This is a genomic window from Dermacoccus sp. Tok2021 (assembly GCF_019895135.1).
In the GTDB taxonomy this organism is placed as follows: domain Bacteria; phylum Actinomycetota; class Actinomycetes; order Actinomycetales; family Dermatophilaceae; genus Dermacoccus; species Dermacoccus abyssi.
Genome location: NZ_JAGTHU010000008.1, coordinates 57,255 through 114,925 on the forward strand (window position 1 = coordinate 57,255; position 57,671 = coordinate 114,925).

At 68.5% G+C, this 57,671-nt stretch carries 52 protein-coding genes and 1 pseudogene; 43 read left to right on the forward strand and 10 right to left on the reverse strand.

The window, feature by feature from the left end; translation table 11 throughout:
- Window positions 1–14 precede the first annotated feature (14 nt).
- A complete protein-coding gene (locus tag K9D12_RS06460) occupies window positions 15–1,394 on the forward strand; it encodes an L-serine ammonia-lyase (protein ID WP_129665242.1) in 1,380 nt (459 codons plus the stop codon).
- A gap of 229 nt (window positions 1,395–1,623) precedes the next feature.
- On the opposite strand, the gene K9D12_RS06465 is transcribed toward K9D12_RS06460, so the two are convergent.
- Both K9D12_RS06465 and K9D12_RS06470 read right to left on the reverse strand, forming a co-directional pair.
- A complete protein-coding gene (locus tag K9D12_RS06465) occupies window positions 1,624–1,956 on the reverse strand; it encodes a transcriptional regulator (protein ID WP_225910999.1) in 333 nt (110 codons plus the stop codon).
- The gene (locus tag K9D12_RS06470) at window positions 1,953–2,423 is read right to left on the reverse strand and encodes a hypothetical protein (RefSeq protein WP_223059725.1); all 471 of its coding nucleotides are present in this window, start codon (window positions 2,421–2,423) and stop codon (window positions 1,953–1,955) included. The genes K9D12_RS06465 and K9D12_RS06470 overlap by 4 nt, the downstream gene beginning before the upstream one ends.
- 128 nt (window positions 2,424–2,551) lie before the next feature.
- On the opposite strand from K9D12_RS06470, the gene dxr reads away from it, so the two are divergent.
- Entirely contained in the window at window positions 2,552–3,748 is a 1,197-nt protein-coding gene (dxr, locus tag K9D12_RS06475; RefSeq protein WP_223059752.1) for a 1-deoxy-D-xylulose-5-phosphate reductoisomerase, read from the forward strand.
- On the forward strand, window positions 3,748–5,070 hold the full coding sequence (locus K9D12_RS06480; RefSeq protein ID WP_223059726.1) for an RIP metalloprotease: 1,323 nt from the start codon (window positions 3,748–3,750) through the stop codon (window positions 5,068–5,070). The genes dxr and K9D12_RS06480 overlap by 1 nt, the downstream gene beginning before the upstream one ends.
- A gap of 14 nt (window positions 5,071–5,084) precedes the next feature.
- Here the strand turns inward: K9D12_RS06480 and K9D12_RS06485 are convergent, their stop codons facing one another.
- The gene (locus K9D12_RS06485; RefSeq protein WP_223059727.1) at window positions 5,085–5,846 is read right to left on the reverse strand and encodes a pirin family protein; all 762 of its coding nucleotides are present in this window, start codon (window positions 5,844–5,846) and stop codon (window positions 5,085–5,087) included.
- A gap of 82 nt (window positions 5,847–5,928) precedes the next feature.
- Between K9D12_RS06485 and ispG the strand changes: the two genes are divergently transcribed.
- From ispG to K9D12_RS06500, 3 genes are read left to right on the forward strand one after another with little or no spacing between them, the layout of a single operon-like run.
- A complete protein-coding gene (gene ispG / locus K9D12_RS06490) occupies window positions 5,929–7,080 on the forward strand; it encodes a flavodoxin-dependent (E)-4-hydroxy-3-methylbut-2-enyl-diphosphate synthase (protein WP_187034642.1) in 1,152 nt (383 codons plus the stop codon).
- A gap of 8 nt (window positions 7,081–7,088) precedes the next feature.
- Window positions 7,089–7,928: a GNAT family N-acetyltransferase gene (locus K9D12_RS06495; RefSeq protein WP_129665250.1), complete on the forward strand. Its 840-nt coding sequence runs from the start codon at window positions 7,089–7,091 to the stop codon at window positions 7,926–7,928.
- A gap of 9 nt (window positions 7,929–7,937) precedes the next feature.
- Window positions 7,938–8,354, forward strand: a complete 417-nt coding sequence (locus K9D12_RS06500) for a DoxX family protein (RefSeq protein WP_129665252.1) — start codon at window positions 7,938–7,940, stop codon at window positions 8,352–8,354.
- 27 nt (window positions 8,355–8,381) lie between these two features.
- Here K9D12_RS06500 and folP read toward each other — a convergent pair whose 3' ends face one another.
- Window positions 8,382–9,338, reverse strand: a complete 957-nt coding sequence (gene folP, locus K9D12_RS06505; protein WP_240730181.1) for a dihydropteroate synthase — start codon at window positions 9,336–9,338, stop codon at window positions 8,382–8,384.
- 100 nt (window positions 9,339–9,438) lie between these two features.
- The gene (locus tag K9D12_RS06510; protein WP_223059728.1) at window positions 9,439–10,161 is read right to left on the reverse strand and encodes a TIGR00266 family protein; all 723 of its coding nucleotides are present in this window, start codon (window positions 10,159–10,161) and stop codon (window positions 9,439–9,441) included.
- A 115-nt stretch (window positions 10,162–10,276) separates the two neighbouring features.
- Here K9D12_RS06510 and K9D12_RS06515 point away from each other — a divergent pair, with 115 nt between their 5' ends.
- Entirely contained in the window at window positions 10,277–12,037 is a 1,761-nt protein-coding gene (locus tag K9D12_RS06515) for a proline--tRNA ligase (protein ID WP_129665254.1), read from the forward strand.
- Window positions 12,038–12,165: 128 nt separating this feature from the next.
- Window positions 12,166–12,957, forward strand: a complete 792-nt coding sequence (locus K9D12_RS06520) for a TSUP family transporter (protein WP_370633464.1) — start codon at window positions 12,166–12,168, stop codon at window positions 12,955–12,957.
- Window positions 12,958–12,961: 4 nt separating this feature from the next.
- Here the strand turns inward: K9D12_RS06520 and K9D12_RS06525 are convergent.
- A pseudogene (locus K9D12_RS06525) lies at window positions 12,962–13,861 on the reverse strand (CapA family protein); the annotation flags it as partial.
- A 334-nt stretch (window positions 13,862–14,195) separates the two neighbouring features.
- Entirely contained in the window at window positions 14,196–15,191 is a 996-nt protein-coding gene (locus tag K9D12_RS06530) for a hypothetical protein (RefSeq protein WP_223059729.1), read from the reverse strand.
- Between the two features lie 117 nt (window positions 15,192–15,308).
- Here K9D12_RS06530 and K9D12_RS06535 point away from each other — a divergent pair, with 117 nt between their 5' ends.
- The 24 genes from K9D12_RS06535 (at window position 15,309) to K9D12_RS06650 (ending at window position 43,199) form a co-directional block, all read left to right on the forward strand.
- Window positions 15,309–16,991 (forward strand): nitrite/sulfite reductase, encoded by a 1,683-nt coding sequence (locus K9D12_RS06535; protein WP_223059730.1) that lies wholly within the window; start codon window positions 15,309–15,311, stop codon window positions 16,989–16,991.
- Complete coding sequence (locus tag K9D12_RS06540) at window positions 16,988–17,689, forward strand: phosphoadenylyl-sulfate reductase (RefSeq protein WP_047312015.1); 702 nt, start codon at window positions 16,988–16,990, stop codon at window positions 17,687–17,689. The genes K9D12_RS06535 and K9D12_RS06540 overlap by 4 nt, the downstream gene beginning before the upstream one ends.
- The gene (cysC, locus tag K9D12_RS06545; RefSeq protein WP_255464718.1) at window positions 17,686–18,231 is read left to right on the forward strand and encodes an adenylyl-sulfate kinase; all 546 of its coding nucleotides are present in this window, start codon (window positions 17,686–17,688) and stop codon (window positions 18,229–18,231) included. The genes K9D12_RS06540 and cysC overlap by 4 nt, the downstream gene beginning before the upstream one ends.
- Complete coding sequence (gene cysD / locus K9D12_RS06550; RefSeq protein ID WP_129665264.1) at window positions 18,228–19,154, forward strand: sulfate adenylyltransferase subunit CysD; 927 nt, start codon at window positions 18,228–18,230, stop codon at window positions 19,152–19,154. Before cysC ends, cysD begins: the two co-directional genes overlap by 4 nt.
- The gene (locus K9D12_RS06555; protein ID WP_223059731.1) at window positions 19,154–20,578 is read left to right on the forward strand and encodes a sulfate adenylyltransferase subunit 1; all 1,425 of its coding nucleotides are present in this window, start codon (window positions 19,154–19,156) and stop codon (window positions 20,576–20,578) included. The genes cysD and K9D12_RS06555 overlap by 1 nt, the downstream gene beginning before the upstream one ends.
- Window position 20,579: 1 nt before the next feature.
- On the forward strand, window positions 20,580–21,650 hold the full coding sequence (locus tag K9D12_RS06560; RefSeq protein ID WP_047312018.1) for an ABC transporter substrate-binding protein: 1,071 nt from the start codon (window positions 20,580–20,582) through the stop codon (window positions 21,648–21,650).
- Between the two features lies 1 nt (window position 21,651).
- Entirely contained in the window at window positions 21,652–22,461 is an 810-nt protein-coding gene (locus K9D12_RS06565) for an ABC transporter ATP-binding protein (protein ID WP_082128831.1), read from the forward strand.
- On the forward strand, window positions 22,448–23,392 hold the full coding sequence (locus tag K9D12_RS06570; protein ID WP_156170327.1) for an ABC transporter permease: 945 nt from the start codon (window positions 22,448–22,450) through the stop codon (window positions 23,390–23,392). Before K9D12_RS06565 ends, K9D12_RS06570 begins: the two co-directional genes overlap by 14 nt.
- A gap of 136 nt (window positions 23,393–23,528) precedes the next feature.
- Complete coding sequence (gene rimP, locus K9D12_RS15070) at window positions 23,529–24,080, forward strand: ribosome maturation factor RimP (RefSeq protein ID WP_370633465.1); 552 nt, start codon at window positions 23,529–23,531, stop codon at window positions 24,078–24,080.
- Window positions 24,080–25,093, forward strand: coding sequence for a transcription termination factor NusA (gene nusA, locus K9D12_RS06580; protein ID WP_187034665.1), 1,014 nt, complete (start codon window positions 24,080–24,082; stop codon window positions 25,091–25,093). Before rimP ends, nusA begins: the two co-directional genes overlap by 1 nt.
- A 113-nt stretch (window positions 25,094–25,206) precedes the next feature.
- The gene (locus tag K9D12_RS06585) at window positions 25,207–25,599 is read left to right on the forward strand and encodes a YlxR family protein (RefSeq protein ID WP_052947049.1); all 393 of its coding nucleotides are present in this window, start codon (window positions 25,207–25,209) and stop codon (window positions 25,597–25,599) included.
- An 81-nt stretch (window positions 25,600–25,680) separates the two neighbouring features.
- Window positions 25,681–28,569, forward strand: a complete 2,889-nt coding sequence (infB, locus tag K9D12_RS06590) for a translation initiation factor IF-2 (RefSeq protein WP_223059732.1) — start codon at window positions 25,681–25,683, stop codon at window positions 28,567–28,569.
- 349 nt (window positions 28,570–28,918) lie between these two features.
- The gene (locus K9D12_RS14835) at window positions 28,919–30,019 is read left to right on the forward strand and encodes an SAM-dependent methyltransferase (protein ID WP_223059733.1); all 1,101 of its coding nucleotides are present in this window, start codon (window positions 28,919–28,921) and stop codon (window positions 30,017–30,019) included.
- Window positions 30,020–30,184: 165 nt separating this feature from the next.
- Entirely contained in the window at window positions 30,185–30,619 is a 435-nt protein-coding gene (gene rbfA, locus K9D12_RS06600) for a 30S ribosome-binding factor RbfA (protein ID WP_047312022.1), read from the forward strand.
- Entirely contained in the window at window positions 30,616–31,545 is a 930-nt protein-coding gene (gene truB / locus K9D12_RS06605; RefSeq protein ID WP_370633466.1) for a tRNA pseudouridine(55) synthase TruB, read from the forward strand. Before rbfA ends, truB begins: the two co-directional genes overlap by 4 nt.
- Window positions 31,546–31,639: 94 nt before the next feature.
- The gene (locus K9D12_RS06610) at window positions 31,640–32,740 is read left to right on the forward strand and encodes a HoxN/HupN/NixA family nickel/cobalt transporter (protein WP_223059734.1); all 1,101 of its coding nucleotides are present in this window, start codon (window positions 31,640–31,642) and stop codon (window positions 32,738–32,740) included.
- Window positions 32,741–32,749: 9 nt separating this feature from the next.
- Complete coding sequence (locus K9D12_RS06615; RefSeq protein ID WP_193643123.1) at window positions 32,750–33,700, forward strand: bifunctional riboflavin kinase/FAD synthetase; 951 nt, start codon at window positions 32,750–32,752, stop codon at window positions 33,698–33,700.
- Between the two features lie 16 nt (window positions 33,701–33,716).
- A complete protein-coding gene (gene rodA / locus K9D12_RS06620) occupies window positions 33,717–34,817 on the forward strand; it encodes a rod shape-determining protein RodA (RefSeq protein WP_225911000.1) in 1,101 nt (366 codons plus the stop codon).
- A 65-nt stretch (window positions 34,818–34,882) separates the two neighbouring features.
- Entirely contained in the window at window positions 34,883–36,718 is a 1,836-nt protein-coding gene (locus tag K9D12_RS06625) for a long-chain fatty acid--CoA ligase (protein WP_370633467.1), read from the forward strand.
- Between the two features lie 162 nt (window positions 36,719–36,880).
- Entirely contained in the window at window positions 36,881–38,317 is a 1,437-nt protein-coding gene (locus K9D12_RS06630) for a DUF6421 family protein (protein ID WP_223059736.1), read from the forward strand.
- On the forward strand, window positions 38,310–38,990 hold the full coding sequence (locus tag K9D12_RS06635; RefSeq protein WP_223059737.1) for an SDR family oxidoreductase: 681 nt from the start codon (window positions 38,310–38,312) through the stop codon (window positions 38,988–38,990). The genes K9D12_RS06630 and K9D12_RS06635 overlap by 8 nt, the downstream gene beginning before the upstream one ends.
- Window positions 38,987–40,054: a low specificity L-threonine aldolase gene (locus K9D12_RS06640; protein ID WP_193643128.1), complete on the forward strand. Its 1,068-nt coding sequence runs from the start codon at window positions 38,987–38,989 to the stop codon at window positions 40,052–40,054. Before K9D12_RS06635 ends, K9D12_RS06640 begins: the two co-directional genes overlap by 4 nt.
- Window positions 40,055–40,140: 86 nt before the next feature.
- Window positions 40,141–42,144, forward strand: a complete 2,004-nt coding sequence (locus tag K9D12_RS06645; protein WP_223059738.1) for a TIGR03960 family B12-binding radical SAM protein — start codon at window positions 40,141–40,143, stop codon at window positions 42,142–42,144.
- Window positions 42,144–43,199: a hypothetical protein gene (locus tag K9D12_RS06650; RefSeq protein WP_223059739.1), complete on the forward strand. Its 1,056-nt coding sequence runs from the start codon at window positions 42,144–42,146 to the stop codon at window positions 43,197–43,199. The genes K9D12_RS06645 and K9D12_RS06650 overlap by 1 nt, the downstream gene beginning before the upstream one ends.
- A gap of 22 nt (window positions 43,200–43,221) precedes the next feature.
- On the opposite strand, the gene K9D12_RS06655 is transcribed toward K9D12_RS06650, so the two are convergent.
- Entirely contained in the window at window positions 43,222–44,517 is a 1,296-nt protein-coding gene (locus K9D12_RS06655; RefSeq protein ID WP_223059740.1) for an MFS transporter, read from the reverse strand.
- Between the two features lie 49 nt (window positions 44,518–44,566).
- Between K9D12_RS06655 and K9D12_RS06660 the strand changes: the two genes are divergently transcribed.
- Window positions 44,567–45,304, forward strand: a complete 738-nt coding sequence (locus tag K9D12_RS06660; protein WP_223059741.1) for a TIGR03936 family radical SAM-associated protein — start codon at window positions 44,567–44,569, stop codon at window positions 45,302–45,304.
- 388 nt (window positions 45,305–45,692) lie between these two features.
- Complete coding sequence (locus tag K9D12_RS06665; RefSeq protein WP_223059742.1) at window positions 45,693–48,737, forward strand: Rne/Rng family ribonuclease; 3,045 nt, start codon at window positions 45,693–45,695, stop codon at window positions 48,735–48,737.
- A 70-nt stretch (window positions 48,738–48,807) separates the two neighbouring features.
- On the opposite strand, the gene K9D12_RS06670 is transcribed toward K9D12_RS06665, so the two are convergent.
- A complete protein-coding gene (locus K9D12_RS06670) occupies window positions 48,808–49,344 on the reverse strand; it encodes a DinB family protein (RefSeq protein WP_223059743.1) in 537 nt (178 codons plus the stop codon).
- A gap of 187 nt (window positions 49,345–49,531) precedes the next feature.
- On the opposite strand from K9D12_RS06670, the gene rplU reads away from it, so the two are divergent.
- From rplU to K9D12_RS06695, 5 genes are all read left to right on the forward strand, one after another.
- Window positions 49,532–49,837 (forward strand): 50S ribosomal protein L21, encoded by a 306-nt coding sequence (gene rplU, locus K9D12_RS06675; protein WP_047312036.1) that lies wholly within the window; start codon window positions 49,532–49,534, stop codon window positions 49,835–49,837.
- A gap of 49 nt (window positions 49,838–49,886) precedes the next feature.
- A complete protein-coding gene (gene rpmA / locus K9D12_RS06680) occupies window positions 49,887–50,153 on the forward strand; it encodes a 50S ribosomal protein L27 (protein WP_047312037.1) in 267 nt (88 codons plus the stop codon).
- A gap of 148 nt (window positions 50,154–50,301) precedes the next feature.
- Window positions 50,302–51,822 carry a GTPase ObgE gene (gene obgE / locus K9D12_RS06685; RefSeq protein WP_223059744.1) on the forward strand — a complete coding sequence of 507 codons (1,521 nt, stop codon included), beginning with the start codon at window positions 50,302–50,304 and terminating at the stop codon, window positions 51,820–51,822.
- Window positions 51,823–51,863: 41 nt separating this feature from the next.
- Entirely contained in the window at window positions 51,864–53,000 is a 1,137-nt protein-coding gene (gene proB, locus K9D12_RS06690) for a glutamate 5-kinase (protein ID WP_182434647.1), read from the forward strand.
- A gap of 350 nt (window positions 53,001–53,350) precedes the next feature.
- Window positions 53,351–54,622: a glutamate-5-semialdehyde dehydrogenase gene (locus K9D12_RS06695; RefSeq protein WP_225911001.1), complete on the forward strand. Its 1,272-nt coding sequence runs from the start codon at window positions 53,351–53,353 to the stop codon at window positions 54,620–54,622.
- A gap of 44 nt (window positions 54,623–54,666) precedes the next feature.
- Here K9D12_RS06695 and K9D12_RS06700 read toward each other — a convergent pair whose 3' ends face one another.
- On the reverse strand, window positions 54,667–55,665 hold the full coding sequence (locus tag K9D12_RS06700) for a glycosyltransferase family 2 protein (protein WP_223059746.1): 999 nt from the start codon (window positions 55,663–55,665) through the stop codon (window positions 54,667–54,669).
- A 101-nt stretch (window positions 55,666–55,766) separates the two neighbouring features.
- Here K9D12_RS06700 and K9D12_RS06705 point away from each other — a divergent pair, with 101 nt between their 5' ends.
- From K9D12_RS06705 to K9D12_RS06720, 4 genes are read left to right on the forward strand one after another with little or no spacing between them, the layout of a single operon-like run.
- Window positions 55,767–56,000 carry a hypothetical protein gene (locus K9D12_RS06705; RefSeq protein ID WP_047312042.1) on the forward strand — a complete coding sequence of 78 codons (234 nt, stop codon included), beginning with the start codon at window positions 55,767–55,769 and terminating at the stop codon, window positions 55,998–56,000.
- Window positions 55,997–56,605, forward strand: coding sequence for a nicotinate-nucleotide adenylyltransferase (gene nadD / locus K9D12_RS06710; RefSeq protein ID WP_255573073.1), 609 nt, complete (start codon window positions 55,997–55,999; stop codon window positions 56,603–56,605). Before K9D12_RS06705 ends, nadD begins: the two co-directional genes overlap by 4 nt.
- Window positions 56,606–56,977 carry a ribosome silencing factor gene (rsfS, locus tag K9D12_RS06715; protein ID WP_223059748.1) on the forward strand — a complete coding sequence of 124 codons (372 nt, stop codon included), beginning with the start codon at window positions 56,606–56,608 and terminating at the stop codon, window positions 56,975–56,977.
- On the forward strand, window positions 56,977–57,642 hold the full coding sequence (locus K9D12_RS06720) for a histidine phosphatase family protein (protein WP_223059749.1): 666 nt from the start codon (window positions 56,977–56,979) through the stop codon (window positions 57,640–57,642). Before rsfS ends, K9D12_RS06720 begins: the two co-directional genes overlap by 1 nt.
- The last annotated feature ends 29 nt before the right edge of the window (window positions 57,643–57,671 follow it).

Sequence of the window (57,671 nt, forward strand, 5' to 3'; positions counted from 1 at the left end):
ATGGATGGTGACGCATGGCACTGAGCGCATTCGAGCTCTATTCGATCGGAATCGGGCCCTCCTCCTCACACACCGTCGGCCCGATGAGGGCAGCCGCACGCTTCCTCGACGTCCTGCGAAGCGAAGGCCACTTCGACGACGCGGCCCGAGTGCAGGTCGAACTCTGCGGCTCGCTCGGGCAGACGGGCCACGGCCACGGTTCCGACAAGGCCGTCGTCCTCGGACTCATGGGGGAGGACCCGGAGACGGTCGACACCGACATTGCGGACGACCGCTTCCGTGAGGTCAAGGAGTCGCACCGCATCATGTTGGGCGGCACGCGCGAGCTTCCGCTCGACGACGAAGACCTCGTGCTGCACCGTCGCAAGACGTTGCCCGGCCACCCCAACGGCATGATCGCCCGCGCCCTCGACGACGCCGGCAACACTCTCGTCGAGCGCGTCTACTACTCCGTCGGTGGCGGCTTCGTCGTCGACGAGGACGCCCTCGGCGCCGACCGCGTCGTCCAGGACACGACGCAGGTCGAGTTCCCCTTCTCCACCGGCAAGGAACTGCTCGCCGTGTGTGAGCGCACGGGTCTGTCGATCAGCGACGTCATGCTGCGCAACGAACTCGCGTGGCGCTCCGCCGACGAGGTGCGCGCCGGCATGCTGCACCTGTGGTCCGTCATGGACCAGTGCATCGAGAACGGCTTCTCCACCGAGGGCACGCTGCCCGGCGGCCTCAAGGTCCCGCGCCGCGCCCCCGCGATCCGTCGCGCCCTCAACGCCCAGGTCGGCCCCGGCGACCACGTCGACCCGCTCGACATCATGGACTGGGTCAACCTGTTCGCCATGGCCGTCAACGAGGAGAACGCCGCCGGCGGCCGCGTCGTCACCGCACCGACGAACGGCGCCGCGGGCGTCATCCCCGCGGTGCTGAAGTACTACACGACCTTCGTGCGTGGCGCTGACGACGACGGCATCGTGCGCTTCATGCTCACCGCCGCCGCCATCGGCATCCTCTTCAAGGAGAACGCCTCCATCTCCGGCGCCGAGGTCGGCTGCCAGGGCGAGGTCGGCTCCGCCTGCGCCATGGCCTCCGGAGGGCTCTGCGAAGTTCTCGGCGGAAACCCGGAACAGGTCGAGAACGCCGCCGAAATCGGCATCGAACACAACCTCGGCCTCACGTGCGACCCCGTTGGCGGCCTCGTGCAGATCCCCTGCATCGAGCGCAACGCCATCGCAGCGGTCAAAGCCATCAACGCCGCGCGCCTGTCCAAGCGCGGCGACGGCAAACACACCGTCAGCCTCGACCAGGCCATGAAGACGATGCGCGAAACCGGCCGCGACATGAGCATCAAGTACAAGGAGACGGCCCGCGGCGGGCTCGCGGTGAACGTCATCGAGTGCTGAGTCCTCCCTTGCGCCGTCTTCCGGCCAGGCCCTAGGGGGCCTGTCTCGGTGCGACGGCGCTTCGGGCGTCTTCGCGACTGAGTGAGCGACCTTCCGCCTCGCAAGCTCGGCGGTCGGTTCGCTCACTCAGTCGCTCGACGGGTCCGCTTCCAGCGTGGTGCTGTTTCCGAAGAGTGTTGCGGCTTCCGTTCTTCGGCTGGCTATTTTGCCGTGGTCATCTTGTTCGCGGTCAGGGCGTTGACGATGTCGCGGATGTGCCAGTCGAGGCTTGGGCTGCCAGCTGCTCCAGGGCCGCGAGGTGGCCGTTCAGGGCCTGGTGGCCCGCCTTCGTCAGCGTCACCCACGTCGTCGGCCGCTTGCCCTTCGCACCCTCGCGGCGCAGCGAAACGTAGCCCGCCTCCGAGAGCGTCTTCAGGTGCTTGCTCAACACGCTGTCCGCCACGTCCAGATCCTCGCGCAGACCCTGGAACCCCGCGCTGGCGACCGGCGCCAACATGACGCAGATGCGCAACCGGATCGGCGCGTGAACCACCTCGTCGAACGCCGGCGTTACAGCGCTCAACGCGACGCCGCCTGCACGCCGCCCGAACGGATCCCGTCACGCAGAGCCTCGTCGACTCGTCGTCCCATGACGACCGTGGCAACGAACGCGACCGCCGCTGCGACGACGTTCACGCCGTAACTCCAGTCGAACGCGCCGCGCAAAACGGCTACAGCCATGCACTCGACGAGGACGACGACGTAGCCGATCCACCAGTGTCGCGCCGAGCCGCGTGCCTGGGCGGGACCGACCCACACGTTCGTTCGATCGCGGTAGGTCCGCACCAGAGCGCCCATGGTCGCTGCGGCGAGAAGGCACACCACGAGCATGACCGCCACGCCGGTGGGCGACGTGCCGAGACCCACGGCGAGGCACACGGCGGCAACGGCAAGGCCCAGCGTGGGGTGGTACCAGCGCGGCGTGACGAGACGATCGGCCGTGCGCTCACGCGTCGGCTGCACGTCCCGAAGGGCTTCCTGAGCTTCCATGTGATTTTCCATGGTGGAAAGTTCACCCCTGACTTTCCGATATGGAAAGTGTGAGCCTCGAAATCGGTGGTGCGCGGACGGCAGGCGTCAGCATCGTCGGTGGGGGATTGTCGGAGCCGTCCGTCACAATGGACGACGTGACAACGCAGCGCACCGTCTCCCTCCTCGGTTCCACCGGCTCGATCGGCACTCAGGCGTGCCAGATCGTCCGGGCCAACCCCGAGCGCTTCCGCATCGTCGCGCTCAGCGCGGGCGGACGCGACCTCGAGCTCGTCGCACAGCAGGCCGTCGAGTTCGACGTCGAACTCGTCGGCATCGCAGCGGGTGACCGGGCGAAGCTCGAGAGCCTCATCGCCGATGCCGCCCAGGCGACGGGCAAGCGCGCGGTCAGCCGTGTCGTCGTCGGCGACGACGCCTCCGTCCGCGCGGCCGGTGTCGGAGCCGACGTCGTCCTCAACGGCATCACCGGTTCCATCGGCCTGCGCCCCACCGTCGCCGCGCTCGAAGCGGGCAGCACGTTGGCGCTCGCGAACAAGGAGTCGCTCATCGTTGGCGGCCCGATCGTCAAGAAGCTCGAGAAGCCCGGACAGATCGTTCCGGTCGACTCCGAGCACTCGGCCATCGCACAGTCGCTCACCTCCGGCGCCGCGCACGAGGTGCGCAAGCTCGTCGTCACCGCCAGCGGCGGCCCCTTCCGCGGCATGACGCGCGAGCAACTCGGCGACGTCACGCCCGAGCAGGCGCTCAAACACCCCAACTTCGCCATGGGCAGGGTCATCACGACCAACTCGGCCACCCTCGTCAACAAGGGCCTTGAGGTCATCGAGGCGCACCTGCTCTTCGACATCCCCATCGAGCGGGTCGAGACGGTCGTGCACGCCCAGCAGTACATCCACTCGATGGTCGAGTTCCACGACGGCGCGGTTGTCGCTCAACTCGGTCTGCCGACGATGCTCGTGCCCATCGCCATGGGGCTCGACTGGCCGCACCGCATCCCTGACGTCGAAACGCCGATCGACTGGACCAAGGCCATGAACTGGACCTTCGAACCCCTCGACGACGAGGCGTTCCCCGCCGTGCGCCTCGCTCGTGAGGTCGGCGCCGCCGGGGCTACCTATCCGGCGGTCTACAACGCCGCGAACGAGGAGTGCGTCGAGGCCTTCCACGATCGGCGCATCGGGTTCCTCGACATCGTCGACACCGTGGAGAAGGTCGTCGGGCAACACACAGCAACGAGTGGTGAACTCGACGTCGACGGCGTCCTCGCCGCCGAGATGTGGGCACGAGCCGCAGCCCACGATGCAATCGACAAGGTGGCCCGCTGATGTTGTTCCTCGCCGGTGTGCTCTTCATGGTTGCGGGCGTCGCGCTCTCGATCGCCCTGCACGAATGCGGGCACATGCTGCCCGCGAAGAAGTTCGGCGTGCGCGTGCCGCAGTACATGATCGGCTTCGGCCCGACCATCTGGTCGCGCCACGGAAAGGAGACCGAGTACGGCATCAAGGGCATTCCGCTCGGTGGCTACGTGCGCATGATCGGTATGTATCCACCGAAGGCGGGCGATCCCGAAGGCACCGTGCGGGCTTCGTCGACCGGCCGCTTCACCCAACTCGCCGACGAGGTGCGTGAGCAGTCGTACGAGGAGATGCGCCCCGGCGACGAGAACCGGGTGTTCTACAAGCTCAAGACATGGCAGAAGGTCACGGTCATGTTCGGCGGGCCGTTCATGAACCTCGTCATCGCCGCCGTCGTGCTCGTCGTCATGGTCTCCGGCGTCGGCATGCCCAAGCTCGCCGGAACCAAGGTGACCTCGCTCACCACGTGTCTGACGAAGGTCGCCGACGGCGCGGAGTGCCCCGCCGGTCAGGAAGCACCGGCCGCCTCGAGCGGCATCAAGCTCGGGGACGAGATCGTCTCCGTCGCCGGTCAGAAGGTCTCGAGCAATCGCGACGCCACGCGCGTCATTCGGGAAAATGGCGACAAGCCCATTCCGTTCGTCGTGGAGCGTGACGGCAAGAACGTCACGCTCACCGTCACCCCGAAGACGACGAAGGTCGTCAAGCTCGACGGAAAGGGCGACCCCGTCACCGACGCCACCGGCAAGGACGTCATGGTCGACGCCGGATTCGTCGGGCTGTCGATCGGGCAGGTCACCCTTCAGCGCGACAACCCGGCGGCCGCCGTGCCGATGCTCGGCGAGAGCCTCAAGCAGACCGCCGGCGTCGTGCTCAACATTCCCTCCAAGATGCAGGGCGTTGCCAAGGCGGCGTTCGGTGACGAGGCGCGCGACCCGAACGGGCCGATTTCCGTCGTCGGTGTCACGCGAATCGCCGGTGATGTGGCGGAGTCGAAGCAGGTGGAGCTCGGGCAAAAGGTGCTCTTGCTGCTCAATCTCCTGGCCTCGCTCAACCTGGCGCTCTTCGTCTTCAACCTCATCCCGCTCATGCCCCTCGACGGTGGCCACATCGCGGGTGCCCTGTGGGAGGCGATCAAGCGCCCCATCGCCCGTGCTCGTGGGATCACCGGGCCGGTCTACGCCGACGTGACGAAGGCTCTGCCCATCGCGTACGCCGTCTCGATCCTGCTCATCGGCATGTCGGTGCTGCTCATCTACGCCGACGTCGTCAAGCCGATCACGTTCAACTGATCGGGACGTACCGCTCAGAAGTTGGCGTGCATCCGCCAGACGAGCACCTCGGTGACGTCGTCGCTCGCCGAACGCGCCGTGAGGGCGCCGGTCCACGAGCCGCGCACGGCATCACCCTCGCCCGCCTCGATCGAGGTGTCGACGTGGTCGGCCCTCACCTCGAGTGCGCCTCGCGTGACGTAGAGGTGCGTGTGCGGCGCGGCAGCAAACGAGACCTCGCGACCCGGTAGAACTCTGGCGATGTCGAGGGCCACCCAGTGGTTGGCGATGCCAAGTCCCGGCTCCTCGCCCTCACGCCCGGACAGCGCGGTCACGGCACGGCCCTCCTGCGCGGCCTCGTCGAGCGCGTCACTCAGGTGGCGCTGCGCGTAGGCAGGGCGAAGGCGCGGGGTGTCCGGCGGCACCCACATCTGAACGACGCGCGCGGGGTCTGAGTCACTCGGGTTGAGTTCGGAGTGCAGGATGCCGGTGCCCGCGCTCATGCGCTGCATCGTGCCTGCGGTGAGGTGCGCGGTGTGCCCGGCGGTGTCGGTGTGGCGTACCTCGCCCTCGACGACCCACGTGACGATCTCCATCTCGCTGTGGCGGTGCGGGTCGACGCCACCGCCCGGATCAATGATGTCGTCGTTGTGCACGAGGAGTGCGCCGTGCGCGTACCTGGCGAGGTCGAAGTTGCCCGCGAACGGGAAGGAGAAGCGCCCGAGCATCCCGTCGACGCGCTGCTCCGAGCGCTCACGCACCGGGTACAGACGCATCAGCGGCTGAGGGGTCGTCACGTTCGGGCCAACGTCCGCCGGGCAGAGGCGATTCCCAGCCGGCGGGGAGCGGGCATCCTGTCGGCAGGCTTAGGATTGGGGCATGCCGGTTTCTCTTGGGATGCCCTCGGCCCCCGCACCTGTCCTCGCGCCCCGCCGCAAGACCCGCAAGATCAAGGTCGGCAAGGTCGACGTCGGTGGTGACGCACCCATCTCCGTGCAGTCGATGACGACGACGCCGACGACGGACATCAACGCCACGCTCCAGCAGATCGCCGAGCTCACGGCGTCTGGTTGCGACATCGTGCGCGTGGCCTGCCCGAGCCAGGACGACGCGGAGGCGCTGCCCGCCATTGCGCGCAAGGCGCAGATCCCCGTCATCGCCGACATTCACTTCCAGCCCAAGTACGTCTACGCCGCCATCGAGGCGGGCTGTGCAGGCGTGCGCGTCAACCCGGGCAACATCCGCAAGTTCGACGACCAGGTCAAGCAGATCGCCAAGGAGGCGAAGGACGCGGGTGTCTCCATCCGCATCGGCGTCAACGCCGGCTCGCTCGACAAGCGTCTGCTCGAGAAGTACGGCAAGCCGACCGCCGAGGCGCTCGTCGAGTCGGCCGTCTGGGAGGCGAGCCTCTTCGAGGAGCACGACTTCCACGACTTCAAGATCTCGGTCAAGCACAACGACCCCGTCGTCATGGTGCGCGCCTACGAGATGCTCGCCCAGCGCGGCGACTGGCCGCTCCACCTCGGCGTCACGGAGGCCGGCCCCGCCTTCCAGGGCACGATCAAGTCCGCCACCGCATTCGGCGCCCTGCTCTCGCGCGGCATCGGTGACACGATCCGCGTCAGCCTGTCGGCCCCGCCGGTCGAAGAGGTCAAGGTCGGCAACCAGATCCTGCAGTCGCTCAACCTCAAGCCGCGCAAGCTCGAGATCGTGAGCTGCCCCAGCTGTGGCCGTGCGCAGGTCGACGTCTACACGCTCGCCGAGCAGGTGACGAAGGGCCTCGAAGGCATGGAGGTGCCGCTGCGCGTCGCCGTCATGGGCTGCGTCGTCAACGGTCCGGGCGAGGCCCGTGAGGCCGACCTCGGCGTCGCCTCCGGTAACGGCAAGGGCCAGATCTTCGTCAAGGGTGAGGTCATCAAGACGGTGCCCGAGTCGCAGATCGTCGAAACCCTCATCGAAGAGGCCATGCGCATCGCCGAGGAGATGGGCGAGGACGCCGAGGGCGGCGCGCCCTCGGTCTCCGTCAGCTGACGCCCCTCATGCTGCGCACCTCCGGCGTTCGGACGCTCAGTGCGGCCGACGTCGACGACGCCCGTGCGCTGTGCGACCTCGACCGCGTCCACAACGTCTTCGTCGCCGCACGTCTCGACGAAGGCCTGCTCGGCGCCGGGGGAGTGGCCTTCGGTCTCGGCGGCTCGCCGTTGCGCTCGATGGTGTGGGCTTCGGCCAACGTCGTGCCGGTGAACCTCGCGTCCGAGGACGTCGCCCGGTACGCGAGTCGCCTTCGGCGCGGCAAGCGGCGCTTTGCCTCGCTCTTCGGTCCGGCCGACCAGACGCTTGCCCTGTGGAACCACCTGCGTGGCTCCTTCGGTGAGCCCATGTCCTACCGGCCCGAGCAACCTCTCATGTTGGCGTCGCGCTCGGCGCGAGAGAAGACCGGGGTCACTCCCGACCGGCGCGTCCGCCCGGCACGGCGTGACGACCTCGACGCTCTCGTTCCCGCTGCCGCTGCGATGTTCACCGAGGAGATCGGGTACCGCCCGTACGTCGGCAGCGACGCGGTGTACCGCGCCGGCATCGCACGTCTCGTCGAGCAGGAGCGCACCTACGTCGTCACCGAAGGTGAGGAGATCGTGTTCAAGGCGGACGTAGGCTCGCTCGCGTCGGGCGTGGCGCAGATCCAGGGCGTCTGGGTGGCGCCGAGCCATCGAGGGCGCGGTCTCGCCGCACCGTGCATGGCCGCCGTCGCCGACCTCGTCGAGCAGGCTCATGCGGATACCGTGAGTCTCTACGTCAACGACTACAACCTCCCGGCGCTGCGTGCCTACCTCACGGCGGGCTTCGAGCGCGTGGGCACTTTCGCCACCGTCATCCTCTAGGAGATCGTCATGGACTTGCGAGCGAACATCACTCACCTCACGCCGGTGGCGCGGGGCCTTGTCGGCGCGTACGTCGTCTCCGGCGTCATCCACCTCGTCAAGCCTCAGGTGTTCGAGGGCATAGTGCCGAAGCAACTGCCGCGACGTCGTGAGCTCGTCTATGTGAGTGGTGTCGCCGAACTGGCCTGTGCAGCAGGGATGCTCACGCCGCGCACCCGTGAGGTTGCAGGCGCCGCGTCGGCTGCTCTGCTCGTGGCTGTGTTCCCCGCCAACGTCGAGATGGCGCGTCAGGCGCACTCGCGCATCACGCGCCGTGGCAGCACGCCGCAGCGTGAGGTGCAGCGCGCCCTGAGCGTGGCACGTCTTCCGCTGCAGTGGCCGCTCATCCGCTCGAGCGTCGCGATTGCTCGGGGCGGCCGCGGCTAGAGAGAGCCGCTCCTAGGGCTGCGTCGTTCAGCCCCGCGGGTGACGCAGCAGCGTTGCCTCCACGCCGTCGGGCGCTTCACCACGGACGGCGCGGGCAGGCGGTCGATCGCCGCGGATCGAGGCCACCATGTCCAGCACCCTTCGCGTCGCACGCACGTCGTGAGCACGAAAGACAGTCACACCGAGCCACGCCGCGACGGCGGTGGCCCCGAGCGACCCCTCGAGCCGCTCGTCGGCCGGCAGGTCGAGGCTCTCCCCGACGAAGTCCTTGCGTGAGATGGCCTGCATGACCGGCAGGCCGAGCGCGACGACGTCGGCGCTGTGGCGTAGCACCGTGAGGGAGTGGCGGGTCGTCTTGCCGAAGTCGAGCGTCGGGTCGAGCAGGATGCGTTCGTCCGGCACACCCGCAGCGCGCACTCGGTCCGCCTCCACGGCGAGGGCTTGCACGACGTCGTCCACAACGTCGAGCTCGTCGTCGCCGTAGGTGATGGCGACGGGGTCCGTGCGCGGGGGCAGCCCGCCCGTGTGACTGCACACGATGCCTGCCCCGATTCGGGCCGCGACGGTGGCGAGCTCACCGTCGTGCCCGGCCCAGGTGTCGTTGACGAGGTCGATCTCCGCGTCGGCGCAGGCGAGGACGACCTCGGAGCGCCACGTGTCGAGCGACAGCACCACGTCGGGATGACGCCGCCGGGCCTCGAGGAGGAAGGGCAGAACCCGGTCCGTCTCCTCCTCCGCACTCACCCACGCACCCTCGCCGCCTGCCCGTACTCCGCCGACGTCGATGATGTCCGCGCCCTCGGAGACCGCCGTGTCGAGCGCGGTCAGGGCGTCGTCGAGATCCGAGTGTCGGTTGCCCGCGTAGAAGGAGTCGGGGGTGCGGTTGACGATCGCCATGACGGCCGGCTGTCGCGCGTCGAAGCGTCGACCCCGCAGGACGAGGGGAGCCGGGGACGCGAGTCGGTCGTGCGGATTGTTGGGCACGTGGCGACTCTACTGGGGCGACGCGGGCGAGCGTGCTGTTCGCACGGAGGGCGCGGACCCCTAGAAGGGTGCGCGCCCTCGTCGTGCGTCGAGTGCGCCGTCAGTTGAAGGCGTTGAAGACGCCCCCGAGGCCGCCGGACTGGTTGCCGCTCGGGGCGATGCTGGACGCCCACGCGGCGAACGCCGACGGGTTACGCGACTGCAGGTAGACGCGGCCGGGGCCGACGAAGTCGAACACCAGACCCTCACCGGACTTCATCGACTGGATCGACTTGCCCTCGACGGCGCGGCGGGTGCGGAACTGCATGTTGAGGTCGTACGCGACGACGTGGCCCGTGTCGATGACGACCTGCTCGCCGGGCTGCAGGTCAACGATGTCGATGGCACCGTAGACGGACAGGAGGACGAGACCCTCGCCGCTGGCCTGCAGACCGAAGCCGCCCTCACCACCGAAGAGGTTGCCCATGCCGCCGAACTTCGAGGAGATCTCCGTGCCGTAGCTGTTCGCCATCCAGTTGCCGCGAGCCACGAAGAACGGGCGGTCGGGGCGCATCTCGATCGGCAGGATGTCGCCGGGCAAGACGCCGGCAACGTCGACCCAACCCCCGTTCTGGGGCGCCGTGTAGGTGGTGGTGAAGAATGACTCACCGGCGAGCACGGAGCGCTTCAGGCCCTGCATGACGCCGCCCGCTGCCTTGCTCGAGATCTGCCCGCCGGGGGAGTGCGCCATCATCGCGCCGGACTCGACCTGGACGGGCTCTCCGGGCGCGAGGAACATGCGGGCCACGGCGAACGAGGGGTTGTGGCGAAGGTTGATCTGCATACCGCCATCATGGCAGCGGAGGCGGTGAGTTTCGGGGGTTCTGGCCGACTATCATTGGCCGGTATGACGATTGCCCCGTAGGTGGGCTCGTCACCCGAGATCGAGGAGAGCCAACGTGGCACAGCGCATGTCCAACCTGTTCCTGCGAACGCTTCGCGAGAACCCTTCGGACGCCGAGCTGCCGGGTCACCAGTTGCTCGTGCGCGCGGGCTATGTGCGTCGCGCCGCCCCCGGCATCTACACCTGGCTGCCGCTGGGCCTCAAGGTGCTGCGCAAGGTGGAGGCCATCGTCCGCGAGGAGATGGAGGCCATCGGTGGTCAGGAACTGAGCTTCCCCGCCCTCCTGCCGCGTGAGCCCTACGAGGCCACGGGTCGTTGGGAGGAGTACGGCCCGAACCTGTTCCGCCTCGCCGATCGCAAGGGCGTCGACATGCTGCTCGGCCCCACGCACGAGGAGATGTTCACGGTCACCGTGAAGGACATGTTCTCGAGCTACAAGGAACTGCCCACGATCCTGTTCCAGATCCAGACGAAGTACCGCGACGAGGCGCGTCCCCGCGCCGGTCTGCTGCGCGGACGCGAGTTCATCATGAAGGACTCCTACTCGTTCGACCACACGCCCGAGGGCCTCGAGGAGAACTACCTCAAGCACCGCGGTGCGTACGTCAAGATCTTCGACCGCCTCGGCTTCGAGTACGTCGCCGTCCACGCCGACTCCGGCGCCATGGGTGGCAGCGCCTCGGAGGAGTTCCTCGCCGTCAGCCCGCACGGTGAGGACACCTTCGTGCGCAGCCCCGGGGGATTCGCCGCCAACGTCGAGGCCGTCGTCGTGCCGCAGGCCGAGCCCATCGAGGTGACCGCCGGCGCCGCGCATGTCGAGGACACACCTGACACCCCGACGATCGACACGCTCGTCGCGGCCCTCAACGCGAACCATCCGCGCACGGACGGCCGTGAGTGGGCCGCCGCCGACACGCTCAAGAACGTCCTCGTCATGCTCGTCCACCCCGACGGCACGCGTGAACCCCTGGCCATCGGTGTGCCCGGTGACCGCGAGGTCGACGCCAAGCGTCTCGAGGCGCAGGTGTCGCCGGCCGACGTCGAGGCCTTCGAGGAGAAGGACTTCGCCACCTTCCCGATGCTGGCCAAGGGCTACATCGGCCCGGGCGTCCTGGGGGAGTCGAACAGCAGCGGCATCCGCTACCTGCTCGACCCGAGCATCGCCGAGGGTTCGGCGTGGGTGACCGGCGCGGACGAAGCCGGCAAGCACGTCATCGACCTCGTGCACGGCCGTGACTTCACCGCTGACGGCACGATCCAGGCCGCGCAGATCAAGGAAGGCGACCCGGCGCCCGACGGTTCCGGGCCGCTCACGCTCGCACGCGGTATCGAGATGGGGCACATCTTCCAGCTCGGCACGAAGTACGCCGAGGCCCTCGGTCTCAAGGTGCTCGACGAGAACGGCAAGCTCGTCACGGTGACAATGGGCTCCTACGGCATCGGCGTCTCGCGCGCGGTGGCCGCCATCGCCGAGAGCAACCTCGACGAGCTCGGCCTCATCTGGCCGCGCCACATCGCGCCGTTCGACGTGCACGTCGTCGCCACGGGCAAGGACGCCTCCGTCTACGAGCAGGCCGAGAAGGTCGTCGCCGACCTCGAGGCACAGGGTCTCGACGTGCTGTACGACGACCGCCCGAAGGTGAGCCCCGGCGTGAAGTTCAAGGACGCCGAGCTCATCGGCGTGCCGACGATCGTCGTGCTCGGCCGCGGCCTGGCCGACGGCGTCGTCGAGGTGAAGGACCGCCGCAGCGGCGACAAGCGTGACGTCCCCCTTGCAGAGCTGACGCAGGCCGTCGTCACGGACGTCCGCGGCTGATCCGCGCCCTCCTTCTCGCCCACGAGGGCCCCGGCGCCGATGTCGGGGCCCTCGTGCGTGTGGAGACCCGGCCGCGTCGCACGTGAGACCGAGTTGCCGCAGCCGAGTGGCTGCACGACGATGTCGTGGTGAACGACCCGGAGCTGATGACCCTCGTCCTGCTCGGCCTGGCTGCTGCCTGCGCCGGCTGGATCGACGCCGTCGTCGGCGGTGGCGGGCTCGTGCAGTTGCCCGCTCTCATGGTCGCGTTTCCGCACGCTGCCCCGGCACAGTTGCTCGCGACGAACAAGCTGGGCTCGATCTGCGGCACGTCGGTGAGTTCCGCGACGTATCTGCGCCGAGTCAAACCTGACCTGCGCATAGCCCTACCGCTGGCGGGCTTCTCGTTTGCCGGTTCGGTGGCAGGCGCCGCCGTCGCGAGCCACATCCCGCGCTCGGCCTTCAACCCGATCATCCTCGTCGTGCTCGTCTGCGTGGGTGCCTACACCCTCCTCAAGCCGTCCATGGGTCAGCTCGAGAACCTGCGTCACGCCGGAACGCGCCGTCACTACGGCACGGCTGCGGCCATCGGGCTCGGCGTCGGTTTCTACGACGGCGCTCTCGGCCCCGGCACGGGCAGCTTCTTCGTCTTCGCCCTCGTGAGCCTGCTCGGATACCGCTTCCTCGAGGCGTCGGCCAAGGCGAAGCTCGCGAACTTCGCCACCAACCTGGCATCCCTCGTCGTCTTCATCCCCGCCGGAGCGGTGATGTGGAAGGTCGGGCTCGTGCTCGGGCTGGCCAACCTCGCCGGCGGCTACGTCGGCGCGCGCACGGCCGTGTCGAAGGGTGCCGGGTTCGTCCGCGTCGTCTTCGTGCTCGTCGTGGGCGCGTTCGTGGTCAAGATCGGCTACGACACAGCGCACCAGTTCGGGCTCGTCTGACGGTTCAGCTCGCCGGTTTCGCGTCGCAGCCCATGAGACCCATCGTCCTGACTGTCTTGCGGTAGGAGTCGGCGTTCGAGGTCGGGCTCGCCAGTTCCACGTGTCGCGTCGTCTGGTTCTGGTAGGTCGGCTGGAACGTCATCGACTGTTTCCACTTGCCGGCTGCGTCCCGCTCGAAGGTCACGGCGGCGAACGCTCGCTCGGCGGTTCCTGGCTTGATCGCCGCGATCTGCCCGCTGAAGAAGTTGCCGAGCGAGTAGGTCACATAGCGACCGTTCACCTTGTCGCAGGGTTGTACGACGTGCGGGTGGTTGCCGATGATCCAGTCGACCTGGCCAGAGCGCATCAGCTCCGCCGTCACCTGCTTCTGCTGAGCGTTGACCCCTTCGTACTCATAACCCCAGTGCATGGAGACGAGCACGAGGTCCGCGCCCTGGGCGCGCGCTGCGGCGGCATCCTTGACGACGCCCTTGGACGTGCGTGTGAACCACATGGCGTCCTTCAACCAAGGCGCTTCCTTCGGCACGCTCGACTGGTCGCCGACAGCGTTGATGAGGCTGTAGCTGTACGACAGCTGCGCGACCTTCAGACCGTTGGCCTCGTAGAACACGGGCTGGCCCTTCTCGCCCGCCTTCGTCCCGGGGCCGGAGGCTTTGAGATGGTTGGCCGCGAGGACTTCGCGCGTCTCCTCCATGCCCTTCTGGCCCCGGTCCCACGTGTGGTTGTTGGCCGTGCTGCACCCGTCGAAGCCCATTGATCGCGTCGCTGTAGCGAACTCGCGTGGCGCGTTGAAGCTGTACTCGACCGAAAGATCCGTGTTCGTGCGCGACAGCGGATTCTCCATCTGACAGATGGAGATCGTCGGGGCCCCGACCGTCGGCTTGAGGGCTGCGAAGAAGGGGCGAAGGCGTAGCCCCGCCCTCCCGCGGCCGCTCGCGCCTGCGCGACGGTGCTCGCGTGGGCGATGAGGTCACCGGAGGCACCGATGGTGATCGTGGCGGGCCTGCCGGTGACCGGTTTCGGCGCGGGGATCGAGGAAGTGCCCGAACCGGAGGGAGCCTGCGAGTTCGGTGTGGTGCTCGACTCGGAGGAGGAGTGACTGCTCGCCGAGGTGGCCGACGGCGACGATGTCGACGAGCCCGAGGAGCATCCCGCGGGGAGAACGAGCGCGGCCGCGAGGACGGTGGCGTGGGCGCGGGTCCGCATGGGACGCATCGTAGGTCGTGGTGAACGACCCATCAGGCGGAGAGTCCGGGAAGCGGACGCAGCGGTTCGCCGAGCTGCTCGGCCACCGCAGCCGCACCGGACCAGACCGAGAGCAACCCCGCAGCTTCGTGTGCGCTCTTCGTGGAGGACGAGACCTTGGCAGCGCCCGACACGACTCCCAACGCGGCCTTGCGGGCCACGTCGTGAGCCTGCGCGTGGGTGGAGTACGTGCGCCAGGGCGCGCGTTTGCCGGCGGCCTGCGCGGGCATACCGGCTTGGGTGAGTGAGCGCGCAGCATAGGCCCACTCGAGCTGCGCGGTGATCTCCTCGCGCGCGGAGAGCTTGGTGCGAGCCGCCGACCACTCGAGGGCGTCGATGACTGCTTCGACGGACGCGAGGAGAGTGCCGTCGGTTCGGGGCATGGCGATGGTCGAGGGCCACCGGACGGTGATGTCGGCGGGTCGTAACGACGCGAGACTCGCGGCAGCGATCGCCAGGGCGACCGGCCGTGAGTTCCTGCTGACGCGCTGCAGGACGACTGCTGCCTGTGCTCCGGCCCAGACGCTCTCGGCCCTCGTCCACGACGTCGATTCGCCGGTGGGCGAGGCCGAGGGTGATGCCGACGGCGGGACCTGCTCGGGCGTCGAACTCGGCGTGCTCGCGGGGGTCGACGAACTCGAGCTCGTCGGCGGAGCATTCGGTGTGCCGGTTGCCGTCACCGACGGAAGCGTCGTGGCACCCAGGCCCTTCAGCGTCGCGTCGAGACGGTCGAGTTGGGCGTTGTGCAACTTCTGCGCAGTTCCGGCCTGGGCATGGTGGATGGTCTCGCGCTCCGCGGCCGTCATCGCTTCGACGAGCCAGGCGCGAACCTGCTCGAGCGGTTTCGTGTCAGGCGCGGGCTCCGCCTTGGGGCCGGGAACGGGGGCGTCACTCTCGAGCCGGAGCCCGCACCCGGCGAGCGGTGCGACGAGCGCGGCTGCGACGAAGGTGCGACGGGCGAGCGCGTGAGGGGGACGAGCAGACGGCATGCGCTCATCGTCCCACGGACGACGGGGGAGCGTTCACAGTGTGGACCGCTCGGTAGTCATTAGTTGCAGTTGGGTGATGCAAAAGTAAGGGTTATGGGGCCGATGCGAGGAGTAGTGATGACGGCGACGACCCAGGCCCGCCCGAAGGGCCGTGCACGCAAGCCCGAAGGCCAGTGGGCCCTCGGGGAACGTGACCCCCTCAATCCGAACGAGGTCTTCAAGCAGGCCGACGCTCCGCTGAACGTTCGCCGCCGTATCCTCGAGGAGTACGCGGCCGGTGGATTCGACACGATCGAGGGCACCGACCTGCGTGGCCGCTTCCGCTGGATGGGTCTGTACACGCAGCGTCGCCCGGGTGTCGACGGTGGCAAGACGGCAACGCTGCCGCCCGAAGAACTCGACGACGAGTTCTTCATGATGCGCGTGCGCATCGACGGGGGCCAGCTCACCACCGAGCAGTTGCGAGTCCTCGCCGGCATCTCGACCGACTTCGCCCGCGACAGCGCCGACATCACGGACCGGCACAACATCCAGTACCACTGGATCGACGTCAAGGACGTGCCGGAGATCTGGGAGCGCCTCGAAGCCGTCGGTCTCGACACGATGGAAGCGTGCGGAGACTGCACCCGCACGGCCCTCGGTTCGCCCGTGGCCGGCGTGCACCCCGATGAGGTCCTCGACGCCACCCCGGCGCTCGAATACATCAAGAAGCACTACGTCGGCGACCCCGAGCTGGCCAACCTTCCGCGCAAGTTCAAGACGGCGATCGCGTGGCTGCCCGACATGGCGCCCGAGATCAACGACATCAGCTTCGTCGGCTCGATCCATCCCGAGCACGGACCGGGCTTCGACCTGCAGATCGGCGGGGGCCTCTCCACCAAGCCGTTCTTCGCCCTGCGCCTCGGTGCCTGGGTGCCCCTCGAGGAGGTGCCCGAGGTGTGGCTCGCCGTCGTCAAGCTCTTCCGTGACTACGGCTTCCGACGCCTGCGCAACCGCGCGCGCCTCAAGTACCTCGTCGAGGAATGGGGCGCCGAGCGCACCCGGCAGGTGCTCGAGGAGGAGTTCCTCGGTCGAAAGCTCGTCGACGGGCCGCCAGCGCCCACGCCGAAGCACACGATCGATCACATCGGTGTGCACCGCCAGAAGGACGGCGACAACTTCGTCGGCTTCGCCTCCGTCGCCGGTCGCACGAGCGGTACGGCGCTCGCGGCTGTCGCGGACGCCGTGGAAGCTGCGGGGTCGGCCAGGGTGCGACTCACGCCCTATCAGAAGCTCGTCGTGCTCGACGTGGCCGACGAGAACGTCGAGGCACTCGTCGACACGATGCGATCGCTGGGCTTCGAGGCCCGCCCGTCGCACTGGCGTCGCGCCACGATGGCGTGCACCGGCATCGAGTTCTGCAAGCTCGCCATCGTCGAGACGAAGAAGCGCGCGGCCGACCTCGTCGAGGAACTGGAGACGCGCCTGGCACACCTCAACGAGGTCTTGGAACACCCCATCGCGATCCACCTCAACGGTTGCCCCAACTCGTGCGCCCGCATCCAGGTGGCCGACATCGGCCTCAAGGGACAGATCGTCACGGACGAGAACGGCGAACAGGTGCCCGGCTACCAGGTGCACCTTGGAGGCGGTCTCGGGGAGGACCTCGTCGTCGGGCGCAAGCTACGCGCGCACAAGGTGGTCGCCACCGAGCTGGGCGACTACGTCGAACGCGTCGTCACCCGGTTCGTCGAACAGCGTGAGGTGAGCGAGACCTTCGGCGACTGGGCTCGTCGCGCGGACGAGGAGGCTTTGCGATGAGCGCCGTCCGTGACGCCGAGACCCTGCGATCCGTGGCGGAGGCTGCTCGCCGCGATCTCGACGGAGCTCCGGCGATCCGCGTGCTCGACTGGGCGCGCGAGGAGTTCGGTGACAAGTTCGCCGTCGCGAGTTCGATGCAGGACGCCGTTCTGCCGCACCTGGCGTCACGTGTCATGCCGGGTGTGGACGTGCTCTTCCTCGACACGGGCTACCACTTCGCCGAGACCATCGCGACGCGTGACCGGGTCGCGCAGGAGTACGACATCACCCTGCGCAACCTCACGCCGACCCAGAGCGTGGCCGAACAGGACGCGAGCCACGGCAAGGACCTGTTCTCCCGTGACCCGGACCTGTGCTGCACTCTGCGCAAGACGCACCCGCTCGACGATGCACTCGACGGGTACGAGGCGTGGGCGACGGGGGTGCGGCGCAGCGAGGCCGTGACACGCCGGGACACCCCGGTGGTCAGCTTCGACGAGCGCCGCGAACGGATCAAGGTGGCGCCGATCGTCGCGTGGAGCGACACCGACGTCGAGGAGTACATCGAGGCGTACGGCGTCATCAGTAACCCCCTGCTCACCCAGGGCTACCCCTCGATCGGGTGCGCCACTTGTACCCGCCGGGTCGCACCCGGAGAGGATGCTCGCGCCGGCCGCTGGGCGGGCCAGGACAAGACCGAATGCGGGATCAACCTGTGAGCGGCGCAACGGTGTGGCTGACCGGGCTCTCCGGTGCCGGCAAGTCGACGATCGCCCATGAGCTCGTGGAGGCCCTGCGCGCCCGGGGCGAGCGGGTCGAACTTCTCGACGGCGACGAACTGCGCGAATCCCTGAGCAAGGGACTCGGCTTCTCGCGCGAGGACCGCACCACGCACGTCACGCGGGTCGGCTTCCTCGCCGACATGCTGGCACGCAACGGGGTCTGGGCCGTCGTGCCTGTCATCGCCCCGTATGCGGACGCCCGCGAGCAGAACCGAGCACGCCACGAGGCGAGCGGTGCCCGTTATGTCGAAGTCCACGTCGCAACCTCGCTCGAGGAGTGCGCACGACGCGATGTCAAGGGCCTCTACGCCAAGGCTCGCGCCGGCGAAATCCCTGCGATGACCGGGGTCGACGACCCCTACGAGATTCCCGAGGACCCTGATCTTCGCCTCGAGACCGAGGGCCGCAGCGTGCGTGATTCAGCGGCTGAAGTGCTCGCCCTCCTTCTGTCCGACGAGTCGGAAAGGAACCTGTCATGACCGTGCTCGAGCACACCCCGACGAACCCCGCCGAAGCCTCGACGCTCCGCGCTCTCGAAGCGGAGGCCATCGAGATCATCCGTGAAGTCGTCGCCGAGTTCGACCGTCCTGCACTGCTGTTCAGCGGTGGCAAGGACTCGGCCGTGTTGCTCCACGTGGCGCTCAAGGCGCTCGCGCCGGCGCCGCTGCCCATCACGCTGCTCCACGTCGACACGGGACACAACCTGCCCGAGGTGATCGCCTTCCGTGACGAGATCGTCGCTCGCCACGGCCTGCGGCTGCACGTCGCGGCCGTGGAGGACTGGATCGCCGACGGACGCCTCACCGAGCGTCCGGACGGCACGCGCAACCCGCTGCAGACGGTGCCGCTCGTCGACACGATCGCCGAGCAGAAGTTCGACGCGCTCCTCGGTGGCGCACGTCGTGACGAGGATCGGGCACGCGCCAAGGAACGCATCTTCTCCGTGCGCAACGCGCTCGGCGGATGGGATCCGCGCAACCAGCGACCCGAACTGTGGAACGTCTACAACGGGCGGCACGCGCCGGGGGAGAACACGCGCGTCTTCCCGCTGAGCAACTGGACCGAGCTCGACATCTGGCGCTACATCGAGGCCGAGAACGTCGCGCTCCCGCCGATCTACTTCGCCCACGATCGCGAGGTGTTCGAACGTGACGGAATGTGGCTCACGTCGGGCCCGTGGTTCGGTCCGCGCCCCGACGAGAAGGTCGTGACCAAGAGCGTCCGCTACCGGACTGTGGGTGACGGATCGTGCACCGGCGCAGTCGAATCCAGTGCCCGAACCACCGCCGAGATCATCGCCGAAGTGGCCGCCAGCCACCTCACCGAACGGGGCGCCACACGCGCCGACGACCGCCTCTCCGAGGCCGCGATGGAAGACCGCAAGCGAGAGGGGTACTTCTGATGACAACGACCCACGTGACACCCACGAGCCGACCGGAGACGGGACGCGAGGTCGCGGTGCCATCACAGCCGGCTGACGCGAGCGGTGCCACGGCGGCTCCGGAACAATTGCGCCTCGTCGTCGCGGGCAGCGTCGACGACGGCAAGTCCACCCTCGTCGGGCGCTTGCTGCACGACACGAAGAACATCCTGGCCGACACGTTCGACTCCATGGTCGCGGCGAGCACGTCTCGCGGAGCCGACACCGTCGACCTCGCGCTGCTGACCGACGGTCTGCGTGCGGAGCGGGAGCAAGGCATCACGATCGATGTGGCGTACCGCTACTTCTCCACGCCGCAGCGCACCTTCGTCCTGGCCGACACCCCGGGCCACGTCCAGTACACCCGCAACATGGTGACGGGCGCGTCGACGGCGGATGCGGCGGTGATTCTCGTCGACGTGCGGCACGGCGTCTCGGCGCAGACCCGGCGGCACGCGGCTCTCATGGCGTTGCTGCGCGTGCCGCACGTCGTGTTCGCGCTCAACAAGATGGATGCTGTGGACTGGTCCGAGGAGCGCTTCGACGAGGTTGCCCGCGACACCCGTGACCTCGTCGAGAAGGTGGGCTTGGCGGGCGACGTCGCCGTCGTCCCCCTGTCGGCCCTCACCGGAGAGGGTGTTGTCGCGCCGGCCCCTTCCTGGTATGAGGGCGAGCCTCTGCTCACGCTGCTGGAGAACCTTCCGGTGGCTCGCGACCTGCGGGTCGAGAACTTCCGGATGCCGGTGCAACTCGTCATCCGCCCGCGCACGAGCGACCACCCCGACTACCGGGGAATGGCCGGACGCATCACGTCCGGCGTCGTGCACGTCGGAGACGTCGTGCGTGCCTCCACCCTCGGGCTGGGATCACGGGTGATCGGCATCGACACACCCACGGGCTCGGCGCAGGAAGCGGGCGCCGGTGAATCCGTGACGATCCGCCTGGCCGACGAACTCGACGTCGCCCGCGGTGACGTCCTCGTCGTCGAGTCCGAGGCGGACGCACCCGACGTGACGAGCGAGCTCAAGGGTGTCGTGGCGTGGCTCGCCGAAGGTTCGACCACGCCGCGCCAGCGTGTTCTCGTCAAGGCGGGTACGAAGGTCGTGCGAGCGGTCCTCACCGACGTCACCCATCACTGGGACGTCGAGGAGAGCACGTGGCACCCGGCCGACGGAGCGCATTCCCTTGGCCTCAACGACATCGGGCAGGTCGTGCTCCACCTCGCGGAGCCGGTGGCCGTCGACGCCTACTCCCGTCACCGGGGCACGGGCGCCTTCCTCGTCATCGATCCTGCGAGCGGGGCCACGATCGGGGGTGGCATGGTCGGGGCCGACCTCGGCCTCGGGGCGCAGGCGGCCGGCGAGGAGCCGGAGGAAGAGTCCGAAGAGGATTGGCTGGCCGGCTGACATGAACACCCTCGATCGTCCCTCGCGACGCGCCGTTCTCGCGGCCGCTGTGGGGGCACCCTTCGTCTTGCCCGCCCTCACCGCGTGCGGCGCCGCTGAGGCGTCCCCGCACAGGCTTCGCCTCGGCTACTTCGCCAACGTGACGCACGGTGTGGCCGTGGCCGGCATGGCTCGGGGCACGTTCGCTGAGCGTCTGCCCGGTGTGCGTCTTGAGCCACAGATCTTTCCGAGCGGACCCTCGGCCGTTCAGGCGATGCTCGCCGGCGCGCTGGACGTCGCCTACCTCGGACCCAACCCGGCGATCACCGCGTGGGTGCGGACGAAGGGTCAGGGCGTGCGGCTCGTGGCCGGTGGTGCCTCAGGAGGCGCCGCGCTCGTGGCACGCAAGGGCATCGAGAGCGTCGAAGGCCTGCGCGGTCGTCGGGTCTCGACGCCGCAGCTCGGCGGCACTCAGGACGTTGCGCTCAAGACGCTGTTGCGGGAGAAGGGCATCTCCACCGGTTCCGGCAAGGACGCGGTCGAGGTGCTGTGGATGGCCAACAGCCAGACTCTCGACCAGTTCAAGCAGAACCGCCTCGATGCGTCGTACCAGGCCGAACCGTGGGTGTCGCGGCTCGTCGAGGAAGCGGGGGCGCACGTTCTCGTGGACGAGCGCACCCGGTGGCCGGGCGGGCGCTTCGCCACGACCTGCGTCGTCGTGTCCGAGGACTACCGCCGCCGCTGCCCCGAGCAGGTGGAGGCGCTGCTCGGCGCGCATGTCGACACGGTGCGATGGATCCGGGCGCACCGCGACGAGGCATCGACCCTGCTCAACTCCGAGATCGAGCGAATCGCCGGGAAGAAGCTCAAGCCCACCGTGATCGAACGCGCCATGAGGAGCGTCGAGTTCGGCTGGGATCCGATGCTCACCAACGTCGCCGAGGTGGCCGAGCACACCTGGGCCACGGGCGGTATCGAGGTGAAACCGAATCTGCACGGCATCGCGGATCTCGCGCCGCTCAACCGAGCGCTCGCCGCACGCAGTCTCGAGCGCGCCGACGACGGCGGTTACGGCGCACGAGGAAAGGCCTGACATGACCGACACCCGACCACAGCTGCGCCGACCCGAGCCGACGAGCCCGGGGGAGCACGACGTGCGCCCGGCCGTCTCACTGCGCGCGCTGCGCAAGGTCTTCGGCCACGGCGAGGACGCCGTCGAAGCCATCGGTGGCATCGACCTCGACGTCGCGCCGGGTGAGTTCGTCTCCGTCCTCGGAGCCTCCGGCTGTGGCAAGTCGACCCTCCTGTCGATCGTTGCGGGACTTGAACCCGCCACATCCGGAGTCGTGGAGGTCGACGGACCGCAGCCCGCGCTCATGTTCCAGGAGAGCGCACTGTTCCCGTGGCTCACGGCACGCGAGAACGTCGAGGCCCCGATGCGCTTCGGGGGAGTGGCGGCTCCAGAGCGCCGCGCACGAGCCGAAGAACTGCTCGAGACGGTACGCCTCGCCGGTGCCGGCGGCCGTCGCGTGCACGAGCTGTCCGGTGGTCAGCGCCAGCGCGTCGCGATGGCGAGGGCTCTGGCCCAGAACGCGCGGGTGCTGCTCATGGACGAACCGTTCGCGGCGCTCGACGCCATGACCCGTGACCTCCTGCACGGCGAGCTCACCGAGGTGTGGCAGCGCGAGCGGATGGCTGTCGTCTTCGTCACTCACAACGTGCGTGAGGCCGTGCGCCTCGGCCAGCGTGTCGTCCTGCTCTCCTCGCGCCCCGGCCGCGTGGCGCGGACGTGGGACGTCGACCTGCCGCACCCGCGCATCATCGAGGACTCGGGCGTGGGTGACCTCTCCCGGGAGATCACCGCCCGCCTGCGAGAGGAGATCAGCCGCCATGCCCACGCCTGATTCGAGCCGTAGCTACGCGGAGGACCCGTTCGAGGTCGATGCGCACCGACACCGTTCCGTCGTGCGCGCCACGCCGGCGATCAGCGACGCCGACGTGACCTCGGGCCTCGACCGTCTCGAGGTCCAGGCGCGACCCAAGCGTCGCCGCGTCGACCTCACGTCCGTCCTCGCGCCGCTCGGCGCGCTGGCCCTCGTCGCCCTCGGGTGGCAGTGCCTCGTCTGGTTGCAGGTGAAGCCGACGTGGGCCCTGCCGCCGCTGGGCGACATTGCTGCCGCGCTGTGGCGCTCGCTCACCTCGGGCGACGCGCTCTCGGCGATCTGGGTGAGCCTTCGCCGCGGGGTGATCGGGTTCCTCGTCGCCGTCGTGTTGGGCAGCGCGCTCGGCCTGCTCGTGGGGCGTCACCGGTTGGCGCGCAAGGCCTTCCGGCCCCTGCTGGCCGCCATCCAGTCCCTGCCGTCGGTGGCGTGGGTGCCGTTCGCGGTCATGATGTTCTACCTCACGGACACGACGATCTACGCCGTCATTCTGCTGTCCGCGGTGCCGTCGATCGCGATGGGCCTCATCGGCGGCCTCGACCAAGTGCCACCGCTGCTCGAACGGGCCGGCCGGACGCTCGGTGCGTCGCGCACGCAGCTGGTACGTCACGTCCTGCTTCCCGCCGCGATGCCGACCTACCTCGCCGGTATCAAGCAGGGGTGGGCCTTCGCGTGGCGTTCCCTCATGGCCGCCGAACTCATCGTCTCCTCGCCCGAACTGGGCTTCGGTCTCGGCTCGATGCTCAGCCAGGGACAGGCGAACTCCGACATGCCGACGGTCGTCGCCGCGATCGCTCTCGTCCTTGTTGTCGGTCTGGCCGTGGAATTGCTGCTCTTCAGCCCGATCGAGCGCAGCTTGCTGCGTCGCCGCGGCCTCACCGCGGGCGGGCTGTGACCTCAGGCAGAGCCGACCCACCCCAAAGGCGCGTGTCCCGTGGGGGTCAGGTTCGGTAAGGTGGACGCGCGCGGGCCGAGTGCTCGCGCATTTCGCACCCTCGCTCGGGTGCGTGACGACAACTCCAGGAGGTCCGGTGGCAGGCGCGGAACGAACGATCATCGAAACCCTCGCACCCAAGCTCGAACCCCTGGGAATACTCGTCGAGGACGTCACCGTCGTGCCCGCGGGCAAGCGTCGCCTCGTGCGCATCCTCCTCGACCGCATCGTGGCGATGGACACGGCCACGACGGAGCCGGTTGCTCCCGTCACGCTCGACGAGGTCGCCGAAGCCACCCGCGTCGTCAGCGACGAGCTCGACGCCACGAACGTCATGGGCGAGCAGCCCTACGTTCTGGAGGTCAGCTCCCCGGGAACCGACCGCCCGCTCACCGAACCCCGTCACTTCGCCCGCAACGTCGGGCGACTCGTGGCGATCACCCTCGACGACGGCTCGAAGATCGCCGGACGCCTCACGTCCGCCGATGCCACCGAGATCGTCGTCACCCCCGAGCAGGGCGGCACGAAGGCCGGCGGCCACGCCTCGGCCGAGCCGACCCGACTCGAGTACCCAACGATCACCAGCGCCAAGGTGCAGGTGGAATTCACGCACGGTGGCGACACCGACGGCGTGGGAGAGGACGTCTGATGGACATCGACATGGCAGCACTGCGCGCCCTGGAGCGGGAGCGCGAGATCCCCATGGACGTCATCGTCCCGGCGATCGAGCAGGCCCTCCTGCTCGCGTACCAGAAGGAGGAGGGCGCCTACCGCCGCTCCCGCGTCGAGCTCGACCGCAAGAGCGGACACGTCGTCGTCTGGGCGCGCGAGGACGGGCAGAAGCAGGAGGACGGCACCTGGAGCGAGCCGGGCCCCGAGTTCGACGACACCCCGAAGAACTTCGGCCGCGTCGCCGCGAGCACGGCGCGCCAGGTCATCGTGCAGCGCATGCGCGACGTCGAGGACGAGGCCATCCTCGGTGACTTCGTCGGCAAGGAAGGCGACATCGTCGCCGGCACGATCCAGCAGAGCAACGACTCGCGGTTCGTCAAGGTCGACTTCGGCACGATCGAAGGCATCCTCCCGGCCGCCGAGCAGGTGCCGGGTGAGGTCTACCGCCACGGCGAGCGCATTCGCTGCTATGTCGTCTCCGTGCGACGCGGTCCGAAGGGCCCGCAGATCTCCCTCTCGCGTACCCACCCGAACCTCGTGCGCAAGCTCTTCGCGATGGAGGTGCCCGAGATCGCCGACGGCACCGTCGAGATCGCGGCCCTCGCCCGCGAGGCCGGACACCGCACGAAGATCGCCGTGCACGCGACGCAGCCCGGCGTCAACGCCAAGGGCTCCTGCATCGGGCCCATGGGTCAGCGCGTGCGCGCCGTCATGTCGGAGCTGCAGGGCGAGAAGATCGACATCGTCGACTTCTCCCGCCAGCCCGAGGAGTTCATCGCGGCTGCACTCTCGCCGTCGCGCGTGGAGTCCGTGGAGGTGACGGACCCGAAGGCGCGCGCTGCGCGCGTCATCGTGCCCGACTTCCAGCTCAGCCTCGCCATCGGCAAGGAGGGCCAGAACGCTCGCCTCGCGGCCAAGCTGACCGGCTGGCGCATCGACATCCGTCCGGACACGGCCGTGGGCGCTCCGGTGGTTGCCGACGAGCGCTGATCCGGGCCGGAAATCCTCCGGGAGCGAGGGCACCCGGGGGATTTCGCGTTTTCCCGCCCCGGGCGCGAACAGGTAGGCTAGGGGCGAACGGTGACAGACAGAAGGTTGGCGACGTGATCAACGTGACCGACACGGATGTCGAGCTCTCCCGGAAGTCCGAACCGCAGCGCACCTGCATCGGATGCCGGGGCAAGGGCGGCCGTTCCGTTTTGCTGCGCATCGTGTGCGATGAGAATGCCGTCCTGGTACTCGACTCGCGCAAGGCGATGCCGGGCAGGGGAGCGTGGCTCCACGCCGACGAGACGTGCCTTTCCCAGGCCACGACCCGCCGCGCTTGGGGACGGGCACTTCGCCTGCGATCGGCGGTTTCCACCGACGCGCTGGCGGAACAGGTGGAACGGGAGATTCGTTCCACGTCGTACGACGACGAAAACACCGGAAGGACCCGCAGGGGGACTTCCACGACAGTGACCGAAAGCGGGTTTGACGCTATGAGCACCCGATGAGTTCTCAGCGATGAGCACCCTCAACTGACGGTCTGCCGGGCTCGAAGCCTTGGCGGTCCGTCGAAAACCGACAGGAGAAACGTGGCCAAGGTTCGAGTCCACGAGCTCGCCAAAGAGCTCGGAGTCGAAAGCAAGGAACTCCTTGCGCATCTCAAGGCGCAAGGCGAGTTCGTGAAGTCCGCAAGTTCCACGATCGAGGCGCCCGTGGTGCGCAAGATCAAGGAGAACCCGCCGAAGCCGACGAAGGCAGGCGGCGAGTCCGCGGACGACAAGTCCAGCGCGCCCGCGAAGAAGGCAACGCCGTCCGCGGCGAAGCCGGGCGCCCCCAAGCCGGGCCCGAAGGCACCGGCATCCAAGCCTGCGCCGAAGGCCGAGACCCCGGCTCCCACGCCGTCGCCGGAGCCCAAGCGCGAGGCCCAGGCTCCCAAGCCCGCCGAGGCGAAGCCCGCGACGCCGAAGTCGGAGGCTGCAACGCCGGCGCCGGCACCCAAGGTTCCCGGTGCGAAGCCCGGCCCTGCAGCGCCGAAGCCGGCTCCGACCGCGCCCGCTCGCAACGAGCGTCCCGGTGCCGGCCGTCCCGGCCCGCGCCCCGGTGCTCCGCGTCCGGGTAACAACCCGTTCAGCTCGAGCCAGGGCATGGGCCGCAGCGAGCGTCCGCAGGGCGATCGTCGTGGCGGCGGCCGCGAAGGCGGCTCCCCGCGTCCGGGCAACAACCCGTTCGCGCCCAGCCAGGGCATGCCGCGTCCCGGCAACCGTGGTCAGGGTCAGGGCGGTCCGCGTCCGGCCGGTCCGGGCGGTCCCCGTCCCGCTGGTGCGGGCGGTCCGCGTCCGGCCGGTGCAGGTGGCCCCCGTCCCGCGGGTGGCTCCGGCGCACCGCGCCCGAACCCGGGCATGATGCCGTCGCAGGCTGCCGTTCCGCGTCCGGGCGAACGCCCGGCCCGCGGTGGTGGCGCAGGTCGCCCCGGTGGCGGCGGCCGTCCCGGCGGCTTCGCCGGTCGTCCCGGCGGTGGCGGTCGTGGCCCCGGTGGTCGCGGCGGCACCCAGGGTGCCTTCGGTCGCGGCGGCAGCAAGGTCCGCGGTCGTAAGTCGAAGCGCGCGAAGCGTCAAGAGTTCGAGCAGATGCAGGCTCCGTCGATCGGCGGCGTCAGCGTCCCGCGCGGCAACGGTTCGACCGTCATCCAGGTGCGCCGCGGTGCGTCCCTGACGGACTTCGCCGACAAGATCGACGCGAACCCGGCGAGCCTCGTCACCGTGCTGTTCCACCTCGGTGAGATGGCCACGGCGACGCAGTCGCTCGACGAGGACACGTTCCAGCTGCTCGGTGCCGAGCTCGGCTACGACATCCGTGTCGTCTCGCCGGAGGACGAGGAGAAGGAACTCTTCTCCCAGTTCAACATTGACCTCGAGGCAGAGGCCGAGGGCGAGGACGACGAGATGCTCGAGCAGCGTCCCCCGGTCGTCACCGTCATGGGTCACGTCGACCACGGTAAGACGCGCCTGCTCGACGCCATCCGCAACGCGGACGTCGGCAAGGGCGAGGCCGGTGGCATCACGCAGCACATCGGTGCCTACCAGGTCCACAAGGAGCACGAGGGCGTCGACCGTCCCATCACCTTCATCGACACCCCCGGTCACGAGGCATTCACCGCCATGCGTGCCCGTGGTGCGAAGGTCACGGACATCGCCATCCTCGTGGTCGCGGCCGACGACGGCGTCATGCCGCAGACGATCGAGGCGCTCAACCACGCCCAGGCGGCCGACGTTCCGATCGTCGTGGCGGTCAACAAGATCGACGCCGACGGCGCGAATCCGGCCAAGGTGCGTCAGCAGCTGACCGAGTACAACCTCATCGCCGAGGAGTACGGCGGCGAGACGATGTTCGTCGACGTGTCGGCCAAGCAGGGGCAGAACATCGACAGCCTCCTCGAGGCCGTCCTGCTCACCGCCGACGCCGCGCTCGACCTGCGCGCCAACCCGGACAAGGACGCCCGCGGTGTCGCGATCGAGGCCAACCTCGACCGTGGTCGCGGTGCCGTCGCAACGGTTCTCGTGCAGTCCGGTACGTTGCGCGTCGGTGACGCCATCGTCACCGGCCAGGCCTACGGACGCGTTCGCGCCATGCTCGACGAGCACGGCGAGAACGTTCAGGAAGCCGGCCCGAGCCGTCCCGTGCTCGTCACGGGTCTGGCCTCCGTGCCGCGCGCCGGTGACACGTTCATCGTGGCCCCGGACGACCGCACGGCCCGTCAGATCGCCGAGAAGCGTGAAGCGGCAGACCGGCAGGCCTCGCTCGCCAAGGCTCGCAAGCGCATCAGCCTCGAGGACCTCAACGAGCAGCTCGCTGCCGGCAAGGTCGAAACCCTCAATCTCATCCTCAAGGGTGACGTGTCGGGTTCGGTCGAAGCACTCGAGGACGCGCTGCTGCAGATCGACGTCGGCGACGACGTGGACCTGCGGATCATCGACCGTGGTGTCGGCGCGATCACGATGAACAACATCAACCTCGCTGTCGCCTCCAACGCCATCATCGTCGGATTCAACGTTCGCGCCGAAGGCCAGAACGCCGAATACGCCGAGAAGGAAGGCGTCGAGATCCGCTACTACTCGGTCATCTACCAGGCGATCGACGAGATCGAGCAGGCCCTCAAGGGCATGCTCAAGCCGGAGTACGAGGAGCACGAGCTCGGTTCCGCCGAGATCCGCGAGATCTTCCGATCGTCCAAGTTCGGCAACATCGCCGGATCCATGGTGCGCAGTGGTGAGATCAAGCGCGGCTCCAAGGCACGCATCACGCGTGACGGCGTCGTCATCACCGAAAGCCTCGAGATCGCCGGTCTGCGTCGCTTCAAGGACGACGTCACCGAGGTCCGCGAAGGCTTCGAGTGCGGTATCAACCTGGGCTCGCACAACGACGTCCAGGTCGGAGACCTCATCACGACGTACGAAATGCGGGAGAAGCCGAGGGACTAGCCGCTCCCTTGGGCCGTCTTCCGGTCTGAATCCCTCGCAAGCTCGGGATTCAGCCTCGGTGCGACAGCCCTTCGGGCCGCATCACAAGCGAAAGCCCTCACCACCCCTCGCAAGCTCGGGGTCGTGAGGGCTTTCGCTTGCTCTGCGGAGTCCGCTTCCAGCGTGGTTCGGTCATGGGGAGTGTTGGGCTTTCCGCATGTGGGCTTCTAAAGTCGCATCTCCGTTCGATGGTGGCCGCGTTCCGCACTCTCGACTTGGAGATCTGAGCTCCCGCAGCCTGGACCTTCGTCGCCTGGCTGGAACGCCGCTGATTCGGGGGAGGGGTTGTCACTGCGGCACACTGGAGCCCGTGAATTCCGAGAACGCCGCCGACGAGACCCAGCCCGAGCTTCGCTCATCGCTCGACACCGCGCCCGACGGGCGCCTCCTGCTTCTCGCACCCTCGTCGAACCGCGTTTACGCCGGAGACGCCGCGCGCCTCAACGCCGCGGAGATCACGGTCATGGCCGACGCTTTGGACCTGGACGCCCGCGTACGACCCGTCACCGTCGCCGGAGTCGATTACCTCAACATCGAAGGCGACGACGACCTGCTCACCCGCGTCGTGAGCGAGGCCAGCGGCGCCTTCGCCCTCTTCGGTTCGGCCGACGGGCTGCTGCGTCCGACGGCCCTCGAACGTCGTCGCCCCTACAGCGACGACCTCGTCACGATCCAGAAGTACCAGGGCAAGACGAACGAGCAGTTCACCCACCTGCTGCTCAACGTCACCACTGCGCTCGCAAAGCGCCCGCAGGCGCTGCTCGACGGCTCCCTCCACGTGCTCGACCCCATGTGCGGTCGCGGCACCACCCTCAACACCTGCCTCCTGCGCGGTATCGACGTCACCGGCGTCGACCTCGACAAGAAGGACTTCGAGGCCTACCAGGCGTTCATCACGACGTGGCTTCGCTCCCACCGCCTCAAGCACGAGATCGATGCCAGCCAGGTGCGCCGCGAAGGCCAGACGCTCGGGCGTGCGCTCGAACTCGAGACCGCACCGACGAAGGAAGACTGGAAGGCCGGACGCACCCAACAGGTCACCTACCTCAACGTCGACACCACCAGGCTCGGGCGTGTCATGCGCAGGACGAGCGTCGACGTCGTCGTCGCCGACACGCCCTACGGCGTCCAGCACGGCTCCCACGGCGACAAGCTGGACCGTTCCCCGGTGCAGCTCCTCGAGCGAGCGCTGCCGTCCTGGCACGACACCCTGCGCACGGGCGGCACGGTCGGCCTCGCCTACAACCGCCACGTCGTGAAGCCCGGCGAACTCGCCGACGTGCTCGACGCGCATGGTTTCTCGGTCGTCCACGGCCAAGGCGCGCCTGCCGCCGGCCTCGATGAGGACGCGTTCCGTCACCGCGTCGACGCCTCGATCGACCGCGACATCGTGGTCGCCCGCAAGGGCTGACGCACGCCGGGGCGACGGCGTGCGCGACAGCCCGCCGCGCCACGGCTGTTGCCCGGCGAAACGCCGGAGCAGGCAGCTGCCACACACGCGAAAACCACGGTGCTCACGCGCCGACACATCACATAGGGTTGGGGCGAAAACGTCGCCCGGCTCAAGGAGGATCCCATGGCCGACCAGGCTCGCGCCCGCAAGGTCGCTGACCGCATCAAGTCGCTCGTCGCCGAGTTCGTCGAGTTCCGTCTCAAGGACGAGCGGGTGGGCTTCCTCACGATCACCGACGTGCGTGTCACGGGCGACCTGCAGAACGCCTCGGTGTTCTACACCGTCTTCGGCTCGGACGCCGAGCGCGCCGCCACCGCCGAGGCGCTCGCCGACAACCGCGGTCGCATCCGCAGCCACGTCGGCAAGGGTCTCGGCATCCGCCTCACGCCGACGATCGAGTTCTTCCCCGACGCCCTGCCCGAGGGCGCCGCTCACCTCGAGGACGCGCTCGCCAAGGCGCGCGCCCGCGACGAGGAACTCGCGCGGTCCTCGCAGGGGGCTGCGTTCGCCGGCGAGGCCGACCCGTACAAGAAGCCCGAGGCCGCGGACGAGCAGTGAACGACGCGCGACCGCAGACACCCGACGGCATCCTCGTCGTCGACAAACCGGCCGGATGGACGTCGCACGACGTCGTCGGCCGGATGCGACGCCTCGCGAACACGCGCCGGGTCGGGCACGCCGGCACCCTCGACCCGATGGCGACCGGCGTGCTCGTCGTGGGCGTCAATCGCGCGACGAAGCTGCTCACCTTCCTCGTCGGCTGCGACAAGGAGTACACGGCCACGATCCGGCTCGGGCAGTCCACCGTCACCGACGACGCCGAAGGTGATGTCGTCGATGCGCCCGGTGCCACGCGCGAGGTCGTGACCGAGCAGGCCCTCAGCGTTGCTGTCGCCGAACTCACCGGCGACATCGACCAGGTGCCGAGCAGCGTGAGCGCCATCAAGGTCGACGGCAAGCGCTCCTACGCCCGGGTGCGTGGGGGAGAGGACGTCGAACTCGCCGCCCGCCCCGTCACGGTCGGCCGCTTCGATGTTCTCGAGGTGCGCGAAACGAGTGCCGATGGTGCCACGCGCGTCGTGGACGTCGATGTCGTCGTCGAGGTCTCCTCGGGCACGTATGTGCGTGCCCTCGCACGTGACCTCGGAGCCGCCCTCGGCGTGGGCGGCCACCTCACGGCCCTGCGCCGTACCCGCGTCGGCACCTTCACGCTCGACGCTGCCCGCACCCTCGACGACATCTCGACCGAGGTCGACGCCGGCCGGGCCCCGAGCGTCATCCCGATGGCGGATGCGGCCGCAGACGCCTTCGCCGTTCATCACGTCACCGAGGACGAGGAGCGGGCGCTGACCTTCGGCCAGCGCATCGCCTCGGCACCGGAGCGCGCCGAGACCGTGGCCGCCATCGCCCCCGACGGGCGCCTCGCGGCGATCCTCGACGAGAGCACCCCGAAGGCGAAATCCCGGGTCACCTTCCCGAAGTAATCCACCGGCCAGCCGGTTTCTGCGACGCCGTCGCAACAGTCGGTGCTCCGGGCGTACGATGCTCAGGTTTCGCACCGTCACCCGAGAGGCCACCGTGTCCAAGCTCCCCACCTGGTGGAAAGGCTTCAATGCCGCCGAGCGGCGTTCGATCCTGGGGATGACGGCTTTCGTCGCCCTCCTGCACGTGCTCGGCTGGGGTGTGATCGCGCTCATCGTGGCGCCCCAGAACCTCCATCTCGGCACCGACGGACGGGGCCAGGTCTTCGGCATCGGGCTCGGAATCACGGCCTACACGCTCGGGATGCGCCACGCCTTCGACGCCGACCACATCGCGGCCATCGACAACACGACACGCAAGCTCCTCAACGACGGGCGCGATCGCAAACCGGTGAGCGTGGGCTTCTGGTTCTCGCTCGGCCACTCGAGCGTCGTCTTCACGATGTGCCTCCTGCTCGCCCTCGGCGTCAAGGCCATCGCCGGACCGGTGGCCGACGACGATTCGAGCCTGCACCGGTGGCTCGGCATCTTCGGGCCCACCGTCTCCGGCAGCTTCCTGTGGCTCATCGGCATCCTCAACCTCGTGAGCCTCATCGGCATCGTGCGCGTCTGGCGTCGGGCCCGTCGTGGTCACCTCGACGAGGTCGCCCTCGAGGAACACCTCAACGGCCGTGGCTTCTTCGCGCGCTTCTTCCGCGGTGCGACGAAGTCGATCACCAAGCCGGCCCAGATGTACCCGCTCGGCTTCCTCTTCGGCCTCGGGTTCGACACGGCGACCGAGGTCTCGCTGCTCGTCCTCGCCGGCGGAGCGGCGGCCTTCGCCCTGCCCTGGTACGCCATCCTCACCCTGCCCGTCATCTTCGCCGCGGGCATGAGCCTGCTCGACGCCGCGGACGGCGTCTTCATGACGCGTGCTTACGACTGGGCCTTCGCCAAGCCGTTGCGGCGCCTGTACTACAACGTCACCGTCACCGGCCTCTCGGTCGTCGTCGCCCTCGTCATCGGCACGATCGAACTCGCCTCTGTCGTCAGCGACAAGTGGGGCATCACGAGCGGGCCGGTGGCGTGGCTCGGCGCGATCCCGCTCGACGAGGTCGGATACGTCATCGTCGGGCTCTTCGTCGTGACGTGGCTGCTCGCCGTGGCGGTGTGGCGCCTGGCACGTATCGATGAGCGCGAGCTCGGCGTCAACGGCTAAGGTGGGCGAGTGTTGCGCCTGAGTGATCCTTCCGACCTGCCGACCGATTTCGGTCCCACCGTCGTCACCCTGGGAAACTTCGACGGCGTCCACCAAGGGCACGCCGCGGTGATCGCCGAGCTCCACGAGCAGGCAGCCAAGCATGACGCCAAGACGGTTGCGGTGACGTTCGACCCGCACCCCCTCGCGGTCCTGCACCCCGACCGTGCGCCTGAGCTGCTCACGGGCCTCGAAGACCGTCTCTATCTGCTCGAACAGCGCGGCCTCGACGCCGTCGTCGTCATGCCGTTCACCCGCGAACTGGCCGCCGAAACGCCCCGCGAGTTCGTCGAGGGCACCTTCGTCGACGCGCTCGGCGCCCGCGCCGTCGTCGTCGGCAAGGACACCCGCTTCGGCATCAAGAACTCCGGTGACATCGACACCCTGCGCGAACTCGGCCAGGAGTTCGGCTTCGACGTCGTCGCGCTCGACGACGTCGGCCCGGGCGTCCGCTGGTCGTCGACGCAGGTGCGTGAGTTGCTCGCCGCGGGCAAGGTCGACGAGGCCGCCGACGTGCTCGGGCGTCACCACTGCGTCGTCGGCGAGGTCGTCAAGGGCTTCCAACGGGGCCGCGAGCTCGGTTTCCCGACCGCCAATCTCGCCCGTGACGCCGACGGCGTCGTACCCGCCGACGGCGTGTACGCCGGGTGGCTCGTGCGTCGTGAACTGCCGCAGGACCACCCCGAGTACCGGCTGCCGGCCGCGATCTCCGTGGGCACCAACCCGACCTTCGACATTCCGGAGCGAACGGTGGAGGCCTACGTTCTGGACCGCGACGACCTTGAGCTGTACGGCGAACGCGTCGCCATCGAGTTCGTCGGCCGCCTGCGCGGCAACGTAAAGTTCGACTCCATCGACGAACTCATCGAACAGATGCACGCCGACGTCGCCGCCTCACGCCCTGTCCTTGGCTGCTCGTGAACGACGCGGTCGGGGCTTGCGCGACCTCGCGCACCTCGACCTCGGCCTGCTCGTTGCCGCGGCGGGCCTGAGCCTCGTCGGCATCCTGCTCACATGGTCGGCAACGGCCACGACGAGCGGAAGCTCTTTTGCCGTCCGCGGAGCACTCAACGTCGCCGTCGGTATGGCTTTGGCGTTTGCCGTGTTGCGCCTCGACGCTCGCACGCTGCGGGCTGCCGTTCCGCTGGCCTACCTCGCCGGGGTTCTCGGACTCCTCGCCGTCCTCAGTCCACTGGGCAGCACGATCAACGGCTCGCGATCGTGGATCGAGCTGCCGGGTTTCTCCGTCCAACCCGCCGAGATTGCCAAGGTGGCTCTCGGCCTTGCCCTCGCGTCAGCGCTCGCCGACACCGATCAGGTGAGGGGCGCGCTCGCCCGGCGTGACGTCCGTGTCGGCCTCGGTCTCGCGGCCGTTCCGCTCGCGCTCATCATGGCGCAGCCGGACCTCGGCTCGGCGCTCGTCGTCACCGCGATGGCGGTTTCCGCGTTCGCAGTCGCGGGGCTTCGTGCGCGGGTCTTCGCCTGGCTGTTCGCCGCCGCCGTGGCCGTGGCGGTCCTCGCCTTCACGACGCCGTTGCTCGCTCAGTACCAACGCGACCGGCTCCTCGCGTTCTGGCGGCCCGAGGCCGACCCGTCGGGCATCGGTTATCAGGTCGCGCAGGTCAAGCTCGCCATCGGTTCGGGCGGCTGGTTCGGTCAGGGGCTGTTCGAGGGCCGCTCGACCCAGGGTGGATTCATCCCCTTCCAGTACACCGACTTCGTCTTCTCCGTCGCAGGGGAGGAGCTCGGCTTCGTCGGTGCGCTCGGCATCGTCGCCCTCGAGATGTTCGTCGTCGTGCGGACGCTCGTCATCGGCATCCGCTCGCGGGACGCCTTCGGCCGCATCCTGTGCGGAGCGATCGCGGGCTGGTTCCTCTTCCAGAGCGTCGAGAACATCGGGATGAACCTGGGGCTCATGCCCGTCACCGGTGTGCCGTTGCCGTTCGTGTCCTACGGCGGTTCGAGCATGTTCTCCTGTTGGATCGCGGTCGGGCTCGTCGGAAACGTCCATGCGGCATCGCGCCGTCGCATATCGTGAGGAAAACACGATGTGAACCCGCGGGTAACTGCCGGCGCCGAACCTCTGGAGGGCACACCATGGTCATGAACAAAGCTGACGAGACCTTCGATCGGAGCATCCTCGACAACCGGGCACGCTCCGTCGCTCACCTGTTCACGCAGCGTGTCGCGAAGACGCCGCACGAGGAGGGCTTCCGCTTCGCCAAGGACGGCGCCTGGAAGTCGATGACGTGGGCGCAGACCGACAAGGACGTGCGCGCGATCGCCGCCGGTCTCATCTCCCTGGGCATCGAAGGCCAGGAGCGTGTCGCCATTGCCTCGTCGACGCGCCTCGAGTGGGTGCTCGCCGACCTCGGCACCATGCTGGCCGGTGCCGCCACCACCACCGTCTACCCGACGTCGCAGCTCAAGGACGTCGTCCACATCCTCACCGACTCCGGCTCGCGCATCGTCTTCGCCGAGGACGCCGAGCAGGTCGACAAGCTGCGCCAGGGTCGTGACCAGATCGGTGAGATCGTCAAGGTCGTCACGTTCGACGGCGAGGGTGACGGCGACTGGGTCATCACCCTCGACGACCTGCAGAAGCTCGGTGAGGAACTGCTCGCCAAGGAGCCCAACGTCGTCGAGGAGCGCATGGAGGGCATCCAGCCCGAGCACCTCGCCACCCTCATCTACACGTCGGGAACGACCGGCCCGGCCAAGGGCGTGCGTCTGCCGCACTCCGCATGGGCGTACGAGGCGGCCGCCGTCGACTCGACCGGGCTGCTCAACTCCGACGACGTGCAGTACCTGTGGCTCCCGCTGGCCCACGTGTTCGGCAAGATGCTTCTGTGCCTGCCGATGCAGGTCGGCTTCCCGACGGTCGTCGACGGTCGCGTCGACAAGATCGTCGAGAACCTGCCCGAGACGAAGCCGACGTGGATGGGCGCTGCGCCGCGCATCTTCGAGAAGGTCTACGCCCGCATCAACGGCATGATGGAGGCCGACGGCGGCGTCAAGCTCAAGCTCTACAAGTGGTCGGTCGGTGTCGGCATGCAGGTGGCCGAGGCCCGCGCCCAGGGACACGAGCCGAGCGGCGCCCTTGCGGCGAAGTACAAGCTCGCGGACAAGCTCGTCCTCGCGAAGATCCGCGACCGCTTCGGTGGGCAGATCCGCTACTTCATCTCCGGTTCGGCGGCCCTCAACAAGGACGTCGCGCTGTGGTTCTCCGCCGTCGGCATGCCGGTGCTCGAGGGTTACGGCCTGTCGGAGTCGTCTGCTGCGGCCTCGGTCAACCGCCCCTACCTCGGCGCCAACCAGGCCGGCACCGTCGGATGGCCGCTGCCGGGCACCGAGTTCAAGCTGGGCGAGGACGACGAGCTTCTCGTCAAGGGCCCGGGCGTCATGCAGGGGTACTGGAACCTCGAGGAGGAGACGAGTCGCGTGCTCGTCGACGGCTGGTTCCACACCGGTGACATCGGTGCGATCGACGAGAGCGGCCACATCCGCATCACCGACCGCAAGAAGGACCTGTTCAAGACCTCGAACGGTAAGTACGTCTCGCCGGGTGCTATCGAGGCAATGTTCAAGGGCGTGTGCCCCTACGCCTCCAACCTCGTGGTCGAGGGTGACGGTCGCAAGTTCGTCTCCGCCCTCATCACGCTCGACGAGGAGGCCATCGCGGGCTGGGCCGAGAAGAACGGCATGGCCGGCAAGAGCTACCGCGACATCGTCACGAGCGACGCCTGCCGCGAGATGGTGCAGGGCTACGTCGACGAGATGAACCTGCAGCTCAACCGCTGGGAGCAGATCAAGCGCTTCATCATCCTGCCGCGCGACCTTTCCATCGAGGAGGGTGAGATCACGCCGAGCCTCAAGCTCAAGCGTCGCGTCGTCGTCGAGAAGTTCAAGGGCGATCTGGACGGCCTCTACACCGACTGATCAGCACCCTCAAGACGAACGACCCGGTCCGCATCGGACCGGGTCGTTCGTCTGTGTGAGGCGGCACACCTTCGGCTAATGTTAGAGCCGTCAGCTACGTTCGCCGCTTACATCGACCCGGGGTGGGTCCAGCGGCCGCAACTCCTCGATTGGAGGTTTTCCATGTCCGTCGACACGACCTTCCGAAACCGTGAGCACAAGGAGATCGTTGGGGAGCCCGAGGTCGTCGAAGACGGCGCTGTGGAGAACAGTGCGGCCTGGAAGCGCCTCAAGGAGGCCGCGCGCAGCATCGCGAGCGTGCAGGTCAAGGACGGTTCGATTCCGGATGCGGCCCACCACGAGCAGGCTCGCCAGGACGTCACCGTCCTCGTCGATGCCGTCGAGACGCTGCGCCCGCGTTTCGCTCACGACGACGCGTACCTGCGTGCGCTCGTCGTCGACTTCGAGCGCTGGCGTGACGGCGGCTTCGGGGTGCCGGACTTCCTCGACTCGCTCGTCGAGTTCCAGCCGCAGCAAAACCGCGTCGACGGGCTGCAGCACCTCGTCGTCTTCCCGATGTACACCCAGAACGGCTCGCCGAACCGTCACATGGAGGCCGTCCTGACCGAGGTCATCTGGCCCGGCTTCATCGAGGACCTCGAGCGCGCGTACACGAACCGACTCTTCGTCTCGCTGCGCTTCCTCGACTTCACCGACGGCTACGACACCAACTCGGCCGTGCTCTTCCCGGAGACGGTGGCCATGCGCGAGGCGCCCACGTTCACCTGGGGGGCGATCTTCCAGGACCGCGAGGCAGCGCGCTTCCGCACGGTGCTCAAGGCTGCCGCGGACGTGACGCGCCTCGAACTGCCGGAGGGCGCCGAGCGCCTGGCGCAGGACCAGGAGCTCACGGAGAAGACCTTCGTCATGTGGGATCTCATCCACGACCGCACCCACATGCGCGGTGACCTTCCGTTCGACCCGTTCATGATCAAGCAGCGCATGCCGTACTTCCTGTACTCCCTCGAGGAACTGCGCTGCGACCTCACGACCTACCGTGAGTCCGTCGCGCTGGAGAAGAAGCTCGCCGCTCGCCGTGACGAGGGCTTCGGCCTCTCCGACGATGAGCTGGAGATGCTCGACCACGCCGGACTCGTGCAGTACGCCGTGCTCTTCGACCGCATCTTCCGCTTCGCCATCACGGGGGACCGCACGCGCAACTACGACGGCCTCGGCGGGCAGCTGATCTTCGCGTGGCTGCACCAGAAGGGCGTCCTTCACTGGACCGACACGTCGCTCGCGTTCGACTGGGATGCCGTGCCGGCCGCCGTCGTCGAACTCGGTGACGCGATCGACGACCTCTACTGGCGTTCGATCGACCGTCCCAAGGTGACGCACTGGCTCGCCGCGTACGACCTCATTCGCGGCGTGCTCACGCCGCACCCGGCGTCCGCATGGGCCAAGGGTCTGCCGGACGAGGTGCTCGCCGGTCCGCCGAAGGGTTACACCGACACGGTGCTCGACGACGAGTTCCCGCTGTCGATGTTCTACGAGGCCTTCAACCGCAAGATGCAGCCGGTGATCCTCTCCACGAGCGGGATGACGGGCAAGGATGTCTGATCTGAATTCCCTGACGGTGCTCGTCGCGGGTGCCACGAGCACCAGCGGCGAGGTGATGGCGCGCGCCCTGGCCGGTGCCGGGGCGCGCGTTGTCGCCGTCGGTCGCAGTGATGACAAGCTCGCTGCGCTGCGCGAAGCCGTGCCGGGCACCGTGACGATCACCGCGGACCTCGCGAGCGAGGACGACGTCGCGAGCCTCACCGAGCGCGTGCACGCCGAGGTGGGCCCCATCGACGGACTCGTCCACCTCGTCGGTGGGTGGCGCGGCGGGGGAGGCCTCGCCGGTCAGAGTGAGGCCGACTACCGGTTCCTCGAGAACTCGTTCACCGCGTTGCGTTTCGTCTCCCGCGCTTTCGACGCCGACCTGCAGGCCTCGAGCCGGGGCCGGGTGGCCGTCGTGTCCAGCGCGGCGCTCAAGCGCCCGCTCGCCGGTGGTGCCAACTACGCCGCGGTCAAGGCCGCGACGGAAGCCTGGACGCGGGCCCTCGCACATGGATTCACCAAGGCAGCGCGTGACGAGGGACGTGACCTCTCCGGTGCCGCGGTGATCTACCGCGTCAAGGGGTTGGACGGTCTGGAAGAATCGCTCGCCGACGCCGTGGTCACCGACTTCGCGGGCGACGCGGCCGACGTGAACGACCAGATCATCCACCTCACCGGGAGTCAGGCGTGAAGACGGAGCACGACCTCAACGAGCGCGGTTTCGCCTCGGACAACTATGCCGGGGTGCACCCGGACGTCATGGCAGCCCTCGTGGCGGCGAACGGCGGACACCAGGTGGCCTACGGCGCCGACGTGTACACGGCGCGGCTACAGGAGGTCATGGCCCGTCACTTCGGTGACGACGTCGAGGCGTTCCCCGTCTTCAACGGCACCGGCGCGAACGTCGTCGGGTTGCAGGCCATGTTGCCGCGTTGGGGCGCGGTCATCGCTGCGACGACGGCGCACATCAACGTCGACGAGGGCGGTGCCCCGGAGCGCGTGGGCGGGTTCAAGATCCTCAACGTCGTGACGCCCGACGGGAAGCTGACGCCGGAGCTCGTCGACACCGAGGCATGGGGTTTCGGTGACGAGCACCGCGCGCAGCCCGGCGTCGTCTCGATCACGCAGTCGACCGAGCTGGGCACGCTCTACACGGTCAAGGAGATCAAGGCGCTCGCCGACCACGCCCACTCGCTCGGCCTCAAGCTGCACCTCGACGGCTCGCGGCTGTCGAACGCAGCGGCGTCCCTCGGCGTCAGTCTGCGCGAGATGACGACGGACGCCGGCGTCGACGTCCTCAGCCTCGGTGGCACCAAGAACGGTGCGATGCTCGCCGAAGCGGTCGTCGTCATCAACCCGGAGGCAGCCGAAGGCCTGCCGTACGTGCGCAAGTACACGATGCAGCTGTCGTCGAAGATGCGGTTCGTCGCCGCGCAGCTCATCGCCCTGTACGAGGGCGAGCTGTGGCTCGAGAACGCCCGTCACGCCAACGCGATGGCGCGTCGTCTGCGCGACGGCGTGGAGGCCGGTCTCGCGGACGGTTCCATCAAGGGTGTGGAGTTCACCCAGGACACGTACGTCAACGGCAACTTCGCGGTGCTGCCCGAAGGTGTGGCCGACGTCCTGCGCGAGAAGTTCCGGTTCTACGACTGGGACGCGGCGCGCCGCGAGGTGCGCTGGATGTGCTCGTTCGACACGAGCGAGACCGACGTGGACGCGTTCGTCGCCGCCATCGCTGAGGCAACCACCGGCTGACCGTCCGGCGGGCCGTCGCACTCACGCGACAGGCGCGCCCACGGCAACCTTTTGGGGTTGTCCGTGGGCGCACCTATTCTTGAAACATGCCTGGTGAGTCCCTCTTCCACGACCTTGAGCCCCTGCTGGAGCAGGTGAACAAGCCGATCCAGTACGTCGGCGGCGAGCTCAACGCCCAACTCAAGGACTGGAACTGCGGCGGCTACGGCCCCGAGGGTGAGGAGCTGACCACCCGCTGGGCGCTCATGTACCCCGATGCCTACGAGGTGGGCGTGCCCAACCAGGGCGTCATGATCCTCTACGAAGTGCTAAACGAGCGCGACGACGCTCTCGCCGAGCGCACGTACTCGATGTGGCCGGACATGGAAACGCTCATGCGCGAATCCGGCGTTCCGCAGTTCACCGTCGACGGTCACCGCAGCGTGCGCGACTTCGACGTGCTGGGTGTCTCGTTCTCCACCGAGCTCGGCTACACGAACCTGCTGACGGCGCTCGATCTCGCGGGTATCCCGATGCACGCGAACGAGCGGGGTCTCGACGACCCCATCGTCCTCGCGGGCGGGCACTCGGCCTTCAACCCCGAGCCCATCGCGGACTTCATCGATGCCGCCGTCGTCGGTGACGGCGAGGAGGCCGTCCTCCTCATCACCGACATCATCAAGGAGTGGAAGAGCAGCGGTAAGCCCGGCGGACGCCGTGGCCTCCTGCTCGAGCTCGCGCGTACCGGCAGTGTCTACGTGCCGTCGATGTACCAGGTCGACTACCTGCCCGACGGGCGCATCCAGCGCGTCGTCCTCACCGAGGAGGCGCAGGGCGTGCCGTGGCGCGTCTCGAAGCACACGGTGATGGACCTCGACGAGTGGCCGTACCCGAAGCAGCCGCTCGTACCGATGGCCGAGTCGGTGCACGAGCGCATGAGCGTCGAGATCTTCCGCGGCTGCACCCGCGGCTGTCGCTTCTGCCAGGCAGGCATGATCACCCGCCCGGTGCGCGAGCGCTCCATCACCGGTATCGGCGAGATGGTCGAGAACGGCCTGGCCGCAACCGGTTTCGAGGAGGTCGGCCTGCTGTCCCTCAGCTCCGCCGACCACACCGAAATCGGTGATCTCGCCAAGGGCCTGGCCGACCGTTATGAGGGCACCCAGACGGGTCTGTCCCTGCCCTCGACCCGCGTCGACGCGTTCAACATCGACCTCGCCAACGAGCTCACCCGCAACGGTCGACGCTCCGGCCTGACGTTCGCGCCCGAGGGCGGCAGCGAGCGCATCCGCAAGGTCATCAACAAGATGGTCTCCGAGGACGACCTCATCAACACGGTTGCAGCGGCCTACGGCGCCGGCTGGCGTCAGGTGAAGCTGTACTTCATGTGCGGGCTTCCCACCGAGACGGACGAGGACGTCCTGCAGATCGCCGACATGGCCAAGCGCGTCATCGAGACGGGCCGCCAGGTCTCGGGTCGCAAGGACATCCGCTGCACCGTCTCCATCGGTGGCTTCGTCCCGAAGCCGCACACGCCGTTCCAGTGGTGCGGTCAGCTCTCCGCGGAGGAGACCGACGAGCGCCTCAAGAAGCTCAAGGACGCCATCCGCTCCGACAAGAAGTTCGGTTCGAGCATCGGCATGCGCTACCACGACGGCAAGCCCGGCATCGTCGAGGGGCTGCTCAGCCGCGGTGACCGCCGCATCGGTTCGGTCATCGAGGCGGTCTGGCGTGACGGCGGCCGGTTCGACGGCTGGAGCGAACACTTCAGTTACGAGCGGTGGATGGAACAGGCCGCCCGCGTCTTCGCGGAGATGGACGACCCCATCGACGTCGACTGGTACACCACGCGCGAGCGCGGCGAACTCGAGGTGCTCCCGTGGGATCACCTCGACTCCGGCCTCGACAAGGAATGGCTCTGGCAGGACTGGCAGGACGCCCTCGACGAGGAAGAGGTCGACGACTGCCGCTGGACGCCGTGCTTCGACTGCGGCGTGTGCCCGCAGATGGACACCGACATCCAGATCGGCCCCACGGGCAAGACGTTGCTGCCACTCACCGTTCTCGGCTCGGGAGCCAAGAAGCTGGCGTCAGCCGAGCACTCGCACTGATGGCCACACGCTCCAGGGCGTCCCGGCGAGGACGCTCCGGACGCGCACGTCGAGCTCCGGCGAGCGTCAGGGGCCGTGACACCCGCGTCGACAGTCTGCGCGGACTCGTCCTCATCGCGATGTTCGTGGCGCACTGCGCTCCGAGCCCCGGGCCGCTGCGCCTGTTCAACCTGACGGAGTTCGCCACGGCGCCGCTGTTCGCTCTTCTCATCGGCATCGGCGCCGAACTGGGCGACCGAGGAAGCCGCGGGCTCCCGGCAGCGTTCGTGCGCGCCGGCATTCGCGCCGCTGTGCTGGTCGCTCTCGGTTTGTGGCTGGAGACGTGGGGAGCCCAGGTCGACATCGTCCTGCTCTACCTCGCGTTGCCGACCCTTCTGGCTCCGTTGCTCGCTCGACTTCCCGTGACGGCGCTTGCCGGTGTCGCGACGGCGCTGTGGGCTTCGACCCCCTACTTCATGGAGTCGTTCGGCTCGAAGGCGGCCGAGGCTGCCGTCCGGGGCGACCAGGTCGGTGCGCGTTTGTGGAATGTGGTCTTCACCGGCACCCACTATCGCCTGACGACGCTCCTCGTCTTCACGTGCATCGGCATCATCCTCTGGCGAGCGATGTCGTCGGTTCGCCTCAATTGGCACATCGCGGTAGCAGGCGCCTTCTCGCTCCTCCTGGCTGCAGGGCTGATGCTCGCCAAGGAGGCCGGCCGCATCGACTTCGAGCCCTACAGCGGCACGCACCTCGAGGTCGCCTTCTGCGCGCTGCTCGTCGTCGGTATCTCGGGCGTCTGGCTCGGGCTCGCTCCCGACCACGTCGACATCCCGCTGCTTTCCGTCGCGGGTGCCATGACGCTCAGCGTCTACGTTGTACAGATCGGCTACCTCGCCTGGTACGTACGCTCGTACGCACCAGGTCAGCCCGACGACAGCTGGGCGAACGTCGCGATCCTCACGGCTCTCGGACTTGTCCTTCCTCTCCTGTGGCGCTCGGCCGTTCCGCGCGAACCGCTCACGAAGGGCCCGATCGAAGGCCCGACGGCCGTGCTCACCCGCATCTTCCACTGACGGCCGAGGCGGCCCACCCGGATCAGGCCGGGACGGTGATGTCGCTCGGCACGCGACCCCGACGCACCATGCCCAGGCATGCCACGGCCGCGAGTCCGCACAGCACGGCCCCGACCATCCAGGCCCACGTGTAGGTGCCGAGTTCGTCGCGCACCATGCCCGCGGCCGTCGCGGCGATCGCCGCCCCGATCTGGTGGCTCGCGAAGACCCAGCCGAAGACGATGGCGCCTCGCTCCGGGCCGAAGTACGCGCGGCACAGGGCAATGGTGGGCGGCACGGTTGCCACCCAGTCGAGGCCGTAGAAGAGGATGAAGACGAACATGCTCGGCTTCACGTCGTCGGTGAAGAGCATGGGCAGCACGATGAGGCTCAGTCCCCGGCCCGCGTAGTAGATCGTGAGCAGCAGCGCTGGGTCGACGCGGTCGGTGAGCCATCCCGAGAAGACCGTGCCGATGATGTCGAACACCCCGACGAGCGCGAGAAGGCTCGCGGCGGCTGTGCCGGCCATGCCGTGATCCATGGCTGCCGGAATGAAGTGGGTGCCGACAAGGCCGTTCGTCGTCGCGCCGCACACGGCGAACGTGAAGGCCAGGATCCAGAACGCCGGACGGGCGGACGCGTCCTTGAGGGACGAGAGCGCGAGTCGGGCGGCGCCCGTGGAAACCGGTGGGGGAGTGCGCACGGGCTCGTCGGCCGGAACGCCGTAGGCGTTGACGCCGAGGTCGGAGGGGTGATTGCGCATCCGCCACAGCACGAGCGGGATCGCGACGAGCGCCAGTGCACCGATGGCGACGGTGGCCGAGCGCCAGCCCGACGCATCGGTGAGCTGCGCCGTGATCGGCAGGAAGATGAGCTGACCCGTGGCAGCCCCGGCGGCCAGAACACCCGAGACGGTGGCGCGGCGCTTCTCGAACCACCGGTTGCTCACCGTCGCGACGAGCGACATCGACATGACGCCGGCGCCGAGGCCGATGAGCACGCCCCAGCACGCGATGAGCTGCCACGGCTGCGTCATCCACACCGGCAGCACGGCGCCTGCGGCGATGAGGGCGAGCGCGGCCACCACGACCGCGCGGACGCCGAAACGCTCCATGGCCGCGGCGGAGAACGGAGCAGTGAGGCCGTAGAAGAGGAGATTGACCGACACGGCGGAGCCGATGAGGCCCATCGACCACCCGAACTCCTCGTGGAGCGGATGCATCATGACGCTCGGTGCCGAACGGAAACCGGCGGCGGAGATCGCTGTGATGAAAGTGATGCCCGCGACGATCCAAGCGGGGTGGAGCCGCGGTGCGCGCGGGCGCATCGGCTGCGTCATGAACGCATGGTAGAGGCGCTCGACGCGAGCACGGGTAGGCTTCTCACTCGTGGCACGTCAGCGAGTTCCCGAAGGCCCACCTCCTGCACCGGCAGTGCAGAAGGTGTCCGTGCGCTACGCCAAGCGTGGGCGCCTGCGCTTCTCCTCGACACGCGACTTTCAGCGCGCGCTCGAGCGAGCGGTCCGTCGCGCGGGCGTGCCGATGGCCTTCTCCGCCGGCTTCCACCCTCATCCGCGTATTTCCTATGCCAACGCTGCCCCGACGGGAACGGCGTCCGAGTCGGAGTACTTCCAGCTCCAACTGACGCAGGTGTGTGACGTCGAGAAGCTTCGTGAGGCACTCGACGAGTCACTGCCGACGGATCTCGCGGTCCTGCGTGTCGTGGAAGCCGCACCGGGTGCGCTCGCGGATCTGCTCCAGGCCAGCGTCTGGCAACTCGACTTCGAGGGCATCCCGCTCGAGACCCTCACCGAAGCCGTCGACGCGTTGATGACGCGCACCGAGCTGCTTGTCACGCGCATGACGAAGTCGGGCGTGCGCGAGTTCGACGTCCGCCAGGCCGTCCTCACCTCCGAAGTCGTCGGGGTTCGTTCCGACGCCGGTGCCGAGATCGCCCGGTGGACGATGACGATCCAGCACACCACGCCCGCCGTGCGACCCAACGACGTGCTCAAGGGCATCGGTGAACTCACGGAACTCGTCGTTCCGCGCCCGCCGCTCATGACCCGCCTCGCGCAGGGCACTCTGGAGCCCGGCAACACGGTCGGAGACCCGTTCGAGCAATGATGTCCTCGCGTGGCGAGTGGGCCGCACGGTGACGACCTGTGCGATAATGCCTGTGGTTCGCGTGAGTCTCACAGAACTCGCGGCGAACCCGCAGAACCTTCCGACCGCGCCGACGGGACGTGGGGGACGACGGCGCGAGCCGCACCTCACCCGAAGCCGTCCGGAGCGAGGGTGGCCGACGCACACACTGCGAAGCTGCCGACCGCGAGGGGCTGCGGCGTGACGTTCGGTGCCGCGCGATGCGCGAGCCGACGATCCACGTAGAAGACGACTTCCGTCGTTGCGGGTCACGACCCGAGACGGCGATTTGCTTCATCCGCGCCGCGGCGCGTGCAAGGCCAAACGGGCCTTTCTGTGGCACACGCCGTGCCGACGAGAAGGAGGGCCCATGGCCCCCGAGAACAACGACGAGACCACCTTCGCGAGCCCCTTCTTCGCAGGTAGTCCTTTCGCCTCACAGCAGGCTCCCGAAACGCCGGAGGTCGACGAGACCGAGGAAACCGACACCACCGACGAGGCAGCTGCGGCTCCCGCGCCCGGCGCCGCCTTCGGTCTGCTCTTCAAGGCTCCGGACCCGCAGAAGCGCGCTCCCAAGCGTGAGCGCGTGCCCCGCGAGGACGAGCGTGATGAGGTCTCCGGTTCGGACGACGACGCCGAGTCCCGCTCGGAGGACGGCGACGACGGGGACGACACCTCGCGTGGCAACCGCGGGCGAGGCGGTCGTCGCGGATCGCGCGACGGGAACAGTGAGCGCAGCGACAGTTCGGCCAACTCCGGCGACGCCGACGACGTGAACGCCTCCGGCGACGACGACACCGATGACAACGACGACGACCAGACCCCGCGTCGCCGCCGGCGCGGTGGCCGCGGTCGCCGCTCGAACTCCTCCAAGAACTCGAGCGATTCCGGCGATTCGAACAACTCGGGCGACAAGAACTCGAACGAGTCGAACGGCTCGAACAACGGCAAGAACGCCGAGCGCGACGGCGACGCAAACGAGGACGACACCTCGGACAACGCCTCGAACGACTCCGACAACGGCGACGACGACTCCAACGACTCGGGTTCGCGCAAGCGCACCCGCCGTCGTCGCCGCAGCGGTTCGGGCGGCTCGGACTCCGACGACCCGAACACCGTCACCCGCGTCCGCGAGCCCCGCAAGGCCAAGGACGAGGTCACCTCGATCAAGGGTTCGACGCGCCTCGAGGCGAAGAAGCAGCGCCGCCGCGAGGGCCGCGAGGCCGGTCGTCGCCGCACCGTCATCACCGAGGCCGAGTTCCTCGCTCGCCGCGAGAGCGTCGAGCGCGTCATGGTCGTGCGTGAGCGCGAGGGCCGCACGCAGATTGGTGTCCTCGAGGACGGCGTGCTCGCCGAGCACTACGTCTCGCGCCAGGAGCAGGCCTCGTCGATGGCTGGCAACGTCTACCTCGGTCGCGTCCAGAACGTCCTGCCCTCCATGGAGGCCGCGTTCATCGACATCGGCCGCGGCCGCAACGCCGTGCTGTACGCCGGTGAGGTCAACTGGGACGCCGCCGGCCTCGACAACCAGCCCAAGCGCATCGAGCACGCCCTCAAGGCGGGCGAGAGCGTCCTCGTCCAGGTGACGAAGGACCCGATCGGCCACAAGGGCGCCCGCCTGACCTCGCAGATCTCCCTTCCGGGGCGCTTCCTCGTCTACGTGCCGGGCAACTCGATGACGGGCATCAGCCGCAAACTGCCCGACGTGGAGCGCGCGCGCCTGAAGAAGATCCTCAAGGAGGTCGTGCCCGCCGACGCCGGCGTCATCGTGCGCACGGCTGCTGAGGGTGCCTCCGAGGAGGAGCTGCGCGCCGACGTCGAGCGCCTCACGAAGATGTGGGAGAAGATCCAGAAGAAGGCCGAGAGCGGCAACGCCCCGGTGCTCGTGCACGGCGAGCCGGACCTCACGGTCCGCGTCATCCGTGACGTCTTCAACGAGGACTTCGCCAAGATGGTCGTCTCCGGCGACCGCGCCTGGAACGAGGTGCACTCCTACATCTCCGAGGTGGCTCCGGACCTCACCGAGCGCCTCGAGAAGTGGACCGGCGAGAAGGACGTCTTCGCCAAGCACCGCATCGACGAGCAGCTCGCCAAAGCCATGGACCGCAAGGTCTGGCTGCCGAGCGGTGGTTCGCTCGTCATCGACCGCACCGAGGCCATGACGGTGGTCGACGTCAACACGGGCAAGTTCGTCGGCTCCGGCGGCAACCTCGAAGAGACGGTGACGAAGAACAACATCGAAGCTGCCGAGGAGATCGTGCGTCAGCTGCGACTGCGCGACATCGGCGGCATCATCGTCGTCGACTTCATCGACATGGTGCTCGAGAGCAACCGCGAGCTCGTCGTGCGCCGTCTCCTCGAGTGCCTTGGACGTGACCGGACGAAGCACCAGGTTGCCGAGGTGACGTCGCTCGGCCTCGTGCAGATGACGCGTAAGCGTGTCGGTTCGGGCCTCGTCGAGGTGTTCTCCGAGCAGTGCGAGTCGTGCCATGGGCGCGGCATCATCGTGCACGACCACCCGGTCGAGAACCGTGACATCAACGGCAACGACACGAACCGCAAGGGTCGTGGCTCGCGTCGCGGTGGCAACGGCAATGGTGGCTCCAACAACGGAGGCGGCAACGGCAACACCTCCGGCGGCTCGAACTCCAACTCCAACGACTCGTCCCACGACAAGAAGGGCGACGAGCGCGACAAGGGGTTCGCCCAGATCGCGGCTGCGGCGCACGCTGCTGCCATCTCCGCGGGCGACAAGTCGGCCACGTCCGAACCGGTCTCCACGGCCTCGTCCGAGGACGCAGTCGTGAGCGAGAAGGACGCCGCGACGAAGGCGGCCGCACCCGAGCGCACCACGGTGCGTGAGAACGTCGGGCACGTCGAGTCGTCGTCGAGCACCTCGACGAAGAGCGCGCCGCAGGAGCCGGGCAAGGCCCCGGCTCGCCGTCGCGGTTCGCGTCGTGCCGCCACATCGACGGGTGCGCCCACGGCAGCCGGAGAGGCGACCGTCATGACGGTTCAGGCCTCCACTACCACGAGTGACGCTCCGGCAGCTGCCGCTGCGTCGCCCGAGACGCCCGCTGATGCTCCGAAGGTCGCGGCTGACTCGGCCCCGACTCAGGCGGAGGCCCCCGTCGTCACGCAGGAGGCGACGGCCGCCGCGAAGCGTCCGCGTCGTCGTGCGGCGTCGAGCTCGGGTGCGCCCGTGAGCCTGCAGGCCGTCGACCTGGCTGCCGCGCCGATGTCGAGCGCGCCGCTGACGAAGGTCGCCGGTGAGGCGAGCGACGCCGCCGGTTCCGCGCAGAGCGCTCCGACGCAGGCTGCGGTCACCTCCGAGGCGAAGGCCCCGGCCCGCAAGAAGCGCACGCGCGTCGTCGCCCCGGCCGGTGCGCCGGTCACGAAGGCCGACGAGTCCTGATCGCCGAACACCACGAGAGCGCCCCGCCTCCTGCCGTATCGCAGGTGGCGGGGCGCTTTCGACGAATGCGTCAGTAGCCGGTGCGGCCGTCCACGGCTTCGCGCAGAAGATCCATGTGCCCGAGGTGGCGGGCGTACTCCTCGACGAGGTGGACGAGGATCCAGCGCAGGTTGACCGGTTCGCCCCTACGCAGGCCGCGCACGGGGGAGTCGAGGTCGCTCCACGCGGCGGCCCGCGCTCGCGTCACGTCGAGTTCGTGCTCGTAGGCGGCGACGTTCTCGGCCGCGTCGGCGGCGTTCGCGAGGTCGAAGTCGCCGTCGGGCTCGTCCGCGGTGGAGTAGTAGTCGGGCACATCCTGTTCGTCGTCGAGCACGACGCGCAGCCAGTACGCCTCGGCCTCCGTGAGATGGCGCACGACACCGATGAGGCTGAGGGTGGACGGCGGAACGCTGCGGCGAGCGAGCTGCTCCGCGTCGAGGCCGGCGATCTTGAGCAGAACGGTGTCGCGGTAGAGATCGAGCCAGCCGTCGAGCACGGCGCGTTCGCCGCTCACCTTCGGCGGATCGCCTCGTTCGTCGTCGCGCTCGGGCACGATGGGTGTCGTCATGCGTGCAGCTTGGTGGCTGCGCGCCGGCGGGGGCAAGCGAATTTCGGGGCCTTCGCGGATTTGGGGCGAGCCACCGCGCACGGTACTCTTGATCTTTGGTGCGCCCACCGCGCCCGGTGTCCTGCTCGCAGGGTAGCTACCGGCCGGTCAGACAGAGCGAGTGCGCCATGACGAAAGAGAGTCCCACGTGTACGCGATTGTTCGCGCAGGTGGCCGCCAGGAGAAGGTCTCCGTCGGCGACACACTTCTGATCGACAAGGTGACGACGAAGCCGGGCGAGTCGTTCGAGCTCAAGCCGCTCATGCTCGTCGACGGTTCCGACATCACGGTCGACGCCGACGCGCTGGCCAAGGTCACCGTCACGGCCGAGGTCATCAAGGCCGCCAAGGGCCCGAAGATCACGATCATGAAGTACAAGAACAAGACGGGTTACCGTAAGCGCCAGGGCCACCGTCAGCCGCTGACGCAGATCAAGGTCACCAAGATCGGCTGAGCCACGGCTCAGAACTGATCTTCCACAGATTTTCGAAAGAGGCTTCGACATGGCACACAAGAAGGGTGCATCCTCGACCCGAAACGGTCGTGACTCCAACGCACAGCGACTCGGCGTGAAGCGCTTCGGCGGTCAGATCGTCGGCACCGGCGAGATCATCGTCCGCCAGCGCGGCACGCACTTCCACCCCGGTGAGAACGTCGGCCGTGGCGGCGACGACACGCTGTTCGCTCTCGCCCCCGGCGCGGTCAAGTTCGGCCAGCGCAAGGGCCGCAAGGTCGTCGACATCGTCGTCGAGCCGGAGATCACGGCCTGATCCTCGCGATCGCTTGTTGAAGGGGTGAGCCCAGCAATCGGGCTCACCCCTTCACGCATGTCTGCACGTCCCTAGAATCGAGGACGAGGGCTCTTCGCCGTTCGTCCACTGGCTGCGTCCGCTCGAGGCCGCACCGAAAGGAACCACCATGGCAACGAACTTCGTCGACCGCGTCGTCCTCAATGTGACGGCGGGCAACGGCGGCCACGGCGTGGCCTCCGTCAAACGTGAGAAGTTCAAGCCGCTCGGTGGCCCCGACGGCGGCAACGGCGGTCACGGCGGCGACGTCGTGTTCGAGGTCGACCCCCAGGTGACGACGCTGCTCGAGTACCACCGCAACCCGCACCGCAGCGCCACGAACGGCAAGCCCGGCGCGGGCGACGAGCGCAACGGCGCCGACGGCGACGACCTCGTCCTTCCGGTGCCCGAAGGCACGGTCGTCAAGGACCGTGAGGGCAACATCCTCGCCGACCTCGTCGGCTTCGGCAGCCGGTTCATCGCTGCCGCCGGCGGTCGCGGTGGACTCGGCAACAAGGCCCTCGCGAGCCGCCGCCGCAAGGCTCCCGGCTTCGCCCTCCTCGGCGAACCGGGGGAGACGGCCGACGTCGTGCTCGAGCTCAAGACGCTCGCCGACGTGGCCCTCATCGGCTTCCCCAGCGCAGGCAAGAGCTCGCTCGTCTCCGTCGTGAGCGCGGCCAAGCCGAAGATCGCCGACTACCCGTTCACGACGCTCGTGCCGAACCTGGGCGTCGTCAACGCGGGCAGTGAGCGCTTCACCATCGCGGACGTGCCCGGCCTCATCCCCGGCGCCAGCCAGGGCAAGGGCCTCGGCCTCGAGTTCCTGCGACACGTCGAGCGCTGCTCGGTGCTCGTGCACGTCATCGACTGCGCCACGCTCGAGCCGGGCCGCGACCCCATGAGTGACCTCGACCAGATCGAGCACGAGCTGTCGGAGTACGTCGCCGACGACTCGCTGGGCGGCAAGCCGCTGTCCGAGCGCACCCGCATCGTCGTGCTCAACAAGGCCGACGTTCCCGACGCACTCGAACTCGCCGAGATGGTCAAGCCGGACCTCGAGGCCCGCGGGCTCGAAGTCTTCATCGTCTCCGCCGTCGCCCACCTCGGACTCAAGGAGCTCACGTTCGCGCTTGCGCGTCACGTCGCCGAAGCCCGCAAGGAAGTCGAATCCGCCGTGCCCGCGCGCGTCATCGTCCGACCCAAGGCCATGGACGACGCCGGGTTCAAGATCGTCAAGGAAGGCGGCACGGACGGCACGATGTTCCGCATCGTCGGCGAGCGCCCCACCCGCTGGGTTCGCCAGACCGACTTTGCGAACGACGAAGCAGTTGGCTACCTTGCGGACAGGTTGAACCGCCTCGGAGTGGAAGAAGAACTGTTCAAGGCCGGCGCAGCGCCCGGCTCGACGGTTCTCATCGGCCCCGGCGACAACGCCGTCGTCTTCGATTGGGAGCCCACGCTGCAGGCGGGCGCGGAACTGCTCGGTGCACGCGGCACCGACCTGCGCCTCGAGGAGAACGCTCGCCCCACTCGCGCCGAGAAGCGCGACGAGTTCCACGGCCGCAAGGACGGCCAGCGTGTGGCTCGCGAAGAGATCGCCGCGGAACGGGAAGCCGGTATCTGGACCGAGCACGACGGCTACCGCCAGTAGTCACCTCGCCGTTCGACGAGTCGGAGAAGGGAATACCCCCGTTGTCTGCAGCCCACACGAGCGAGAGCCTTCGCGAGCAGATTCGCGATGCCAAACGCGTCGTCGTCAAGGTCGGTTCGTCGTCCATCACATACACGAGTGGGGGCATCAACCACTCCGCGCTCACCGAGCTCGTCGGCATCCTCGCCGAACGTCGCCACGCGGGCAAGGAAGTGCTCCTCGTCTCCTCCGGCGCCATCTCCGCAGGCATGGCGCCGCTCGGGATGCAGACGCGGCCCACCGCGCTCCCCGAGGCGCAGGCCGCCGCCGCAGTCGGCCAGGGCCAGATCATGTCGGCCTACTCGCTGCTGTTCCAGGGCCTCGGCCTCACCGCCGGGCAGGTACTCCTCACGAGTGACGACGTCACCCGCCGCACCACCTACCTCAACGGCCGATCCACCCTCGAGACGCTCCTCGACCACGGGGCCGTGCCGATCATCAACGAGAACGACACCGTCGCCACCCAGGAGATCCGCTTCGGCGACAACGACCGCCTCGCCGCGCTCGTCAGCCACCTCATCGACGCCGACGCGCTCATCCTGCTCTCCGACGTCGACTCCCTCTACGACGGCCCGCCCAGCCGCGAAGGCACCAAGCGCATCCCGTTCGTCCCCAACGTCGAAGAGATGAAGGACGTCGAGATCGGCGGCACCGGATCCGGCGTCGGCACCGGCGGCATGCGCACCAAGATCGACGCAGCCCGCATCGCCACCGCCGCAGGTGTGCCCACGATGCTCACCTCCATGCCGCAGGCCCGCGAAGCCTTCGCCGGCGACGACATCGGCACCGCCTTCGCGCCCACCGGACGCCGCCGCGGAGCCCGCCGCCTCTGGCTCGCTCACGCCACCACGCCCGCCGGCCGCCTCGTCCTCGATGAAGGCGCCGTCAAGGCTGTGCGCGACCGAGGACGCTCCCTCCTGCACGCCGGAGTCGTCGCCACAGAAGGCCGCTTCCTCGCAGGCGACGCCGTCGACCTCGCCGACGAGAACGGCACCGTCTTCGCCCGCGGCCTCGTCAACTACGACGTCGCCGACGTCGAACGCGCCAAAGGCCGCTCCACCCGCGAACTCTCCGACAACATCGGCCCCGCCTTCGAGCGGAGCCTTGTGCACCGCGACCATTTGGTCGTGCTCCCGTAGCCCTGTCTTCCGGCCGGGCCCAGGGGCCCGTCTCGGTGCGACATGGCTTCGGGCCACTCGTCGGTCAGGGCGCGTGAGAACCCCTCGCAAGCTCGGGATTCTCACGCGCCCTGGTCTCCTCGTGGAGTCCGCTTCCAGCAGGGTTGGCTCTACGAAGAGTGTTTCGGCTTTGTCGGTGCTGGGCTTTGGCGGGCAGGGGCTGCCGCGCGCCCCCTCGGCCAGGCTCCGTCACGCCTTGAGTGGAGGGACCCGGCGGGTGGTGCGTCCCGGGCCCGCCTCTCCGGCTTGGTATGTGACCCGGGCCGCATTCGCGTTTGGGTCGCTGTTGGCCCCTCCATAGGATGAAAAACATGAACAGCAACCTTGAGCAGTCCACCGCACGGGTCGCCGCAGCCGGAAAGGCCGCGCGCGTCGCCTCGAAGCGACTCGCCCTGCTGTCACGCGCCGAGAAGGACGCCGCCCTCGGCGTCCTCGCCGACGCCATCGAAGCCGCCGAGGCGAGCATCGTCGCCGGAAACGAACGCGACCTCGAACGCGGCCGCGACGCCGGCATCTCCGACAGCCTCGCCGACCGCCTCCGCATGACGCCCGAACGCGTCAGCGCCGTCGCGCAGGCCCTCCGCGATCTCGCCGCACTGCCCGACCCCGTGGGTGAGGTCGTGCGCGGCAACACCCTTGCCAACGGCCTGCAGATAAAGCAGGTTCGCGTACCCATGGGTGTCGTCGGCATGGTCTACGAAGCCCGCCCCAACGTCACGGTGGACGCGGCCGGCCTCGGCCTCAAGAGCGGCAACGCCATGATCCTGCGCGGTGGCTCCGCAGCCGCAGACACCAACGCCGCCATTGTCGCCGCGCTCCGCGAGAGCCTCGAACGCCAAGGCCTGCCCGCCGACGCCGTGCAGCTGCTCGACGGCGGCCACGAGGACGTCCAGGCACTCATCACCGCGCGCGGCCTCGTCGACCTCGTCATTCCGCGCGGGGGAGCGAAGCTCATCGAGACCGTCGTCACCGGCTCCACCGTGCCCGTCATCGAGACCGGCACCGGCAACGTCCACGTCTACGTGGACGCCGACGCCGACCTCGACATGGCGCTCGGGATTGCCGTGAACTCCAAGACGCACCGTCCGAGCGTCTGCAACGCCGCCGAATCGTTGCTCGTGCACCGCGACGTCGCTGACGAGTTCCTCCCGCGCGTGCTGCGCACGCTCGCCGACAAGGACGTGACCCTTCACGCCGACGAGCGCGCCACGGCCCTCGCCGGCGACGTCGAGACGAAGCCCGTCACGGACGAAGCCTGGAACACCGAGTTCCACGACCTCGAAATGTCCGTCGGCGTCGTCGACTCACTCGACGAGGCCATCGAGCACATCGACGGCTACTCGACGCACCACACCGACTGCATCGTCACCGAGAACCGTGCCGCCGCACGCACGTTCATCGCCCAGGTCGACTCGGCCGTCGTCATGGTCAACGCCTCGACGCGCTTCACCGACGGCGGCGAGTTCGGCTTCGGCGCCGAGATCGGCATCTCGACGCAGAAGCTGCACGCCCGCGGACCGATGGCGCTCGCCGAGCTCACGACGACCAAGTGGGTCGTCGACGGAGACGGTCAGATCCGCTGAGCGGCCTCGCCGATGCCGTGACGGACTGCCCGACGCGCCCTCCTTCACGACGCGTGCGCGATTACGGCGGGTTCCGGGGCGAGGTGCTCGATCGACGGCTGGCGGCCGAGCGCGGACTCCTCGAGCGAGTCGTAGGCGACGTAGTGCGTCGGGCGTGCCTGCACCGCGGCGAACATGCGGCCCACGTACTCGCCCAGGAGCCCGAGGCCGAGCAACTGCGCGGCCCCGAAGCCGCTGATGACGACGATCGTGGAGGCCCAGCCCGTCACGGAGTGGCCCATGACCTTGGCCCACAATGCGAACGCGCCGACGCCGAAGGCGACGAGCAATCCGAGCAGCCCGCACCACGTCGCGAGGCGCAGCGGTGCGCTCGATGCGCCGGTGACGGCGTCGAGCGACAGCCGCAACATCTTGCTCAGCGGATACTTGGAGCGGCCGGCGGCGCGTTCCTCGCGGCGGTAGCCGACCTCGGCGGAGGGGAAACCGAGCGTCGGCACGGCGAGGCGCAGCACGCGGTTCGTCTCCGGCAGGGCCAGAACGGCGTCGACCGTCGCGCGCGACATCATCCGGAAGTCGCCGGCGTTCATCGCGCCGCGTGCGCCGAGCCGGGCCATGACGGCGTAGAACCCCTCGGCGGTGACCCGCTTGAAGAACGTGTCGCTCGAGCGATCCGTGCGCACGCCGTAGACGACGTCGACGCCGCGCCGCGTGCCGACGCGCAGCATCTCGCTGATCACCTCGGGCGGATCCTGCAGGTCGGCGTCGATCGTCACCGCCCAGTCGCCACGTGCGCGGGCGAGGCCGGCGCTGATCGCGGCCTGGTGACCCGAGTTGGCGCGCAGCCGGACGACGCGTAGCTGCGGCCACGCGCGGCGGTAGCGCTCGAGCAGAGCGGGCGTCGCGTCACGGGAGCCGTCGTCGATGCACACGACCTCGTAGGACGCGCGCAGATCGTCAAGCACGGGGCGGAGTCGCTCGACGAAGAGGGGGAGGACGGACTCCTCGTCGAACATGGGGACGACGACGGAAAGGTGGGGATTCATGACGGCAGCTCTCGTGACGTGCGGTGCGCAACGGCCTGGCGTCAGCGACGTTAGGAGGGCCTGCTGTCCCGATGCTGTGTCGAGGCAGTATCCTTGCTTTCATGACGTCGCTTGTTTCGCTCGCCGCAGCCGTTGAGGTTCCGGAGCTCGAGGAGAACCACATCTTCATGCCGCCGTGGGGCTTCGGTCTCATGGCGTTCACCATCTTCTTGCTGCTGTTCGCGCTGCTGTGGGCCTTCCGTAACACGGCTGCCCGCTTCGGTGCGCCGCGCGGCCAGGCTCACCACGGTGGCCCGGCTCCCGACAACCACAAGAAGCACGGGGCTTCGCACTGACACCACGAATCGGGGTCATGGGCGGTACGTTCGACCCCATTCACCACGGTCACCTCGTCGCGGCGAGCGAGGTTCAAAGCCTCCTCGACCTCGACGAGGTCATTTTCGTGCCCACGGGGCAGCCGTGGCAGAAGGCCGGTCGTGACGTCGCGGCTGCGGAGCACCGCTACCTCATGACGGTCATCGCGACAGCCTCGAACCCGCGCTTCAGCGTCAGCCGTGTCGACATCGATCGTGCCGGCCCGACGTACACGCGCGACACGTTGAAGGATCTGCACGCGCAGCGTCCCGACGCGGAACTGTTCTTCATCACGGGCGCCGACGCCCTGGCACAGATCCTGTCGTGGAAGGGTGTCGAGGAGCTGTGGGATCTCGCCCACTTCATCGGCGTCACCCGGCCCGGGCACGAGTTGAGTGACCACGGGCTCCCGCGTGATCGCGTCACCCTGCACGAGATTCCGGCCATGGCGATCAGTTCCACCGACTGCCGTGACCGCGTTCGCGGCGAAAAGCCGGTCTGGTATCTCGTGCCGGACGGCGTCGTGCAGTACATCCACAAATATCAGCTTTACGGCCCCGACGCGGGCCACCTCCAGGAGGACTAGGTGACGGCTACAGACCGTTCCATCGAACTGACGCAGGCGGCCGCCCAGGCCGCTGCGGACAAGCTTGCGACGTCCATCGTCGCGCTCGACGTGAGCGACCAGCTCGCGATCACCGACACGTTCGTCATCGCCTCGGCGGAGAGCGAGCGTCAGGTCAACGCCATCGTCGACGCCGTCGAGGAGGCCTTGTTGCCGCTCGGCGCCAAGCCGGTACGCCGCGAGGGCCGCGCGTCGGGCCGTTGGGTGCTCATCGACTTCGGTGACATCGTGCTGCAGGCCTTCCACGAGGAGGACCGGGAGTTCTACGACCTCGAGCGCCTCTGGCAGGACTGCCCCGTCATCGAGTTGGATCTCGAGGAAGCCGCTTCCTGATGGTCGCACCGCTCGATGGCCCGCTTCGGCGGGCCATTTTACTGCGCCACGGTCAAACGGCGTGGAATCTCGAGAAGCGCTGGCAGGGACGAACGGACATCGCCCTCGATGCCACGGGACTCGCCCAGGCGGAGCGGGCGGCCGAGGTGCTCGTGCGGGACGCCTCCATCGTGTCCCTGACGTACTCACCGCTACGCCGCGCTGCGCAGACGGCGGCCGTGCTCAAGGGGGCGTTAGATCTTCGCGGACGTCCGCTGCGGCGTCGAAGCGACGAGCGCCTCGTCGAGATCGACACGGGCCAGTGGTCGACGATGCTGCACAGCGAGGTTCACGACGCCTACCCCGAGGAGAGCGCAGCCCTCGCGCGGGGGGAGGACATCCCGCGCGGCGTGCACGGTGAGTCGATGGCGGACGTAGCTGCACGCGTCCGTCCCGCGTTCGACGAGGCCACGGCGCCGCTCGCGGCGGGGGAGAGTGCCCTGCTCGTTCTGCACGGTGCCGCGATGCGCGCCCTGGCTGCTGACGCCGTGGGTCTTACTCACGGGCAGGTGGCGCACACTTTCACGGCCATCGGCAACTGCCGGTGGATCGTGCTCGTGGGCGACGACTCCGGCTCGTGGCGGGTGGAGCAGTGGAATGCGGGCGCCGGGGCTGCGGCGCCCTGATCGGTGACGATCTCCAGCGCTGAGTCAGG

Excerpts from the sequence above, each read along its gene's own strand:
- K9D12_RS06460 (WP_129665242.1), top strand. The coding sequence starts at position 15 with ATGGCACTGAGCGCATTCGAGCTCTATTCGATCGGAATCGGGCCCTCC.
- K9D12_RS06470 (WP_223059725.1), bottom strand. The coding sequence starts at position 2,423 with ATGGAAGCTCAGGAAGCCCTTCGGGACGTGCAGCCGACGCGTGAGCGC.
- dxr (WP_223059752.1), top strand. The coding sequence starts at position 2,552 with ATGGACGACGTGACAACGCAGCGCACCGTCTCCCTCCTCGGTTCCACC.
- K9D12_RS06480 (WP_223059726.1), top strand. The coding sequence starts at position 3,748 with ATGTTGTTCCTCGCCGGTGTGCTCTTCATGGTTGCGGGCGTCGCGCTC.
- ispG (WP_187034642.1), top strand. The coding sequence starts at position 5,929 with ATGCCGGTTTCTCTTGGGATGCCCTCGGCCCCCGCACCTGTCCTCGCG.
- K9D12_RS06495 (WP_129665250.1), top strand. The coding sequence starts at position 7,089 with ATGCTGCGCACCTCCGGCGTTCGGACGCTCAGTGCGGCCGACGTCGAC.
- K9D12_RS06500 (WP_129665252.1), top strand. The coding sequence starts at position 7,938 with ATGGACTTGCGAGCGAACATCACTCACCTCACGCCGGTGGCGCGGGGC.
- K9D12_RS06510 (WP_223059728.1), bottom strand. The coding sequence starts at position 10,161 with ATGCAGATCAACCTTCGCCACAACCCCTCGTTCGCCGTGGCCCGCATG.
- K9D12_RS06530 (WP_223059729.1), bottom strand. The coding sequence starts at position 15,191 with ATGCCGTCTGCTCGTCCCCCTCACGCGCTCGCCCGTCGCACCTTCGTC.
- K9D12_RS06535 (WP_223059730.1), top strand. The coding sequence starts at position 15,309 with ATGACGGCGACGACCCAGGCCCGCCCGAAGGGCCGTGCACGCAAGCCC.
- K9D12_RS06540 (WP_047312015.1), top strand. The coding sequence starts at position 16,988 with ATGAGCGCCGTCCGTGACGCCGAGACCCTGCGATCCGTGGCGGAGGCT.
- cysD (WP_129665264.1), top strand. The coding sequence starts at position 18,228 with ATGACCGTGCTCGAGCACACCCCGACGAACCCCGCCGAAGCCTCGACG.
- K9D12_RS06555 (WP_223059731.1), top strand. The coding sequence starts at position 19,154 with ATGACAACGACCCACGTGACACCCACGAGCCGACCGGAGACGGGACGC.
- K9D12_RS06560 (WP_047312018.1), top strand. The coding sequence starts at position 20,580 with ATGAACACCCTCGATCGTCCCTCGCGACGCGCCGTTCTCGCGGCCGCT.
- K9D12_RS06565 (WP_082128831.1), top strand. The coding sequence starts at position 21,652 with ATGACCGACACCCGACCACAGCTGCGCCGACCCGAGCCGACGAGCCCG.
- K9D12_RS06570 (WP_156170327.1), top strand. The coding sequence starts at position 22,448 with ATGCCCACGCCTGATTCGAGCCGTAGCTACGCGGAGGACCCGTTCGAG.
- nusA (WP_187034665.1), top strand. The coding sequence starts at position 24,080 with ATGGACATCGACATGGCAGCACTGCGCGCCCTGGAGCGGGAGCGCGAG.
- rbfA (WP_047312022.1), top strand. The coding sequence starts at position 30,185 with ATGGCCGACCAGGCTCGCGCCCGCAAGGTCGCTGACCGCATCAAGTCG.
- K9D12_RS06625 (WP_370633467.1), top strand. The coding sequence starts at position 34,883 with ATGAACAAAGCTGACGAGACCTTCGATCGGAGCATCCTCGACAACCGG.
- K9D12_RS06630 (WP_223059736.1), top strand. The coding sequence starts at position 36,881 with ATGTCCGTCGACACGACCTTCCGAAACCGTGAGCACAAGGAGATCGTT.
- K9D12_RS06635 (WP_223059737.1), top strand. The coding sequence starts at position 38,310 with ATGTCTGATCTGAATTCCCTGACGGTGCTCGTCGCGGGTGCCACGAGC.
- K9D12_RS06645 (WP_223059738.1), top strand. The coding sequence starts at position 40,141 with ATGCCTGGTGAGTCCCTCTTCCACGACCTTGAGCCCCTGCTGGAGCAG.
- K9D12_RS06650 (WP_223059739.1), top strand. The coding sequence starts at position 42,144 with ATGGCCACACGCTCCAGGGCGTCCCGGCGAGGACGCTCCGGACGCGCA.
- K9D12_RS06655 (WP_223059740.1), bottom strand. The coding sequence starts at position 44,517 with ATGACGCAGCCGATGCGCCCGCGCGCACCGCGGCTCCACCCCGCTTGG.
- K9D12_RS06665 (WP_223059742.1), top strand. The coding sequence starts at position 45,693 with ATGGCCCCCGAGAACAACGACGAGACCACCTTCGCGAGCCCCTTCTTC.
- K9D12_RS06670 (WP_223059743.1), bottom strand. The coding sequence starts at position 49,344 with ATGACGACACCCATCGTGCCCGAGCGCGACGACGAACGAGGCGATCCG.
- rpmA (WP_047312037.1), top strand. The coding sequence starts at position 49,887 with ATGGCACACAAGAAGGGTGCATCCTCGACCCGAAACGGTCGTGACTCC.
- obgE (WP_223059744.1), top strand. The coding sequence starts at position 50,302 with ATGGCAACGAACTTCGTCGACCGCGTCGTCCTCAATGTGACGGCGGGC.
- K9D12_RS06695 (WP_225911001.1), top strand. The coding sequence starts at position 53,351 with ATGAACAGCAACCTTGAGCAGTCCACCGCACGGGTCGCCGCAGCCGGA.
- K9D12_RS06700 (WP_223059746.1), bottom strand. The coding sequence starts at position 55,665 with ATGAATCCCCACCTTTCCGTCGTCGTCCCCATGTTCGACGAGGAGTCC.
- K9D12_RS06705 (WP_047312042.1), top strand. The coding sequence starts at position 55,767 with ATGACGTCGCTTGTTTCGCTCGCCGCAGCCGTTGAGGTTCCGGAGCTC.
- K9D12_RS06720 (WP_223059749.1), top strand. The coding sequence starts at position 56,977 with ATGGTCGCACCGCTCGATGGCCCGCTTCGGCGGGCCATTTTACTGCGC.